We start from the raw sequence: 47,766 nt of genomic DNA, 5'->3' as shown, positions 1-47,766 counted from the left end.
GGTTACTTCAACATGTATAGGGAGCCGAGGGGCACGGTCCTGGCAGGACTGGACACACAGGTCTCACCGTCGATGGAGACACGGTAGGTGTCAGCATCCACAGTTATCTCCGGGAGCGAGTCATTGTGGACCATGTCGTATTTGGTCAGACCGCGCGTGGAGCGGGTTGCGACACAACGCGACTCCAGTCCAAGCCGCTGCGGCAGGCCGGCCTCCAAGGCCAGTGGACTGAGAAACCGTATCGAAAGGCTTCGCGCGGCCCGGCCGAACGCACCCCATTGCGGCCGATAGAGGAGCGGTTCGCAGACCAGCAGCGAGGCGTTCGCCTCTCCCGTCACCGCCCATGCAGGAAAGCCGGATTTGAGCACCAGCTCCGGCTTGACGCCGAACAGTGCGGGCTTCCAGAAGACAAGATCGGCCAGCTTGCCCCGCTCGATTGACCCGACCTCGTGATCGATGCCAAAAATCTTGGCCGGATTGATGGTGTATTTGGCGATGTAGCGCTTGATCCGCCCGTTGTCGTTGCCGCTGCCTGCGTCCACGGGCAAAGCTCCGCGCGTCTGCTGCATGATTGAGGCGAGCTGCCAGGTTCGGGCGATGGTCTCGCCGATGCGGCCCATGCCCTGCGAATCCGAGCCGAGCGCGCTGATGGCGCCGATATCGTGCAGGACATCCTCCGCGCCGATGGTCTCCTTGCGGATCCGCGATTCCGCGAATGCCACATCCTCCACCACCCTCGGATTGAGGTGGTGGCTCGTCATGGCCATGTCGAAGTGCTCTTCGAACGTATTGACCGTGAACGGATTGGTTGGATTGGTCGACGAGGGAAGAACATTCGGGTGCGAGCAGACCCGTATGATGTCCGGCGCGTGGCCGCCGCCCGCTCCCTCGACGTGATAGGCGTGGACGGTGCGCCCGCCGATGGCTTCGAGGCTCTGCTCCAGAAAGCCGAACTCGTTGAGCGTGTCCGTGTGGAGCTGGATCTGCACCGCGCCTTGGTCGGCCGCATCGAGCGCGCTGTCGATAGCCGCAGTCGTCGCGCCCCAATCCTCGTGGATCTTGAGACCTGCCGCACCTGCGGCAAGCTGTTCGACGAGCGGCGCAGCAACATCGGAGGCCGCCTTGCCGAAGAATCCGAAGTTCAGTGGAAAGGCTTCGGAGGCCTGAAGCATCAGGCCGAGATTGACTGTTCCGGTGGAGGCGATGGGGACCGTGGTAGGCCCCAGCCCTCCGCCCATCAGGGTCGTCACTCCGGCGGAGAGCGCCTCCTGACACTGGCCGGGATCGATGAAGTGGACGTGGCAGTCGATTCCGCCGGCCGTCACGATAAGCCCTTCGGCCGCCCGAACGTCGGTGTTCACACCGACGATCAGTTCAGCAGAGACGCCGTTCATGATCCGCGGATCACCTGCCTTGCCGATCCCGGCGATCCGGCCGTCCTTGATCCCGATATCTGCCTTGATGATCCCGACCACGGGATCGATGATCAGCGCATTGGTGATGACGAGGTCGAGCACACCTTCGGAGGCGCACAGCGCCCCGTCACATCCGCTGCCCGCCCGCATGGTCTTGCCGGCGCCGAAGACAAGTTCGTCGCCGTAATGGGTCAGGTCCGTCTCGACTTCCGCCCACAGCTCGGTGTCCCCGAGCCGGACGCGATCGCCGGTCGTCGGTCCGTAGAGCTCCAGGTAATGGCGTCGGGTCAACGACTGAGCCATCCTATATTCCCCGATAGCCGCGCGCCGCCGCGCGTTCGAAAGCGCGCTCGCGAATAGCCGGATCGTCGAGCGAGCCTTCGGTCAGCCTATTGAGTCCGTGGACCTCTCGACGGCCGCCAATGGTCACGAGGTCGACGGTCTTCTCGTCGCCTGGTTCGAAGCGGATGGTGGTTCCAGCGGGAATGTCCAGCCGGAAGCCGAAGGCACGGCGGCGATCGAATTCGAGCGCCTGATTGACCTCGAAGAAATGGAAATGCGATCCTACCTGGATCGGCCGGTCGGCGAGGCTCCTCACAAGGGTTGAAAAGCTCGCCCTGCCGAGGTTGATCTCGATGGCATCGGCGGCGAGGCGCCACCGATTGGTGAAGGCATCCACCTTGCCCATGCCGTCGGCCGTAATGGGATCATGTACGCAGACGAGCTTCTGTCCGTCGGGCAAGAAGGGTTCGACCATCAGAGTGTCGACGAGTTCCCTGACCCCCTCCATTACGTCCGATTCCGACAGGATCGACCTGCCAAGCGACATGAGTTCCGACACCGATCTCCCGTTTCGGGCGCCTTCGAACACTGCATCGGCTATGAGTGCCCGCGCTTCCGGCATGTTCAGGGGCAGGCCGCTGTCGCGCCGACGCTGCGCCAGCTGGGCGGCGAGGAAAACAAGCAGCCGCTCCTGTTCTCTTGCTGTCAGATACATGACGGGTCCTCACACGCTCAAATGCTTCAGCACCCGAGCCCGGGCGTCGGGCTCGGAGGCGGCGCCCATCTCGGCGATCTCGCCGCGATCCAGCACCGCCCAGCGATCGGCCACCGCTAGGGCGAAGGGCAGATGCTGCTCGACCAAGAGCATGGTGGTGCCGTGGCGGTCGCGGGCGCTGCGGATGACGCCGGCCAGGCGGTCGATCACCGAGGGCTGGAGCCCCTCGGTGATCTCGTCCACCAGCAGCAGCTTCGCTCCCGTGGCCAGCGAGCGGGCCATCAGCAGCATTTTCTGTTCGCCGCCCGAGAGCGTGCCGGCGCGCTGCTTGAGGCGTTGCAGCAGGAAGGGGAAGGAGGCCTCCACCTCGGCGAGCGCCGCCTCGAAGTCGGGCCGCCGCACGGCGAGGCGGAGGTTTTCCTCCACGCTCATGTCCTGGAACAGCGCCTTTTCCTGCGCCACATAGCCAACGCCGAGGCGGGCGACGCGGTGCGGGGAGAGGCGCGTCGCCTCGCTGCCGGATATGGCCACCGTGCCGGTCATCTTCGGCAGGAAACCCATTACTGCTTTCAGCAGGGTGGACTTGCCCATGCCGTTCTTGCCGAGCACGGCGAGGATTTCGCCCGGCGCGAGGGAGAGGCTGACCTCGCGCAGCACCACCGCGCCGGCATAGCCGCTGGAGAGGTTGTCGACCGAGAGGGCGTTCATGCCGGCATCTCCTGGCTCGGGGAGGGGGCCGTCTCGTGATCGATGCCGGCATGGCCGGAGCCGGCATAGACCTGCTTGACCAGCTCGGAGGCCACCACTTCCTCCACCGAGCCATCCAGCACGATGCGACCCTGGTGCAGCACGATGACGCGCGAGGAAATCTCGCGCACGAAGTCGAGATCATGCTCGACCAGCAGCACGCACAGGCCCTGCTTTTTCGCGAGGTCGATCAGAATGGCGCCGATCTGCATGCGCTCGGTCTTGGTGAGGCCGGCGGTCGGTTCGTCCAGCAGCAGCACGCGCGGCTCCAGCGCCAGCACCATGGAGAGTTCCAGCGCCTGTTTCATGCCGTGCGAGAGCAGATGCGCCGGGGTGGACAGCTGCTTGTCCAGCCCGGTGGTGGCCAGCACATGCATCGCCGCTTGCGGCAGCTGCAGGTCCTGCGCGCGGCGCCAGAGCGAGGGACGGTCATGGCGGACGCGGGCGATCTGCAGGCATTGCGCGACGGTGAGCGTCTCGAACACATTGGCCATCTGGAACTTGCGGCCGACGCCGAGCGCGACGCAGGCCTCCGGCGGCTTGCGGCCGATGTCATAGCCATTGACGTGAATGCTGCCGGACGTGCGCTCAGCGCCATCGGCGATGCAGCGCATCAGCGTGGTCTTGCCGGCACCATTGGGGCCGACAAGGCTGACGAGTTCGCCGGCTCTCGCCTCGAAATCGATGCCCTCCAGCACGGTGAGGCTGCCGAAGCGCTTGACCACGCCGGCCACCATGAGCGCCGCCCCCTCGCCCGGCTCGACGCCCTGGGTGTCGGCGGGGTCGAGGGTTGAGAGCGTCACCGATGTCGCCGGCGTCGTGGGGCGCGGGCGGAGGAGGCTGAGCAGCTTGCGCGGCACATCGAACACCACAGGCAGCAGGCCGCGCGGGAAGGCGACGATGACAAGCACGAACAGCGTGCCGATGATGAGCTGCCAGACAAAGGGATAATCGCCGGCGAGCTGGGCGCTCTCATAATCGACGATCAGCGCCCCGAACACCGGGCCGAGCAGCGTGCCGCGCCCGCCGAGCGCGGTCCAGATCACCAGCTCGGTGCCGAAGACGAAGCCGGCGAGTTCCGGCGCCACCACCATGGCATAGCCGGCATAGATATAGCCGGCGATCGCGGCGATGGCGGCGCAGGCGAGATAGACCAGGATCTTCAGCCGCGAGGTGTCGAGGCCGAGATATTTGCAGCGCTGCTCGTTCTCGCGCACGGCGACCAGCAGGCGGCCGGCATCGCTCTTGACGAAGATATAGGCGAGCGTCGTTACCCCCACGAGGAAGCTGCCGGAGAGCCAGAACCAGGCTTCCATCGACAGGTCGAAGCTCATGAAGCCGGAGAGGCCGCTCGACGAGCCGGTGAAGGTGCCCCCCGAGTAGAGCAGTTGCGTCGCCACGATCGGCAAGACCAGCGTGATGACCGAGGCATAGAGCGCCGAGGCGCCGTGCCAGAAGGCGAGCCAGCCGACGATGGCGGCGACCAGCAGCGCGCCGCCGACGCCCAGCCCCAGCGCCAGGAAGGCGTTGGAGGTGGAGAAGTCCATATGGGTGAAGACGAGGCCGGCCGCATAGGCGCCGCAGGCGAAGAACACCGACTGGCCGAAGGTGAGGATGCCCAGAAAGCCCCAGAGCAGATCCACGGTGAGCGCCACGGCCGCATAGAGCAGCGAGCGGGTGAGCACGTTCACCGAATAGGTGTCGAGCACATAAGGGCCGGCGAAGATCGCCGCCAGCGCCAGCACGGAAACGGCGAGGATGAGGGAAAGGCGGCGCGCTTCAGTCACGGGCGAACCCCTGAGGCCGGATGCGCAGGATGATGGCGGCGAGCACGGCGATGGTGAGGCCTCCGAGAACCGAGCTGAAATGGGTGGCGACCAGCACCTGCGCCCCGCCCAGCACCAGGCAGGCGAACAGCAGGCTGACCAGCGAGGCGCCTGACACCAGCACCAGCATGAAGGCGTTGACCAGCCAGGGCACGCCCATGCCCGGATCGACGCTCGACAGCGGGGTGATGAGCGCGCCCGCCACGCCGGCCAGCGCCGAGCCGAGGGTGAAGGTGAGGAAGCGCACCAGCCCGCTATTGATGCCGAGCCCGCGCGCCAGATCCTCGTTCATGATCACCGCGCGCGTCTCCAGCCCCAGCCGCGTGCCCTGAAGCAGCGCGGTGAGGCCAACGCCGAGCACGGCGGCGATGCCGACCAGAGCGAGGCGGTAGGCGGAATAGCTCTCGCCCCACAGGTCCAGCGTGCCGTTCAGCGGCGATTGCGCGAACTGCACGCCGCGCCCGAAGGCGATGGTGATGAGCTGGCCGATGATGATCGACAGGCCCCAGGTGGCGAGGATGGCGTCGAGCGGGCGGTTATACAGCGGGCGGACGACGAAGCGTTCGATCGCCATGCCGACCACGCCGCCGAACAGCGCGGCGGCGGGAATGGCCAGCCAGGGGTTCAGCCCGGCCTGCGTCGTGAGCAGCGCGGCATAGCCGCCCAGCGTCATCAGCCCCCCATGGGCGAAATTGATGATCTTCATGACGCCGAACACGAGCAGCAGCCCGGTCGCGACCGCATAGAGGATGGCGGCGGTGGTCACGATGTCCAGCATCTGGCCGATCATGCGAGGGTCCTTGAGGTTGGAGGCACGTTGGGTCGGAAAGGGCCGGGTCGAAAAAGCCACGTCATCCTGAGGCGCCCGGCACCGCCGTGCCTCGAGGGACATCGGGGGAGCGTGGCATCCTGCGTGAGCATCCTTCGAGGCTCGCTTCGCTCGCACTTCAGAATGACGTCGTGACGAGCGGCAAGGTTCGGGGCCATAGGCGGCGTAAACGGGATGAGGGGCGGCGGCGGGCGGGCACGCAAGCCGCCGCCTCTCACCCGGAGGGGCGCGTCACTCTCCACCGGGGCAGGAGTGACGCGTCGCTTCGGGATCCTTCAGGCGAAGGGGCGCACCCTCACTTCAGCTTCGGGCACTGTTCGCCGGGATCGACATTCTCGAAGGTCGACATGATGGAGACCGAACCGTCGCCCTTCACCTGGCCGAGATACATGGTGAGGGGCGCGTGGCGCTGCTTGTTCATGACGATGGTGCCGCGCGGGCCTTCCACCGCGACCTCGGCCAGCGCCGGGATCACCTTGGCGGCCTCGGTTGTGCCGGCCTTTTCTACCGCCGCCTTGTAGGCGTAGACCGCTTCATACTGCGGCACCGAGAGTTCATTCGGCGTCCTCAGCTCCGCCCCGAACTTCTTCTCCATCGCGGCGAGGAAGGCCTTGTTGGCCGGGGTGTCGATATTGGTGAAGTAGGAGCCGGCGATGTAGATGCCCTCGGCATCGGGGCCCATGGACTTGGCGGTGCCCTCATCCACGGCGAGGTTGCCATAGAGCGCCTTGATGCCCGCCGCGCGCAGCTGCTTGGTCAGCGTCACATTCGGCGCGCCGCCGGCGGTGGAGGTGATGATGGCGTCGGGATTGGCGGCCTTCACCTTGGCGAGGATGGCGGTCCAGTCGGTGGCGTCCATTGGGGCGTACTCGTCGCCAACCACCTTTCCGCCGGCCTTCTCGATATATTCCTTGGTGAAGGCCAGCATGCCGCGCCCGAAAGCGTAGTCCGAGCCGATCAGGAAATAGGTGTTGGCACCTTCCTTGTTGAAGAAATCTACAATCGGGGCAACCTGCTGCTCAGGCACCCACGCATTGATATACATGTAGGGATTGCAGGAGCGCCCTTCGTAAAACGATGTGTAAATATAGGGGATTTTGCCGCGGTTGACGATTGGCAGGCCGGCATTGCGGGCGGCCGAGGTCTCCATTGCAACGATCGCATCTACCTTTTTCTGAAAGATCAGTGAGTCATAAGCCTTCTGCGCGCCGGCCGCACCGGAGGCGTCATCGGCGACTTCGAGCACCACCTTCTTGCCCAGGATGCCACCCTTGGCGTTGATCTCCTCGACCGCCAACTCCGAAGCCTGTACGACGGAGGGCGCGACCACCGAATTGGCGCCGGACAGGCCGACGGGGATGCCGATGGTGATGGTGTCGTCGGCGGCGAGCGCCGGCCCGGTGAGCAGGCCGGCGGCAAACACGCCGGCCATCAGCAGGGAACTACGGGACATAGGCTTTCTCCGGAAGGTTATGGATTGTTGTTCAGCGGTGGAGGGCGGGGCTCAGTACCAGCCCCGGGAAATGTCGGAACCGAGCATCTCGGCATAAATATCGGTGCGCCGGTCGCGCAGCACCTGGTTGAAGTCGTTCCAGTTGCGGGCGCGGCGGGCGGCGCCGAGGTCGATCTCGGCGGAGACGATCTCCTCGCCGTCGCGGCTCGCCGGGCCGGCGGCGGGCCAGCCGGTGTAGCTGATGATGAGGCTCTGCCCCTCGAAGGGCTGGCCGCGCTCGGTGCCGATGCGGTCGGCGCAGGCGATGTAGAGCGAGTTGGAATGGGCGGCGCCCATGGCGAGGATGTTGGCCATTGCCTCGCGCCCCTCGGCCTGGCCGGGGATCGGCACCCAGTTGGTCGGCACGCAGACAATGTCCGCGCCCTGCAGCGCCTGCAGGCGATAGGTCTCGGGGAACCAGCCATCATAGCAGATGGCGACGCCGATGCGCCCCAGCGGGGTCTGGAACACCGGGAAGCCGTTATTGCCGGGCTCGAAGAACAGGTTCTCGTTGCCCCACAGATGCATCTTGCGATAGGTGCCGATATGGCCTTCAGGCCCGATCACCACCGCGCTGTTGTAGAGCGCGGTGCCCTCGCGCTCGGTGATGCCGGCGACGATATGCAGGCCGCGCTCCTTGGCGATCTTAGCCCAGGCGAGGCAGGTCGGTCCGTCCGGGATGGTCTCGGCCAGGGCGAAGGCTTCCTCGCGGGTGTCGAACACGTAGCCGGTATTGGCCAGCTCCGGCAGCACGACCAGCGTGGCGCCGTCATCGGCCGCCCGAGCGATGAGATCAAGCGAATGAGCGACATTGGCGTTGGTGTCGCCGAAGCGCGGCTCCATCTGGATGCAGGCGACGCGGACAAGGCTGGAAACCGGCATGGAGGCACACCTCTGCGATCGTGGCGCAAGCAACGCCTCGGTGGAAAAGCCCTACACACAGGTTCACACCTGCGCTGAGCGGCCAAATTTTTCAGGATTTTCTCAGCAATACTGCTGATGGCGCATCATTGTTTAGGACGAGCGTGTCGTCAATTTCACTGCTGATCGAATTATAAGCATATTAATGCAAAAAGTTTATGCGGCTGTAGTGTTTTTGGTCACGTCGCATGCAGTAGAAGACGATCGCGTGATCGAAGCTCTAAGCCGGAGGGTCGCCCACGCTTCTGCGGATGTAGTCGCGATAAGCTGTGAATAAGCTGAGACAGGCCCCGCCGGGGAGCTGCCATGGCGTTCGGCCCACTGCCGAAGAGCGTGATGGACGAAATCGAGACTATTCTCCAGCGTCTGCCCGAGGGTTCTCCACGCGCTCAATGATGGCTCGTCCTACATCTCGGCCGATCTCGCCATGTGGCTCGATGTCGGATTGAGAAGAGGAATATAGGGCGGCAGAAACAGATCCTATGGCCTGCTGCCGGTTTCGTGGACACCGAGATAAGGTGTTCAACGGGACTGGAGAGCGGGAATGCAACGACGGAGGTTCAGCCGCGAGTTCAAGCTTGAGGCTGTGAGATTGGTGAAGGATCGGGGCGTTGCCGTTGCGCAGGCTGCCCGCGACCTGGATGTGCACGAGAACGTGCTGCGTAAATGGGTTCGCGAGGCTAAGCCGAAGCCGCTGACGGCGCATTAGGTCAAAAACTTCAACGAAAACAATGCGTAAGGCCCGGTAACAGCCGGGCCTTTTTGTTGGTCGCCAAGGATCGGGGCGGGCAAGCTAAGTGCTTGAAAAGACGAGCAGCGGCCGGGACGGGCGGCGCGGCGACGCGACCACAGCGCGACCACGGCGCGACCACAGGAGCGACCATAAATGAAGACTGATGAAGACCTTATCGACGGCCTTTCAGGCATAGCCCTATATCTCGGCTGGTCGAAAAACCGCGTGAAGCACGCCTGCCGCGATCACGGGTTGCCCGTTTTTCGTATCGGCCGCCGGGTGTTCGCGCGCAAGTCGACCATTACGCGGTGGCTTTCCGATCTGGAGGCAACCATATCGCCCTCCAACGTCGCGCCCAACCAGCCCGAGGGCGGCAAGCAACTCGATATGTTCGACGGCAGCGACGCCGATGGGTAGCGCGAGCATGCTTCCCGTCGTGAGCGTGTCGGACGGCATCGTGATTGCCTCCAGCCTCGACGTGGCCGCCTACTTCGACGTGGATCACCGCGCGGTGCTGCTGGCGGTGGACGGCCTCTTGCTGGAGGCTCACGAGGTGGCGGTGGCGCACTTCCGGGAGCATCACGGCGAGCGCCGGCACTACGACATGACGCGCGGCGGGCTGGCGCTGCTGGCACGCTCGCTGAACGGCCCGCAGGTGGCGCGGTGGCGCGAGCGCTATCTTGACGCCTTCGACCGGCAGCAACGCGCGATGGGGCAGGGCGGCGCGCTCCCGGCTCGCCAACATCAGCCGGCGCGCGGGCCGTCTCCCGCCATGGTGCCGGCGATGCCGGCCGGCGCCGCGCCGCTCACCATGTCGAGCCGGGAGATTGCGGAACTGCTGGGCAACCGGCACGACAACGTCAAGCGCACCATCGACACCCTTGCCGAGCGAGGCATCATCGGCCGCCCTCAATTTGAGGACCGCCCCTTCACCGACGCGCAGGGCAAGTCGCGGTCGGAAAAGGTCTACCTGGTCGGCAAGCGAGACAGCTACGTGATCGTGGCGCAACTCTCGCCGGAGTTCACGGCTGCGCTGGTCGATCGGTGGCAGAAGCTGGAGGAGCAGCACGCGCACCCGGCGGCGCTGTTCAACCCTTCTGATCCGCGCGTGGTCGCTGCCTTCCTCGCCCATTGGCATCAGGAGGCGTCAACGGCGCAGGCGGCCCTTGCCGACGCCACGGGCGCGCTGGCGCAGATAGAGGCGGCGCAGGGCTCGCTCAGCATCACGGACGCGGCCAAGGCCCTATCGCACCCGGTGAAGCCGTTCTTCGCCAAGCTGTACCGCAACCGATGGACCTATCGGCGCGGTGGTAAGGGCGACTGGCTGGCGCACGCCGATAGGTGCCGCGCTGGTCTGATGGATCATCGGCCCGTGACCTATGAGCGCGACGGCCAGCGGGTGCTCGGGACGCAGGCCATGGTGACACCGAAGGGTCTGCGGGTGCTCGCCGACAGGCTCGCGACGGATCCTTCCTGGCAGGACTGACAGGCGCGGCGCGATGCACCCGCCGGGGGGGGAGGATCGAGCCGAAAACGATGTCGGTTGAAGACCGGCGCCGTTCAAAAACTTCCGCAAAACCATAAATACATCGCGAGAATCACGCCATGGCGAAGGGTCGACCGCCCAAGAACCCGCATCTACGCTTGATTCAGGGCACGCATAGACCCTCTCGGCATGGTGCTGAATGGTCGACAAAACAGGCCGAAAACGGCACAAAAAGCGGCTTCGGGCCGCTCAAAAGACCCCCCGGATTGCGCGGCCGGGTGCTTGCCGCCTGGAACCAGTACATTGCCCCGGCGACGTGGCTGGACGGATCACGCGAGCCGGCCGCCATCGCCTTCTGTGAGCTATGGGGCGAGTTCAAATCGAAGCCGTCGGCGTTCGCTTCCGCCCGTCACACGCAGCTGCGCGGCCTGATGCGCGATCTTGGTCTCAATGATCCGCGCAACAGGCCCCCGAGACCGGCAGCGCCCCGCGACGAGTTCTTTGACGACTAGCCATGACGAAGCAGAACGGGGCCGCCGAGCGGCAACGGCGGTATCGCGCGCGCGCCAAACGCCACACTGCGGTGCTTCAAGTGGCGGTTGATCTAGGGCCGCTCGCGGATGCACTGGTGTCGGAAGGTCTTCTAGGCGAGTGGGATGCAGAAGACCGTGCGCGAATAGCCGAGGCGCTGGAGAAGCTGGTGGCCCTATGGGCGAAGCGTTACGCATAACGCGGTGGCGAAACGCGCTGTGCTAGTTCTGGTGCAAATCATTACTGGGAGCGGTTCCGAATGAACCACATGGAAATCAGCCGGGCCTATGAATCGAACCTGCGGGCGAAAGACTTCATCCGCTGGGTGATGGCCGAGGGAAGCGCCGAAACGCCCGGCGAGGCGCGCGAGATATTCGCCGCCCGCTATCCGCACTCCAAGAACCTGGACCTCATCACCCGCGACGCGGTGCCGGCCGCATCGAGCGGCGGCAGCACGTGGGGACAGCAGCTTGTCGGCATCAACGTGTTGGTGAGCGAATATGTGGGCGTGATCCGGCCGCGCACCGTGCTGGGCCGCATTCAGGGCTACCGCAAGGTGCCTTTCGAGGTGCGCTATCCCATCGCGACGGCCGGCGTGCCGGCGGCATGGGTGGAGGAGGGCGGCGCCATCCCGGTGCGCGCCATGGCCTTTTCCGAAGGCACCATGCAGCGGTCCAAGATCGGCGGCATCGTCGTGCTCACCGACGAAATCGTGCGGTCTTCCGCGCCGGACGCAGAGGCGCTTGTCGAACAGGACATCACCGCCGGCATCGTCGAGTTTTCGGACGGCCAGTTACTCGACCCGACGCATGCCGGCAGCGGCAACGTCTCGCCGGCCTCGATCACCTATGACGCGCCGAGCATCACGGCCAGCGGCTCGGATGCCGACGCGGTGGCGAGCGACCTCAAGGCCCTTCTCGACCTGATCACCACGGGCATGGCGGCGCCGTACTTCATCATGTCCCGGCGCACGGCGACGCACATCGCCAGCCTGGACAATCCCCGGTGGGGCAACATCACCATGGGGCCGAACGGCGGCATGATCTGGGGAATTCCGGTGCTGACCACGACCGAGATGCCGAAGGACGGCGAGAGCCCCGAGGGCAACATCATCGTGGCCCTGGACGCGGCCGAGCTTCAGGTGGCGGACGATGGCGCCGAGGCCAACGTCTCCCGCGAGGCGTCGCTGCAGATGCTCGACAATCCGACCGGCAACTCTGTCGACCCGGCCGCCACGTCCGTGGTGAGCCTTTTCCAAACCAACTGCATCGGCGTGATGGTCATCCGCTTCCTGCGGTGGCAGATGCGCCGCGCCGGCGCCGTCGCCTACATCGCCGGGGTGCCCTACTGATGGACCGGGCGGCGCGCATCGTGCGGATGGAATCCCGCCTGATCGTGCGGGACGTGCGCGAGGACATGCGGGAGATCGAGGGGCTCGCCACGGCCGGCGTACTCGACCGCGTCGGCGACATCATCGAGCCGCGCGGCGTCCGGGTGAAAAACCCCATCCCCCTGTTGTGGCAGCACGACCACGCGAAGCCGGTGGGCACCGCGTCGCTGATGGCGCCGACCAAGGACGGGGTGCGGTTCAAGGCCAAGCTGCCGCACGTGAAGAATCCCGGCGCGTTGCAGGACCGCGTGAACGAGGCGTGGGACAGCATCAAGGCCGGCATTATCACGGCCGTGTCCATCGGCTTCCGCCCGGTGCCGGGGAAGGTCGAGGCCATAGCCAACGGCGGCATGCGGTTCATGGAGGTGGAGATTTTCGAGCTCTCTCTCGTGACGGTGCCGGCGATGCCGCTCGCCGAGATCGACATGGTGCGCGGGGTGCGTGTGGTGGCGCTCGACGCGCCGGGCCGTGGCCGCGTGGTCAAGCTCGACAAGCCTCTCAGACACAAGAACGCATGACGGTGGCCGCGTTCGGCACATCATCGTCAGCGAGGCGGCCCGGCTTATCGGGTTCCCAGCCGGGCCGCCGCCGGTCTTCCAGCCGCCCGGGGGGGGTGGTGGCGTCAAAAACCTGCCATGCCTCAGTACCGGCGTCCCCATAGAAGAAACGCGCGTGCAGAATTGAGGACATTTTTCCGATGGCACTGATCGCGAAAATGAAGGTCGAAGGGCTGGCGGACCTCGAAAAGGCGCTGGGCCAGTTCAGCAAGGCGACGCAGCGCGGCGTGCTCACGCGGGTGCTCAAGAAGGCCGCCAAGCCCATCGAGAACATGGCGAGGAACCTGGCCCCCGTCGACAGCGGAGAATTGCGGGACAGCATTGAGACCGTCGTGGTGCGGGGCAACAACGCCGGAAAAGCGGCGTTCGCGAGCACCATGCGGGATGGGGGAACCCGCGCAGATGCCGCCGCCGCCGCGCATGCCGCGAACGCGAAGGTGGCGGGCCGGGGCACCTCTGCCACCGTTCGCGTGAGGGCGACGGCGCCGCACGCGCACCTTGCCGAGTACGGCCATATGGCCACGAAAGACGGCCATGAGTTCCGGGTGGACGGACAGCCTTACATGGGGCCGGCGCTGCGGGCAGAGGACGACCGCGCGGTGCGCGTCATGGCGGCGGACCTCAAAACAGAGATCGAGAAGACCGCGCGGCGCGTCGCCAAGCGGGCAGCGAAGAAGGCGGCAGGCAATGGCTGATCTGACAATCAAGCTCGATGTGCATCGCGTCGTCGCGGTGGAGCGATATGCGGGCAAGACGTTGAACGAGATCCTGCGTGACGTGGAATCGGAAGCCGGCATGTCGCTTACCGTGCTTCGCGGCATGTTGGCGGCAGGAACTCAGCCCGGATATCTGGCAGCCATGGAGGTGGGCGTTTGTGAACCGGACAGAGACCGCGCCGATGCACTCTTGGCGAGGCACGGCATAGCGGCGTGCGCCGCGGCGGCGGGCGCTGCGCTTGCCCACTTCTTGCGCAGCCTCGAAAAGCCGGGCACGTGACATGGCTGTTTCGGCGGGAGGAATCTATGTCGACCTGGGCTTGAACAGCGCCCGGTTCAATGACGGCATCAAGAAGGCCGGCAAGGAGCTCAACACGTTCGGCGGCCGGGCGCAGAAGGTCGGCGGCGTGGCCCGCGCGGCGCTCGCCGGCATCGGCGACGGAATGAAGCTCGCGCTCGCCGGGTTCACGGTGGCGGGCATCGGCGCGGGGTTCAAGGCGATCACGTCGGACCTCGCCCAACTCAACGCCGAGGCGAAGCGGGCAGGCGTAGGCGCCGAGGCGTTCCAAGAGCTCGCCTATGCGGCGCGCCAGTCCCTTGTGAGCGTCGACGCCCTTACGGACGGTCTGAAAGAGCTATCCCTGCGGGGAGACGAGTTTGTCACCACGGGCGGCGGCAGCGCGGCGGAAGCGTTCCAGCGCCTGGGCTATGGCGCCGACGAGTTGAAGGAGAAGCTCCGCAACCCGGCGGACCTGTTTCAAGAGATCATCGACAAGCTGGCGCAGATTGACCGCGCATCGGCTATCCGCATCGCCGACGAGCTTTTCGGCGGCACCGGCGGCGAGCAGTTCGTGCAGATGTTGGACCGAGGTGTCGGGAGCGTCGGCAAGCTGCGAGCCGAGGCGCGGACAACCGGCAACGTCATTTCCGCCGAACTGATCGAGAAAGCCGCCGAGGTGGACCGGCAGTTTGCCAGCATCGCGGCGACGGTGGGCAACAACGTCAAGGCGGCGATCGTCGCGGCGGCGAATGCCCTGGCGCCCTTCCTCGACATGCTCAACAAGGTCGAAAACCAGTCGACCAACACGTTGCAGCGTCGCGCCGATCTGCTTCGCGAGGCTCTGAAGCGGTATGAGAACTACGGGTTCAGCGATTCATTTGTCGCCGACCGTAAGGCCGAGCTGAAGCAGCTTGATGACCTGATCGCGACGCGCCCGCCATCCGTCACCATCACGCCGACCGTGCCGACGCAGGCCGTTCCGAACAAGGGCGGCGCCAAGGGCACGGGCGGCAACGATCGCGACCAGGCGACCGTCTATCGAGATCTTATCCAGGCCGCCAATGAGCGCATTGCGCAGTTGCAGGTCGAACAGCAGGCGCTTGGCTTGACGGCGGGCGCGGCGGAGGCCTTGAGGCTCAAGGAGGATCTGCTGGCGCAGGCCGCTCGGGAGGGGATCGACCTTTCGCCGGACCAGATTTCAAGTCTGGAAGCAAAGACGCGGCTCTACGGGCAGATGACCGAAGAACTAAACCGCGCGGCAGAAGCGCAGATGCGCCTGCAGGAGGGCATGGCCGAAGTTAAGGGGATCGCTGCGGACGCTCTGAGCGGCTTCGTGTCGGACCTTCGACAGGGTGCCAGCACGGCGGATGCGCTCGAAAACGCTTTGAATCGTGTGCTCGATCGCGTTCTAGAGTTGGCGCTGCAATCGGTCCTCAATGGGCTTTTCTCAAGTTTGGGCGGCGCGGCTGGTGGCGCTGCTGGGGGCGCCGGCGGGGGGTTGCTCGGCGCGTTGCTGGGGTTCAAGAACGGCGGGATAGTCCACGCGGCCACCGGCGGGCGCATCAGCGGGCCTGGCACCGGCAAGTCCGATAGCATTCCGGCGCGGCTTTCCAATGGCGAGTATGTCGTGAACGCCGAGGCGACGCGAAAGAACTTGCCTCTATTGGATGCCATCAACCGCAATATCCTGCCGCACCTCGCTGACGGCGGCATGGTGCCGAGTTTCCCGGATTTCCGCCCGGCCATGCAGCACGGTGCCCGCGCGGGCGGTGGCGCGCTTGTTGTCAACGTGTCGGTGCAGACCTTGCCGGGCACCACGGCAAGCGTGAGCCAGAGCCGGGGCGCGGACGGGTCCGTGAATATCGCGGCTACAGTGCGAAAGCTGGTCGAAGAGGAAATGGTGAGCCAGTTCCAAGGCAACGGGCGCGGGGCGCAGGCCGCCCAGCGATCCTTTGGCCTTCGGAGGGCGACGGCATGAGCGACGCGGCGGACCTTCGCGAAATGTTCGCCGACCGGCTGATGGCCCGCGCGGCGAGCACCTTGGAGACGATGGGCGTTGGACACGAGGCCATCGCGAGGGCGTGCCTTCTGGTGGCCGTCGCCGCCATGGCGAAGGGCGACAGCATCGAGGCCGGCCGGGTGCTGCTGGAGAACGTCCTGGCCGGCTACAACGCCAGCATGGGAACGGACGAGGCGCGGCACTAGCCGAAGGGCCGCGCGGAACGTCAGCCCCGCGCGGCCTTCTCCAGAGCTTCCGCCATCCGGGTGCGCCTTGCCGCTTGCTTCTTGGCGAGAGGCTGAATAGCCGCCGCCCCCCCCCAATTGTAGGACATCAGATGACCGAGCAACGGACGGGCGCGCACGCCCGCAGCCGGCCGATCGTGCTCACCCCGGCGCTGGCCGAACGGTTCTGGCAGAAGGTGGACGTCTCAGGCGGGCCTCATGCCTGCTGGTTGTGGAAGGGGGCACGCTGCAGCAACGGCTATGGACATATCAGCGCGCCGCGCCCTCTTCGGACAACGTGGAAGGCGCATCGGGTCTCCTACCTGCTGAACAAGGGCGATCCCATCGGCTGGTGCGTCTGCCATCGTTGCGACGTGCCGATGTGCGTCAATCCCGCTCATTTGTTTCTAGGGACCGTAAAGGACAACACCGCCGATATGCTGGCGAAGGGCCGTCCGACATGCCTGGGATCGCGACGGTATCCCCGGCTGGCCCAGTCAGTTCTGCGAGGAGAGCAAATCGCAAGCGCTAAGCTGACGGCGTCACAGGTTTCGGAGATCCGGGCGCGGGCCGCCGGTGGCGCCAACAGCACCGAGCTGGGGGTGTTGTATGGGGTGGATTCCAGCACCGTTCGACAGATCGTTCGCCGGGAGATTTGGCGCCACGTCGAATAGGCGCGCGGAAACCCCCATCGGCTTGCCGGCCGTGGGGTTCGCGTCTAGTCTGTGATTTGGTGGCTTAGCAGCACCCGAAGCGGACCCTTGCCGGGGTTTGCGCTTCATCCGCGATAGGAGCGCTCGGCTTGCCGGCCTTGCACTCCGAATAACGACGGGCTCACGACCTGTGAGCGCCGACCGGCTCACTATGCCGGGCGGCCACGGGCCATGCAATAGCCCTTTTGGGCAAAAGCTCGTGGGTGCGTTCTCGCGGACGTGCTGCTAACCGCCCGGCGCCAGTGACGTTCGCTGGCAATCGGAGCTTACGTTTTAGCAGGCGTGCAAGCTCCCCGGTTCTTAGCAGGCCGGTTCTAGACCGCGAGCAAACCCATGTTCCTCGATACAGCCTATGGCGGCCCTGCGCCGTCACCACGCCGCGATCACCACGCGATGCGCGCCGACCTCACCGACATCATCGAGCGCGCCATAGCGGCGCTGGACGCCCTGGAAGGCGATCCCGACCTTGAAGCCGCTGGGGACTATCTGGACGCCAGTTATCCCGAATGGAGCGGTGCCCCGCCCGTGCTCAACGACGGGCGAGGGATGCCGTTCGAGGATGCCGAAGAAAGCGGCGATCTGGAGCCGAGCCTCGGTGCGCCCGAGGCCGGCCTTGGGGGCGCCAGATACTGCAGCGGGATAGGCCCGGTGGTCGCCTCGGGCGAGCCTCAGCGTTCGCAGTTGCATTGGGCGGACGGCGGCCAAGATGAGCGCGAAGACGAGCACGACGGCGCCGAGCCCGACAGCGACGGCGAGATGGACGACTTTCGGGAGGATGACGACCCGGAGGAAGACAGCGACCCGCACGGCGGCGCCGACGACGATGACAACGGCGTCGCGGACGACGGGGGGTGTTGATGACGAACATGGCACTCATCATCAAGTCGGCAGAGCGTGATTTGGCCATTGCCGGCCACTTGGTCCGGGGACTGATGCTTCTGACCGAGGAGCTTGTTCCAGACGACAACGTCTGCGACGCACTCGCCGCGATGAACCTCAAGGCCAAGAAGCACATCGAAGGTGCTATGGCCTCGCTGACCGTGCTGACTTCGCTGACCGAGATCGAGCCGGCGAAAGGCTCACAGCCCCGCGTGGCCGACTGAAGCGCGCGCCCGGCGCCGCCTCGCGCTGGCGCCGGGCGCTCGGCACGACATGAGCTTTCCCGCAACATATTGAGCATACGCAGCTTTTCCGGCTTTCCGAAAGCTGCATGCGACAAGAGAGGCCCACACCATGGCGAGCGTAGCTAAGCGCAAGAGGCAGCATAACGGCGTAGAGTCGGAAACGTGGGTTGTTCGATATACGGACCAATCCGGCAAGCGCCGGTTGAAGACCTTTGACAAGAAAAAGGACGCTGATGCCTTTAGGTCTCAGGTAGATATTGACGTCAGAGACGGAACACATGTTGCTCCGTCACAGTCGGTTACACTTGGACGCGCGATGGATGCTTATCTGGAAGATTGCAAGGCGCGTTGGAAACGTGGCGAGTTGGCGGGCAATACGCTCTATGGATACGAGACAAAAGCGAAGGGTATCTCGGAGAATCTTCGGCGGCGACGCCTGACCGAACTAACCGGCCTGATGGTCGAAGACTTCGCGAACGAGATGCGGGTGCGCTATTCAAAGCGAACCGTGCAGATGTTTGTTTCTGTGGTTTCCCTCTCTATCGGATATGCGATCCGTCGCCGTTGGCTCAAGGTTAACCCGCTCATTCACGATAGGGTGCGCATGGTCGTGGGCGAACGGGAAGCCGTAAGCATTCCCAGCAAGGCGCAGATTGGACAGTTGATCAATTCAATCGCCACGCAGGAGAAGCGCCCGTATCTCACCGGGCCGCGCGGCGAGAGCCCGATAATTCGAGCGGCGATCGTTGCGCTTGGCATTTTCGGCGGACTGCGGCGCGGAGAGATGGCCGGCCTTCAGTGGGAGGACGTCGACTTTATCGAGGGCGTGCTGCGGCTACGCCATAGTTATTCACGCATCGACAAGTTGAAGGCGCCGAAGACAAAGGCGGGCAAGAGATCTGTTCCTATGTCATCGCCGATCCGCGCGGTTCTACAGCAGATTTGGGAGGGCCACGGTCGACCGACCGCAGGGTATGTGTTGACCGGGCGTCGAGGGCTCCCCTTTTGCCCGAACAAACTTACCAGTTTCCACTGGCCGGCCACCATGAAACATGCCGGCCTGCTCGACGAGAAGGGTACGCCTCTCTTTAGCATGCATGAAATGAGACATGCGTATGTAAGCTTGCTTGCCGAGCAAAACCTCCCTCCGCTGGTCATATCCAGGTTGGTCGGGCATTCAAAAATCGCGGTGACTATGGACGTGTACGCCCATCTCTTCCCGGAAGATAATTCGGGCGCCCAGGCTGTCGAACGCGCCGTCGCTCAACTTGGCGGCGCGACCATGCTGCCGCCAATCGCCGCTATGGACGCGACCACGGCGCGACCGTAGGCGATAAGTGCCTGTACTGTCGGGGATTTAATAGTAAAGGCAAGGCGGATCCTCAGCATGCCTTTCCCGGGCAGGGTCAGATGAAGCCCGAGCAGCTCGAGATTGACCGGCTGCGCAGGGAAGTGGCCAAGCTGAAGGCGGAGCGCGACATCTTAAAAAAGGCCGCAGCCTTCTTCGCGAGGGAAGCGATATGAAGTTCGCCTTCATCGCGAAGCACCGGAGCATCTGGCCGGTGGCATGGCTATGCGACGCTCTGGATGTCTCGCGGTCGGGCTTTCATGCCTGGCTCAATCGCAGCCCCAGTGCGCATGCCCGGCATGATGACGTGCTCGCGACGGCGGTCGACCGGAGCTTCAAGAGCAGCGATCGGACCTATGGTGCACGACGGGTCTGGCACGATGTGCTGGCGGAAGGGCTCTCCTGCGGGCTGCATCGGGTTGAACGGATCATGCGGGAGCGTGGGTTGCGAGCCCGGCCGCGCCGTCGTGGGTTGCCGAAGGATGTCGGCGTGCGGGCAGCCGCGTCTGACAATCTGCTCGACCGCGCCTTCGAGGCCTCGGCCCCGAACCAGAAATGGGTGGCGGACTTCACCTATATCTGGACCGCGGAGGGCTGGCTCTACGTTGCCGCCGTCGTCGACCTGTTCTCACGACGTGTCGTCGGCTGGGCGATGAAGGCAGAGATGACGGCGCAGCTCGTCACCGATGCCCTCATTATGGCGATCTGGCGCCGCGGCAAGCCGGACAGCCTGCTGCATCACTCCGACCAGGGCAGCCAATATACGAGCGAGCAGTTCCAGCGACTGATGGCTGACCACGGCATCACCTGCTCGATGAGCCGATCGGGCAACGTCTGGGACAATGCTGCGATGGAGAGCTTCTTCTCGTCGCTGAAAACCGAGCGGACAGCCCGCAAGGTCTACAGGACGAGGGATGATGCCAGGGCCGACGTGTTCGACTACATCGAGCGCTTCTACAATCGCCGGCGCAGGCACTCGACATTGGGCTATCTCAGCCCCGTCGAGTTCGAGGAGCGAGCCAAATTAGCTTAACCTCGTGTCCACAGAACCGGCAGCAGGCCAGTCCAGCTGTTTTTAGGGCTGCTGCGCAGCAAGCGAAAGCGCGGCTATCACGCAATTTCCAGAGATGCGGCGAACCGTGCATCAGCGCCGGTGTTTCGCGTGCCGGACGAAGCGGCCGGGAAATTGGCGTCCAACAACGGCATCGAGATGGCCTCGCCCAATAGCCGCGCTACCGCGTGAGAACCGGCCCTATCTCACGGCCGAGCGTCTGCTGGCGGGCATGCTGTTGGTGCATGTCGCGCAGCATGGCCGCATGACGGTAGGTATCGGGCACGCGCCCGGGCTCGCGTAGATCGTCCGCGCTGAGGCGCCGGCGGCCCGCCTCGACGATCTTCACCAGCTCGTCAGCGAGCGTCCGATCCTTCTGCAGGACTTCGACCGCCTTGCCGACTGGCTGGGTGAGCACAACCGCCAGCTCGCGCGAGGGCGCTGGAATCGGTGTCGAAAGCCGGGCTTGTTCGGCGCGGTGCGCGCGCTGGATTTCGGAACGCTCATAGGCGAGGGCGTCGCCGTACTTTTCGACGGCCATAGCGAGGTCGACCACGGCGCCTTTGGCCTCGCGCCGCTCCTCGTCCTCTTTCCGCCAGAAGGTGCCGGCGCGGCCGGGAAGGGCGCCGATAGCTTCGGGATCGGCCTCGATAGACCTGGCGCGGTCGCGAGCCGTGGCGGCCGGGTTGTCAGCCGCCGCGATGGTGTCGAGCGTCGCCTGTATTGCCGCCCTGTCCCGATAGGCGAGTTCGCTGAGACCTTCAGCAGCGACGCGCGCGCCCTGTGCCCTGGGCGCTTCTCGTGCGCGTTGCTGGATCACGGCGTCGGAAAGGTCCGGCAGCGTCGTAGCCGCCATCAGCGTCGGGGCGATCGTGTAGGACTGCGCGATCATCAAGGGCGTTTCCCTTTAGGGTGTGTCACATGCTGGGCGTGATGCCGCGTGTTTGACCACGCTGCAGCCGCTCCTGCTCATGCTGCAGATTATGGCCGGCGGTGATCGTCGCGTTCGTGGCAGACATCGCCGCCCTGCTCGCTGCGAGGCGCCCCTGTTGCTCGGTGGGGACGCGGTGCGCCAGCTCGTGATCCTTGGCGCCGGTGTAGTTGCCGAAGCGGGCACGTAGCGCCTTGTCCACCTGTGCGATCTCGGCCCGAACCTCAAGGCTCATGCCGGCGACGACCTGCTGGCGTGCCTTGGAGTCTGTCGCGCCCCGGACCTGCTCGATGGCGCTCTGTGCGGCCGGCGTGAAGCCCGGCACCTCGATCGCCATGCGGGAACGGTTCTCGGTCTCGGCCTTGACCTCCTGGGCGCGATAGTTCGCGAGATTGCTCTGCAGAGCAAACGCGACGGCGCCGACATGGGCGACGGCATCGAGCGCGGCTTTGCGCTCGGCGCCGGCGGCGCTGAAGCGGTCCAGCATGCGCCCCGAGCCACGAAGCTCGCCGAAGGCTTCCGGGGTCTGGGAAATTTCTTGGCGAAGCTGCGCGCCCGTCCCGGCCTCGATACGCGCGCGGATCGTCGCGACGGCGCGGGTCGGATCGGTCCAGACCTTACGGGCCTCGGCCGCGAGTTCGGCAAGATCCTTTTCGACATGCGGCCGCGCCAAGGCGCGCCGCGTGGCGACCTGCTCGACGCTCTCGCTGAAGCTGGTGACAGCGGCGAACATGGGCGCGGGCTTCTCGGTCGGCGCCGGAATGGCCGGGGTGGCAATGACCGCCGGCGCCGCCGGCACCTGGTCGACCTTCGCCACCCGAGCCTGCTCGCGCCTCTCGGCCAGTTGCAGCGCGGTCGATACCGCGCGCACCTCGGACAGGCGCGGCGCTTCCTCGGCAAGCGCCTTTCGTCCCTCGGCCGGCGTGCGTTCCTCGATCGTGCGCGCGGCCAGCTCGTCAGCCTTGTCTGTGAACGCGGCAAACCCGTAACGGGCATTAAGCGCGTTGTTCACGGCGCGGATTTCCGACATGAGGCCGGCATCCTGGCGCAGCATGTCCACGCCCTTGCGCCACGCATCCTCGCCGCCCTGCTGGCGCAGCGAGCGCAGCGTGTCGAGCTGCTGCACCGCCCTCTGTGTAAGCGCCGGAATGGCGACACCCATCGCCTCACGCCGGCGCTCTTCGGCCGCGACATGCCGGGCCTCGGTGTTGCGCCAGGCAATGGCCTGCATGCGCGCGAGCGTCGCCACCTCGGGGACCGCAAGCATGGCTTCCTCACGCTGCGAACGGGCAGTGCGGCCGTCAATGAGGCGGCTCGATCCGCGCAAACCGCCGAAGCTCTGCGGGCGCTGAACAACCTGTTCGGACAGCCGCGCCGTGTCACCCTGCAGGCGCAGCGCCGCACCCGTGATCGCCTGCCGCGCGCCCTCGGGATTGCGGTAGATCCGCGCCAGCCGGGCCGTCAGTTCGGCGTCATTGTCGCGCGCCTCGGCACTCTGCAGGAAGCGCGCCCGGGCCGCCTCAATCAGCGGCCCGGCGTGCTCCCTCGCACCCGCAATGAGGGCGGGGCGCTCCGGCCCGATCCGATCCTCGGCGACAACCGCGGCCGTCTTGTGAATGTCGGTCGCGACTACCGGGACCGTTTCGGCCGCACGGCCGATACCGATCCGCTGGAATGCGTGCTCGGCACGGCTCCACAAATCCGCGAGCGCTTCGCGATGCTGGGCAAGCCGCGCCGCCTGCTTCTCGACAACGGCCGCGAGCGCCGGCCCGATGTCGCGCAACACCTCGAAGCCGCGACGCTCCAGGAAGGCGTTCGCATGATCGCGGTACAGCGGCTCATTCTCAAAATCGAGCGTCGTCGTCTTGGCGCCGGAACGCGAGAGCTGCTTTTCGATCTGCTCGAAGGTCACGCTGGCCGCATCGCGTACCTGCCACTCATTGCGATGTGTGAGCGTGCCATCGGGCAGGGTGACGGGCTGGGAGCCCAGATGCTGAAGCTCGATCTTCGTACCGGGCTCGGCACCGCTCGCCTGCAAGGCGCGCTCAAGGTCGACACCCCACACCGTGTTGCGCACGCCCTTGTCGTTCTCCAGCGTCACGAAGTAGCTCATCTTGTTCGACGGTTCGTGCTCATAGGGCGCCGGCCCGTGCGCGACCAGACGGCCGGCGCGCGGGTTGGAGAACTCGTCCTGTGCCGCATACATCGTGACGCTATGGCGATGACGGCTCATCGCCACATAGGTCAGATGCTGGTCCATCATCGACGACGCCAGCACGAAGGCATGATCGACGGTCGCGCCCTGCGATTTGTGAATCGTGGTCGCATAGCCATGGTCGATGTTGCGATAGGTGTCGGTTGTGAACGTCACCTCGCGGCCGGCATCGAGGCTCACGGTCAGGCGCGGATTGCCCGCCTCGTCCGCGGTCGCAACGACCGTTCCGAGCATACCGTTCTTGACGCTCTGGCGCTCCAGCTGCGGCGCGGTCGGCTCTGTGAAGCTCGCATTCTCCAGGAACAGCATGCGGTCGCCGGCGGCGAACTCGCGGGTGCCCGTCTGCGTGGTGAAGCTGCGCGCCTCGGACAGTTCGCCGGCCTGCTGAAGCACGCCGCGCAGGCTTTCATTGAGTGCGCGAACATTGGCATTGGTGTGCGCCAGCACGATCAGCTCGTCGCCGCGTAGCGTCTCGCCCTTGGCTTCCTTCTGCGTCTTCACCTCGGCCCGCCGCTGCGTCCAGTCCGCCACCAGCGCGGCCCGCGCCGTGTCCTGAGTGTCCGCCTGCCGTACGGCGCCGTGCTCGTTATAGGCGGCAAGCGCCTGGCCGAACTTCTCGGCATTGCCGCTGGCGAAGTTGCGCGACGCCTCCTGCATCCAGTCCTCGCGCTGACGGCGCACGCCGACAAGGTGCTTGGCCCCAATACGGTCAATGATGGCGCGGAACGCCGCGCCGGCCTGGATCGGTTGGAGCTGCTGGGCATCGCCCACAAGCACCAGTTTCGCGCCGGCCTCTTCCACGGCGGTGACGAACCGCGCGAGCTGGCGCGACGACACCATGCCGGCCTCGTCGATGACGAAAACGTCGCCCTTCTGCAGCGGCGCGTTGCCGTTCTTCCACGCAAGTTCCCACGACGCGAGAGTGCGCGAGGCGATGCCGGAGCTTTCCTCAAGACCTTCCGCCGCCTTGCCGGACAGGGCCGCGCCGAACACCCGGCGCCCCTCATCCGTCCACGCCACACGGGCCGCTTCCAGCAAGGTAGATTTACCCGCGCCGGCATAGCCGACGACGGCGGCAATCGCGCTGTTTCCGGTGACGTGGCGGACGGCCTCAACCTGTTCCTCGTCGAAACGGAACGGACGCGAAGCGTCTTTCGTCTCGACGGCGCGAACGGCCTTCATCACCACCTTCTCGCTGACGCCGAAGCGGCGAACAGCGGCGAGCCGGTCGGCGGCTTCCGCCATGCCGTGCTCCACCTTCATCATCTCGCGCGTGGTGTAAATGGCGGGCTCGGCCTTGCGGCCAATCGACTTGTCCGCCGGCACGGCCGGACGCAACAGGCACAGCTCGGGGCTTTGCAGAACGGCGGCCTTGATGTTCTGGAACACCGCGATGTCGTCGACATGGCGATGCAGCGCGCGAGCGATATCCTGCTCTGTGAACGTCGACTGCTGGTCGCTTATCAGCGTGATCAGCTGGGACGGATCGGCCGCAAGACGGTCGGCCGTCTGCTGACGTTCAGCCTCGCGCGCCGGCGCGAAGTGCGTCGCTTTGCCCTCGCGCACCATGGCCGCCAAGGTCGTTCCAAGATGGCGCTGCGGCTTGATGTCGAGCCCGCGTTCCACATAGGAGCGCATGTCGATCTGGATGTCGTGACCGGCAAGCGCCAGATGGCGGTTCGCCGTCTCGGCCCATCCGAGTTTCCACGTCCGGTCGACCGAACGCTCCCCCACGAACGGCTGATAGACGATCTGCCCCTCGGGTCGAGCCGTCGTCGCCACGCGCAACGGCTTGCCGTCCTCGCCAAGAACAGGACTGACCTTCGGGCCGAACCCCTCAGGCGTCAGAGGCCGGATCGTGTGCATCAGATGCACATGCGGGTTGTCCTTCGTGCCGTGGATCACCCAATCCGCGACAATGCCCTTGGACGTCAGATGCGTCTCGACGAACTCGCGCACTAGGGCGATGTTCTGGTCGAGTGACAGCTCCACCGGGAGCGCCAGCAAAAGCTCTCGGGCGAGCTGAGCATCGGCGCGTACTTCCGCGCCCTGGGCCGCGTTCCATAACTCTTCGCTCGCCTTCGCGATCGAGCGACCCTCGACAAGCGCCCTCATCCATTCCGGCGCATCGGGCGGCAGGCTGATCTCTTCATGATCGAGGTCGCGGGCCTTATGCGTGAAGGACACCGGCTTATTCAGGCGCCTGTCCGTCATGGCGGCACGATGACGATACGCGGCGGCCGCAACGGCGCTTCCGCCGCTTCGACTACCTACGAATGTGAACCGTGCGTACCCGATCGCCATGGGTCATCCTAGCACCAGGGCCGCAACGTCGCAACGCGACACATATTGCGCTTGTAGTCTTCGTGGGCAAGCCCACTCCGCTCCAAGAGCCGGCACATGTGCCGGCGATGGCGCCCGAAAGGCGCCCCTGAAAAAATAGTTGGCCTGCAACCTGTATAGGTCCGCCAAAGCTTTGGAGAGCTGCGTTTGGTCATTTACGGTCTTCCCATTGCCTTCGATAAGTGAAAGGGAAGTCACGCTTATGAGCCGCATTCGATCCGCCAATAGAATGACCAGCATTGTCGATATCGATGCTCAGATTCAGGAGCTGCACCGCAAGCGCAGGGAACTCCAGGCCAAGCAGGCGGAACGCCTCGGCCGGCTCGCGCTGGCGGCGGGGCTGGGCGAGTTTGAACAGACCGACGAGGAGCTGAAGGCCGCCTTCGCTGAGGTAGCCGCGCGATTTCGCCCTCGGCTGGCGCCTGCGAATTCAGGGATTGAAGCACCGTCGCCGGCAAAGGCCGCTGACCACGCTGGCACTCAATGACCGCGCAATCCTTGAACTGAGGTGGAAGAGGAGAAGCCTCATGCTCGATGAACGCCGCAAGGATGTGCGCGAGAAAATCGCGCTCGGCGGCCTGGTCGTGAAGGCCGGGCTGCGCGGCGCGGATCGCGCTTTCATTCTCGGCGCCCTGGTGAGCGCGGCACGCTTGACGCCGGACGATCCGCGCTGGCGCGAAATGCGAGCACTTGGCGGCGCGGCCTTCGGGGACGCGGCGCCGGCCACTGATACGGACGAACCGTCCGTGACGCCATCACCGCGCCTGAGCTGATCGAGGCCGGCCGGCGCTGCGCAATGGATGACGCAGCGCCGGCCTCGCCGGGCGCGTTTTCGAGGAACGACATGCACAACATCAACTGGAAAGACCCCACGCTCGCGTGGGCGCTCCTACCTGCGTCGGTGCTCGCCTTCTGCATCTTCGTGACGGACACCATGTGGCCCGATCTGGCCGCCGATCTCTCCGGCCAGCCGCACTATTGGTTCATGCGCGCCACGCCGCTGGTGAACTTCATACTGCCGCCGCTGTTCGGCCTCGCGGTCGTGGCGCTGCTGCCCCGCCACAAGCGCATGCCGCTCGCGCTCATCAACCTGCTGCTCGTCGTCGGCGTCGGGCTCGCCTATGCCTGGCGCGAATATGCGCGCCTCGCGCCCTATGCCGAACAGGGCATGAGCTTCAACGAGCTGAGCGGCTACATCAGCGCCTTTGTGATCGGCGGCGGTGTCGTCGCCTTCGGGCTCGCCGGATTCGGCGCGCGGCTCTCCACGCATGTGCCCGATAGGGTCAGGCGCGTGAAGGGCGGCATGATCGGTGATGCCGACTGGATGGATCTCGGTAAGGCGCAAAAGCTCTTTCCGGCCGATGGCGAGATTGTCCTTGGAGAGGCATATCGCGTCGACAAGGATGTGGTCGCGGAGATTGATTTCGAGGCGGGCGACCGGGTCAGTTGGGGCCGGGGCGGCACCGCGCCTCTGCTCTGCTACCGCTATGGCAACGACTCGGGCCACCTGCTGTTTCTCGCCGGATCGGGCGGCTTCAAGACAACGGCAAACGTCATCCCGACCGGCCTGACCTATCGCGAACCGATCGTCTGCTTCGACCCGTCGACCGAGATTGCGCCCATGCTCGTGAAGGCGCGTCGCGACATGAACCCAGGTCGCCGCGTGTTCGTCCTGGACCCGACCGATCCGACCATCGGGTTCAATGTTCTCGACTGGATCGCGACGTCGTCGCGCAAGGAAGAGGACATTGCGGCGGTCGCGCACATGCTGCTCGCGGAGAGTGGAAAGATCGAAAGCTCGACCGGCAGCTATTTCCAGAACCAGGCACACAATCTGCTCACGGGCATCCTCGCCTATATCCTGCTCTCGCCGAATTTCGAGGGCGAGAAAACGCTGCGGAGCCTGCGCCAGCTCGTCAGTCGGCCGGAGCCGTCATTCATCGCTCTCCTGCGTGAAATCGTCGAGGATGAAGCCGAGCCGGATTTCGTTCGGGAGTCGCTGGGCGTTTTCACAAACATGACCGAACAGACCTTCTCGGGCGTCTATTCGACGGCCTCGAAGGACACGCAATGGCTCTCTCTCGGCAATTACGCTTCCCTCGTATGTGGCGATACCTTCACGACCGCCGACCTGTCGCGTGGCAAGATTGACCTGTTTCTCAATCTGCGTATGGACACGCTGAAGAGCTATCCGGGGATTGGCCGGGTCATCATCGGCGCGCTGCTCAATGCGATGATCCAGGCGGACGGCAGCACGGGGCGCCGCGTGCTGTTCCTGGTCGATGAAGCCTCACTGCTCGGCTACATGAAGCTGCTGGAGGAGGCACGTGATCGAGGCCGTAAATACGGCATCAGCCTCATGCTGTTCTATCAGTCGGTCGGACAGATAGAGGGGCATTTCGGCCGCGCCGGCGCGCAAGCCTGGTTCGAGAGCGCGGCGCTCACCTCCTATGCCGCTGTCGGAACGCACGAGACGGCAAAGCGCCTTTCCGACCTGTGCGGCGAGATGACGATCGAGGTTGGATCGAGTTCGCGGCAGGCGGGGCTGCTCGCCAGTTCCACCCGCGCGACTGAGAGCATCAACCATCAGCGCCGCGCGCTGATCCTGCCGCATGAAATCCTGCAGGACATGCGCCGCGACGATCAGATCATCATCAAGGCCGGGCAGCGGCCGCTGCGCTGCGGGCGCGCCATCTATTTCCGGCGCCCGGACATGGTGGCGCGCACCGAGGCCAATCGCTTTGCTCCGAAGGGAGGAAAGTGACGATGAGCGCACGGATCACGCCGACGCAACGCAAGATTCTCGTCAACGCCTCGGAAGGCCGGCCGCTTGATCATGGCCGGCCAGCCTCGCGCGCCACGGTTGGCTATTGGAATTGTGCTGTCCGCAGCTGTCATCGGAGGGGATGGTTGGACGAGAGCACGGACCAGCTGACGGAGAAGGGAAGACGTGTTCTCGACATGACGCCGCCGGCCGCACCCGTGCACCTCACGACGTCGCAATACCGCGTCCTTCTGTACATGGTGCAGAACAACGCGAAGCTCATCCGGGGCGAGGGGGCATCGGCCCGAACCGACGACAGCTTTCAGTGGCCGGTGCCCGCATCGACCGTTGACCACTTGATCAAAACACGCCTTATCGAGAGGGATGCTCGCGTGACTGAGCACGAGCTTTTGGTCGTCAGTGTTTTGGGATTTGGCACGGTCAAGGAGAAGCTGAGGCGCGCTCTTGCCGCGCAGGAGCGCGCGGCGCGTCTTGCAGGGGACGCGCCGACACCACTCGAACAGCTCATCAGGCGAACGTTGGCGGATGGATGACACGACGGCCCGGTCTGCTCGGGTGAAACCGCTGGTCTGGCGCATTCAGAACCCGCACACCACGGACCTGGTTTCCGGTGAGACGGTGGTTCTGCTGGCGATGGTTCCGTGGGGTGCCGTCGCCATTACAAAGGCACTCAAGGAGACGGGTTATCGCGTCTGCGAGGGTGCCTCGCGCGCCGGCGGCTTCGCGTCAATTGAGGAAGCGCGGGAGTGGGCTGAGACGGGATATCAGCGAATGATGGCGGCGGCGATCGAGCTTGACGCGCCGGCGCCGGCGCCCCCGGCGGCGCTCTCTGTGCCGGCGGCGGTCATGGCCCTTTGGGAAGAGACCGCCGGCCGGCCCTGGCCGCAGGCGGCTCCGCTTGGACCCGAGATTGAGGCGATGATGGCCGATGGCTGGATACGGCTGGCCGGCAAAAGTGGCGGCTCGCCTTCCGCATCTACCGCCATGCTGCAATGGACCCGCGCCGCGCAAATTGCGATGTCCCGCACTGACGCGATTTAGTGTAGCCGATCGGGCTCCGTGTGCGCTGCACGCGCCGACCGCGACCCGCTTGCTCCGCTAGGTCGCACTGCCCGCCGCGCGCTCAAGCGCTTGCTGAGCCGCCTCCAGCCGCTCCCGCGACGCACGGCTCGCCCTGACGACGGCAAGCCGTTCCTGAAGCGGTAGCGCCGCCCTGCGAGCCGTATGGAGGGCGAATGAATGATCCTCAAGCGCCGCCTCAAGATCGGAAAGAAGGTCGCGCAGGGTGTCGCTATTGGTCATGGGTCGCCCTCCTATGCTGATGGAACCGGGCAAGGCAGCGCTAAGGCAATCCTACCGCACGGCCTTGATAATCCTCTCCAGGTCGCCAACCCCGGCCCATAGCCACACGCCGCCATCCGCCGGCAGGATATCGGCAGCAAAGCTGATCGGAACGGCGTCGACCTTCTTCCTGATCTCAGTCACGCTGCCCGGGACAAAGGCGAAATGGCCGGTCCAGGTCCGCGCATCGGAAGGGGGCGGCTCGGGCGCTATTCGCCATTCGCCTTCAACCTTCATGATCTTCTTGCGCACAATCTCATAGGGCTTCATCGGCGATACTATCGGCGATTCGACTGCGCCGCTGCAACCCGGCCGCTCTCTCGGTGTTAAGTCGGATGATCCCGATCAAGCCCGTTCATATCTGGGAAAGTGAGGCCACGAGGCGCACCCTCGCCGACGTGGAAGGCGCGGCCAATTTCCTGTTGATCAAATGGCCGGGCGGAATGATGGACACGCCTGCGCACCGCGCCGCGCAGGTGGCTGCGCTCGATGTGTTGGGCGGCAACGCTGCCCCCGAAGCGTTCCGCCGGGCCTTGATTGCCGCCGCCGATGAGGCGGGCATCCTCGCTGCCGACACCCTGCGGAGTGACGTCCCGGCTCGGTTAGGGAAAGGCGCTCGGCGCCCGCGTCGTGTCAGTGAAGATTGACAATCACCGCCTCAACGTTCCTCATATGTTCCTATGGATGAACCGAGCCCCCTTGTCGGCTTTCAATGCCAGTGCGGTCATCGCACGGTGTTCGTACGCGCGGCGGCAGTAGCGCTGCTGGGACGCGCTGGCGAAACCATCCACGACATACGGCTCAGAATGACCTGCCAGCGTTGCGGAGAGCGGGCACCGAACGGGCCGTATCCGTTCGCGACATCGGAGCAAAGCGGCCTTTGGTGCTGCACCGACAAGTCGATTGGCATCAAGTTCAAGCGTGAAGAGCCGTAGCGATTCACGCGCTCGGGGCCGCGCTTATGGCGGTCCCGAGGGCGGGCGGCGAAAGCAGCCCGCCGCGCGAAATCAATGATAGGGGGCGATCAGAACGTCGTCTTCGGGCAGCAGGCGATAAAGAGCCCAGTTCCAGGCATCCATGAACAGCCACGAAACAGCGCCGGCCGCCAGCATGAGGGAGGCGTGAAGGGCCGGCACCCCGGAAGCGAAACCCGCCACGGCGAGGACGATCCAGACCAGGGACAGCTTGCGCATGAGAACGACGAAGGGCAGGCCGGTCACGAGGACAAAGAGGGCCATGCTCCGCGCCATCGAGCCCAGGAGGCGCAACGGCCAGATGAGGATGCGCAACCAGATCGGCGGGCGGGCCGGCGGTTGACGGGCATCCGTGCCCCGCTTGGCGGGCGCTGGGAATGTATGGGCTCGATAGGGTTCCATGGGTCTCTCCATCCCGTTGCGGGCAAGGAAAACCGGGTGGGAGCGATCTCACCACCCGGACTTTACCTGTTCAGCTTTCGGCGATCCACGCATCGAGCAGAATGATGTCGCCATTGCCGAAGGGGCGCAGAACGATTTCCGTCACCTTGTGGGTCTGGCCGTCCTTGTCATATTCGCGGGTTTCCATGGCGCCGGTGACATGAACCTTGGTCCCCTTCTGCAGGCGCTTGTCGATCCGCTTGATGAGGTGGTCATCGAAGACGACGACGGTGTGCCACTGCGCAACATCCTTCCAATTGCCCTCCCGGTCCTTGTAGGAGTTGTTTGTCGCCACGCGGAAGGTGGCAACCCGGCCACCATTCTGGAAGGTGCGGATTTCGGGATCAGCGCCAAGGTTTCCGATGATTTCAGCGCGGTTGAGAGAGAACATATCAAAGCTCCATTCGGATCAGGGTTACGGGAAAAGTCGAACTTTATCAGTGGATCGTCGTCAAGGTTTCGCCCTAACCTATACAGTTCTTAGGCGAAGCAGGCCGTCCTGCTTCCCGAGTTCGCGCGGAGCAGCGGGGGAGTTGGGGGGCAAGGGGGATGATGACGGGGGGAACCACCCACCCGAAGGGGCGGCGCGTTTACGCGCCGGCATGGCAGGCCGCTCGCGGCCGAATGCTGGGGGGTGGCGTCATCGCCCTTGCTGGGGCAGAGGGGGCAGAGCCTCCTGGCCCCGCGTTCTTCAACCAGGAACTGGCGCGCCCTGGCGCGCTCTATGTGAATGTGGATGTCGTCGCCGGCATCGAGGGGGGAGAGGCGAGAGGGGTGGCGGAGCCCCACTCTCGCCGCGCGCACTGGCGGTCGATCCGCCGGGGCGCGCGACTGGCGCCAGCCGCTAGTGGGCGTCGTTGTTGGCGGTCGTGTTGAGCTGCCTAGTCGTCACCAAGTATTGCGGTCATAGGCGCCGCCACGAACTTTTTCGATGCCGTCCATAGCGTCGGCGCGGCCATCCTGCCTGGCATGCGAACGCTCGCGCATCTCGTCATGCCAAGAGCTTTGCGCGGCGTCCGTAGCCTTGCAAAGCTCTACGATCACCGCCGCATCCTCGGGGCTTGTGTGGCCGACGACGTTGTTCTGATCGTCGAAAATGAACCGGCGGTCTGCCCAGCGGCCTTCGATCTTTACCGACCATGTGCTTTGGTTGGTGGTGTTGTATTCAATGCGCCCGTCGTCGCTGACGCCGACAAACGAGAACCCATTGTAATTGATCGTGGCCATTTCGCTCTCCCGAGCCGCACCGCAGCGCCGCTGTCCATGTGATGAATGTCGCTTAAGGGGGCCGCTTTGCTTCACAGGGCGCGTTAGAATAGCGCCGCCTGCCCGTCACCCTCAAGCTCCCACCTCTTCGCCGTCGCCCGGCTCTGTGCGGCCTCTTTCCTGCGGATCACGGCGGCGGCGGCCTCAAGGTCGGTCGATGCGTGGCGGGCGTGGATCTCCTGCAGCAGTTCCATGTCGAAATATTTGGGCATGGCGTCCGCGAGCGCGGCGTCTTTTTCAGCCGCGCGCATAAGGGCGGCGGCGACCATCTCGCCGTCGAACATTTTGAAGCAGGCATCAAAAGCGTCTGCCGACGCGCCGGAAAGGACCGATTGCCGCGCCAGAGCGACGCGGCCGGCGAAGGTGCTGAAGCCGGGACGGCAGGTCATGCGCTGGGCTCCCCTTGGAGAGCGGACACCACGCGCGAGGCGGAATAGCGCCCGGCATTGTTGAGGTGGCGCTGCCAAGCCCCCTCGGACGGCGCCCAACGGAAGCCCTCGCGCTTCATCAGGTCCCGCGTCGCGGCCTCGGGCTTGCCGTCGAAAAACATCTGAATGCGGGCCGCGTCGCCATTCTCGACCACGCGCAGGCGCCCGGCTGTGGTGTTGTGCTCGTGCTCGACCGTCCCGCGCTCGCGGTTCGCCTCGATCGTCGCCAGCCGGGTCGCAAGCCGCTTTATCTCGGCCAGCTCGCCCGCAAGCTGATAGGCGGGAAAGCCGGCGCCCATCCATTCTTGAGGCGGCACAACGCAGCGCCGCGCCTTCGCCTCGCGCCAGCCCGTGGCGTCGACCACGGCTTGCACCTTGGCGTCTACGTCTTTGCCCTTCGCCGAGCGAATAGCAGCGTTGGCGGCTTTCATCATGGCGTGCGCGGCCTGGCGCTTCTCGATCTCGGCGCGGATCAGTGCCGGCGCATCCGGGTTGCTGGCGCGGATCGGCTCGCCTGGGGCGCCATGAGGGAAGGCGGTACGCTCGACGGCGGCGCGGGCGGCCTTGGCGTGCTCGCTCACGACGCGAAAGGCGTTGTCTGCCGATGCCTGCCGCTTGCGGTTCCGATCCACCGGGAACCGGGCCGGCCCGACGACGAACCACGACATGCACCGCGACTCCATCGCCCAAGCGCGCCGCGTCAGCTGCACATGGCGGACTGTGAAACGCTCGATTTCGGCGCCAGCGTCGAGAATACCGCCCCGCGCCACTATCGCGGCGACATGGGCGGCGAAGGCGTTGACGCGCTCACCGAGGGCGCCAAGCTCCATGCGGGCGCGGCGATCCGGGAAATGGGAAAGGGCGTCCCAATTGCGTTCAATCTCCTTGAGGGTGAGCGAGAGGGAGAAGCCGCCGGCGCTGATTGTGAGGGTGTCAGCGTCGAACATGGCGACGGGCTGAACTGTGTCGTTCAAATCGGGGTTGGTGTGCTGTGCCATGGCGGTTTCCCTTCCTTTTCGCTGCGAAGCAGGCTGCGTCCTGCTTCCTGAGGGTCGCGGAGACCGGGGGAGTTGGGGGGCAAGGGGGATGATGACGGGGGGAACCACCCACCCGGAGGGCGGCGCACAGCGCCGGCATGGCAGGCCGCGTGCGGCCGAATGCTGGGGGGTGGCGTCATCGCCCTTGCTGGGGATGAGGGGGCAGCGCCCCCTGACCCCGCGCCCTTCACGAAAGGGACTGGCGCGCCCTGGCGCGCGCTGTGACCTGGTGATGTCGTCGCCGGCATCGAGGGGGGAGAGGCGAGAGGGGTGGCGGAGCCCCACTCTCGCCGCCCGCCCTGGCGGTCGATCCGCCTGGGCGGGCGGAAGGCGGCCGCCGCTACGCGGGATCGTCGGCGTCGTAGTAGGCCGGCCGGCGCTCAAGCTCGGCGGCGACGAATATCTGCGCAAAAAGGGGGAATTTGGCCTCTAACCGGCGTTGCAGGTTCCGCCGGCGGGCGCGCGCCTTGGCCTCTCGGCTCCATCGGCGAATGGGCTTCTGTGAAACCAGCCCCCAGCATATGGCATAGCCCTGCCCCGGCTTCCACATCTGCTCTATCTCGGCCGGACAGCGCGCGCCGCGCGGCACGGTCATTTCGGCCAGAATCGTCGGACCCGGACAGGGGATATCCCGCCGGCGCCATTCGAGGGAGTAGCGAGCAAGCTCGGTCATGGCTCGCCTCAGAACAGGGCGAGCTGTTGGGCGGGACGCGCCGGAATGTGAAAGCTGGGCGCGGCAGGCTCGGCCGCCGTGCTCATGCACTCCCGTGCGTCCTCGAAGTCGATGGTGACGATTTCACAGAGGGGGGAAACGTCCTTCCAGCAGTCGCGGTAAAAGGTGGTGTCGACGCCGATTCCGCATTCCATGTGCAGGCCGGTCAACCGCTCGAAATCGAGGCCGCGCCCTTCCTTCCTGCGGTCGTAGAACTGCGCGCCGGAATAGACGAAGCTGGAAGACATCTGCGGGATGATGAACGTGCCGCGATCGGCGAGCTGGCTCGCAATGTCGATGACGTGAAACTCAAATTCCGGCCCCTGATAGCGCGGGCCGTTACCGTTCCGGCGCACCTTGCCGAAAGGCGGGTTCGATATGGCGCTATCGAACATCTCGGCTTCAAGGTCGGTCTTCCACCAGTTGCGCCAGTCCATCACGTCGGCAACGATCCAGCGGGCCTCCGGCACCAGCTTGCGGCCAATCTCGGCGTAACGCGGATTGATCTCCACGCACACCATTTCCCGGACAGCAGACCGGGAGGAACCCAGCGCGACCACGTTGGAAGCGAGAGCGCCGATACCGGCGCACAGGTCGATGACACGGCCGGCGACGGCATCAATTGCGCAATCCCCAGCGAGCCCGTCGGGGGTGAAGAATGCGCCCGCCGTGCCGTTGTTGTGGGTCGCCCCCTCGTGCCAGTTGTCGAAGACAAAGGCGCGCTCATCATCAGACAGACGGTCCTTGGTCAGGATTGCCTCGGCTTCCTTGTGGGCCTTGGTCTGGGCCTTGGTCAGCTTTGCCATCTGTCTTCCCCTTTTTCGCTGCGAAGCAGGCTGCGTCCTGCTTCCTGAGGGTCGCGGAGACCGGGGGAGTTGGGGGGCAAGGGGGATGATGACGGGGGGAACCACCCACCCGGAGGGCGGCGCGCAGCGCCGGCATGGCAGGCCCTTTAGGGCCGAATGCTGGGGGGTGGCGTCATCGCCCTTGCTGGGGATGAGGGGGCAGCGCCCCCTGGCCCCACGTCCTGCAGAAGGAACTGGCGCGCCCTGGCGCGCGCTGCGGTCTGGTGATGTCGTCGCCGGCATCGAGGGGGGAGAGGCGAGAGGGGTGGCGGAGCCCCACTCTCGCGGCGGATCTCCGCGCGGTCGATCCGCGCGGCGGCCGCGCACGGCGCTTCAACCTGGAACGGGCGTGTGCTATATATCTGGAGGTGGGGGAGCGGACTTTCGCCCGCCCCCCCTTGTTGCGCCTAGATGAAGAAGTTGACCCGGAGCGCGGCCTGCCAGCCGCTCCGGGTTTTCTTCAAACTAAACGACACACTCAGCGGTATAAACCACATCGCGTGTCCTCCATTTGAGGGCAAGGCCCGTTGCCTCGGCCGGGAGGCCAATCTCCCCGGTGGCGCGGGCTGGCTTCGCGCCGGCTGCTTCTGCCCTCAAATTCGATTCCGTTTCTTATCGTCCTCGATGTTAAGAATGTCTCCGCTGGCCGCGCCTATGGGCTAGCGCCGTCTGACGGGAAGCCCCCATAGCTGCCCAAGGTGCTCGGCAATCGCCACGGCGCGGGCCATATCGCCCGGCGGGCCATCGGTGATGCACTCGCACCCGGCATGCGTCTCGGTCGGCCGATACCGTCCATAGACGGACCACAGTTCTGCATCGGCATCGTCGCACGCCTCGAAAATCGTCCCGTCATCGAAGGGCATAGACACATCGCGCACGCCGCCAACCTCCAGCCAGTCGAACAGGGCGATTTCTTCGGTCGTCGGGGGCTTGCCGCCGGTCCAGCAGTTGAACAGCTCGGCCTCTGTGAAAATGTCGTCGGTCATGCCATCCGCCTTTCCAGAGCCATCAGGAGCCGCCGATAGAAGGCGATAGCCGCATCGCTGGCCTCGTCGGTGGTGTCGGCCTCGGGGAAGCCCGGCACGATCAGGGTGTGCCCGTCATAGGCGTGGCGCGCATGGATGGTCACGATATCCCGCACCGTCTCGTCATCGCCGTGCAGCAGGGAAAAGGCGCCCTCGGGGACATGCCGGCCGAAGCCGATGATTCCGGTCGGGTAGCAGTATGAGAACGTTATGGGCAGCGGCACCGGCGCGCCCTCGGGCTGAATTGTTGCGGGCTCGGCCATGGTCTTCCTTCTCCTTTCGCTGCGAAGCAGGCTGCGTCCTGCTTCCTGAGGGTCGCGGAGACCGGGGGAGTTGGGGGGCAAGGGGGATGATGACGGGGGGGACCGCCCACCCGGAGGGCGGCGGCGTTTACGCCGCCGGCATGGCAGGCCGCTTGCGGCCGAATGCTGGGGGGTGGCGTCATCGCCCTTGCTGGGGATGAGGGGGCAGCGCACCCTGGCCCCGCGCCATTCACCAAAGGACTGGCGCGCCCCGGCGCGCGCTGCGACCTGGTGATGTCGTCGCCGGCATCGAGGGGGGAGAGGCGAGAGGGGTGGCGTCGCCCCACTCTCGCGGCGGACCTCCGCGCGGTCGATCCGCGCGGCGGCCGCGCTCGGCGCTTCAACCTGGAACGGGATTGTGCTATACAGAGCGTCGGAGTGAGGAGCGGGTTTTCACCCTCTCCCCTGTTCCTTAGAAGAGAATTGAGACCCGGAGGGACAGTGACCAGCTGCTCCGGGTCTTTCTCATTCTAAGGGACACACTCAGCGGTATGAACCACATCGCGTATCCTCCGATTTGAGGGCAAGGCCGTTGCCTCGGCCGGGAAGGCCCATCCTCCCGGTGGCGCGGGCTGGCTCCGCGCCGGCTGCTTCTGCCCTCAAATTCGATCCCGTTTCCTATCGTCCTCGATGTTAAAAATTCGCAGCGGGACTGCGCGCGGATCGTGGCATCAGAACAGCTTGAGTTGTTCGACTGTCGCCTTCGAGCGAGCAGCGCGAGCGGTCGCCTCTTGCTGTTTGGCGAGTTCGCGCAGTTCGCGCTCTTCATTCTTGTTCTGTGCCTCGATGTTGTAGCCCCGGCATGCGTCGTTGGCGGCTTTCTTCGCCTTGTACGCGACCATCAATTCCCCTTCCGGGCTCTCGACGGCAAAGCCCGCATTGAATTTCACAACCCGGAACATCTTGGCCTCGGTCATCTGCCGGTTTCCTTTTCGCTGCGAAGCAGGCTGCGTCCTGCTTCCTGAGGGTCGCGGAGACCGGGGGAGTTGGGGGGCAAGGGGGATGATGACGGGGGGGACCGCCCACCCGGAGGGCGGCGGCGTTTACGCTGCCGGCATGGCAGGCCGCTTGCGGCCGAATGCTGGGGGGTGGCGTCATCGCCCTTGCTGGGGATGAGGGGGCAGCGCCCCCTGGCCCCGCGCGCTGACGATAGATCTCGCGCGCCTGGCGCGCTCTGTGATCCTGTGATGTCGCCGCCGGCATCGAGGGGGGAGAGGCGAGAGGGGTGGCATCGCCCCCCTCTCGCCGCGGACCTCCGCGCGGTCGATCCGCGCGGCGGCCGCGCACGGCGGCTTAGCCGCTTGGCGTCGCCTTGATGATAAAAGGACCGACGTTCTGGCCCGGCTGCGCCTTGGTCTTGATCTGCTCAATCATCCGGTTCTGCTGCTCAGTTGGCACGCCCTGTTGTGTCCAGAGGCGGCGCAATTCCGTTTCCGGGTCGTCTGTCATGTTGCTTCCTCGCGATGATGGGGAACCGGGGCGCTATGCGCCCCGGTCTGTCGCTCACTCGGCGGCAAGCGCCATGTCGTCGCCCATATCGTCGTCGCCCATGTCCTCGGCGTCCTCGATGTCCTCGGCCGCGTCAGGGAAAGCCGGCGTCTCGATGCAGGCCGGCACGTAGTCGGCGCGCATCTCGGCAAGGGTGCGGATCACGGCCTCATACTTGGGTAGCTTCTGCATGCTGGCGATCCGGTCGGCCGGCACGTCCTGCGAGGCGAGGATATCGGCAAGCTGCTTCTTGGACAGGCGCTCAAGGAACGCTTGGTCTGCCTTGAAGTGCCGGGTGATGTCGAAATCGACGGCGCGGGCGATGTCATCGGCGCGGGCGAGGCGAACCGGGCGCTTCTTCTCGTGGCGCATCTGCACGGCGTTGAGGTTGATCGACGTCACCACGGCCAGCAGGTCCAGCAGGGTCGGCAGCGTCTGCTTGATGAGCCATTCCCAAAGCTCGGCCACGTTCTGCGGCAGTTGCTGGCGGGTCTGTTCAATGAGGTCATTCCAGCCGGTGAGAGCGGCGCTGGCGGCGGGGTTCTGAATCGACGGGGTAAGGTCCTTCTGCTCGCCGCGAAGCTCCACGGCGCTCTCATAGGACGCATAGCCCATGCTGTGCTTGTAGATGGCGCGGATCAGAAGCGGGTGAAGGCTGGCGGCTAGGGCGATGTCCGGCCGGCCGGCGAGCGTGATGCGCAGCGCGGCGGTGCGCTGGGCTGTCAGTTCCTCGACCAGCACGGAAGAAATCGCGGGTGTGTCGTCGTCGGCGTCCTCGGGACGCTCTACCAGTGCGGCGGCATCTTCCAGTGAAGCTCCGTTGATGATGGCTTCAACGACCTTCCAGTCTTCATTCCGGACAAGTCCACGGGAGACTTTCATCGAGCCATCGGTCGCGACGGACACGACACTGCCGGCCTTGCCCATAAGGGGGTGATCGTAGCGAGTTGCCGCTTCATCGAGCGCTTCCAGCCGGTCTGTCACCTCGTCATATCGTTGCGACGCGGCCTCAAGCTCGGCGTCCGTGCCGTCTTCGGTATCGAGCTTTTCGGAGAGGGTGTCGGCTTCGGCCTGCAACGCCTCGATCTCGGCTTTCTGCTCCGGCGTGGGCTCCCCGCGCGTGGGATAAATGCGATGGAAGCCGGCGGCATAATGCAGATTGCCCTCAAGGTCCGGTTCCACCCAGCCCCAGCCCTCGGCGGCCAGTACCTCGGCTTCTTCGGCCAGCTTCTCCATGACCATGCGCGTGAGCAACGGTCGATCAGTCAGATACACATCGCTCGCTTCGGAAAAGAGGTCGCGCGACACGGTGCCGCCGGCCTGCTCGTAGGCTTCCAGCCCGACGCACCGCGCGAAACGATGATCGCCCTTCACATGCTCGCGGCTGAGCGTTTCGCGGATCGTCCGGGGATCGCGGGCCCAAGACGTCCTAGCGTCGAACCAAGCGGAGTCTTGTTCGGCGTGATCGTCGGACAAGGCGAGGGCTTCGGCCTGCTCAAGAGTGATCAGCCCGTCGCCCATGGCGGCGAGGATGCGGGGCGACAGGTGGGCTAGCTTGAGGCGCCGGCGCACGGTCATGTGGGAAATACCGAACCGGGCGGCGATTTCCTCGGGGGGCAACCCGCCTTCGGAGAGGGTGCGGAAGGCGGCGATTTCGTCCACCTCGCTCATGCGCTCGCGCACGATGTTCTCGGCTAGCGAGAGTTCGGCATTGTTGGCCTCGGTGCGGAACTGGCACATGACGCCATGGTCTTTTGTGATTTTCCCCTCTTTCGCCAGCAAGGCGAAGGCGGCGAGGCGGCGCGCGCCGGCCACGACTTCAAACTTGCCCTTAGTGCCCTTGCTGACGACGAGATTTTGCAGCTGGCCGTGGGCGTGGAGGCTGGCGGCGAGTTCGGTGATGCCCCCTTCGGAGCGGAAACGACGAACGTTCGCGGGGCTGGGAACCAGCTTGTTGAGGGGGATGGTGTGAAGGTCGGTGGCGGTGTCGGTCATCTGTCTTCCCCTTTTTCGCTGCGAAGCAGGCTGCGTCCTGCTTCCTGAGGGTCGCGGAGACCGGGGGAGTTGGGGGGCAAGGGGGATGATGACGGGGGGGACCGCCCACCCGGAGGGCGGCGCGTTTACGCGGCGGCATGGCAGGCCGCTTGCGGCCGAATGCTGGGGGGTGGCGTCATCGCCCTTGCTGGGGATGAGGGGGCAGCGCCCCCTGGCCCCGCGCCCTTCACGAAGGGACTGGCGCGTCCTGGCGCGCTCTATGTGGTCTTGGGCAACGGGACTAACATGCCCTACGGTTGGCGGTTACACATTCTTCGACATCAGAGCCGGGCGTAGAGGCGGGGACATCAGTGGCAATTGAGGCGTTCATTGAGCGGTGGTCTGCGTCCGAAGGAGCGGAAAGAGCCAATTATGCTATATTCTTGAGTGAGCTATGCGACCTCCTGGAGGTCGAGCGTCCGCATCCTGCAAGGGCTGTCAGCGCCCTCAATGACTACGTCTTCGAGCGTTCTGTCCGTTTCAATGATCCGGTGACGGGGAGCACGACCGGGCGCATCGACCTCTATAAGAGAGGTTGCTTTGTCCTAGAGGCCAAGCAGAGCCGGGAACGTGGTCAGCCGAAAGCCGTCGAACAGGATGGTGAGTCAACGATTGACGGCGCGCCGCCGACTCGGAGGTCGTGGGACGTGCTGATGCTAAATGCGCGCCGTCAAGCAGAAGATTATGCGCGCGCTTTGCCTGACGATCACGATTGGCCGCCGTTTCTCATCACGTGCGATGTCGGCAACTGCTTCGAGATTTATGCAGATTTCAGCGGAAGAGGCCGGAATTACTCCCAGTTCCCCGACCGCACCCGTTTTCGCATCTATCTCGCTGATTTGAGGCAGGACGAGACGCGCGCCCTATTGCGGGCCATCTGGACTGATCCTCATTGCCTCGATCCCGCCAAGCATACTGAGAAGGTGACGCGCGAGGTCGCGAAAAGTCTAGCCGAGGTTTCCAAGAAGCTGGAGAAGGATGGGCACGATCCCGAGGGGGTGGCGATGTTCCTGATGCGCTGCCTCTTCACGATGTTCGCCGAGGACGCGGGCCTTCTACCGGAGCATTCGTTTGAAAACCTCCTCGGGCGTTGTGAGGCCGATCCGGGCCTTTTCCCGCGCCTTGTGGGTCAGCTTTGGCAGGCGATGGATGGGGGCCAGTTCGCTTTTGCGTTCGAGACGACTGTTCGCCGATTTAACGGCAAGCTGTTCAGAGACGCAGCAGTGTTCGACCTTGATGCCACGGGTATCCGTCACTTGAAGAGTGCGGCTTCTAAGCGATGGACCGACGTCGATCCGTCGATTTTTGGAGCGCTTTTGGAACGCGCGCTGAGCACGAAAGACCGTGCCAAGCTCGGCGCGCACTTCACTCCACGCGCATACGTCGAGCGCCTTGTCGTCATTACCGTGATCGAACCTCTCCGCCAGGAGTGGAACGCGGCTCAGGCCGCCATGGATGAAGCGCGGTCCAAGGGAGGTCTCGATGAAGCTCGTCAGATCGCTGCGGATTTCCACCACCGGCTTGCCACAGTGCGCGTGCTGGACCCGGCATGTGGAACAGGGAACTTTCTGTATGTCACAATGGAGTTGATGAAGAGGCTCGAAGGCGAAGTGCTCGACGCTCTTGCTGGCCTTGGCGAGTCCACTGCTAGGCTCGGCTTCCAGGGCGAGACTGTTGACCCTCACCAATTCCTTGGTCTGGAGCTCAATCCGCGGGCCGCGGCAATCTCCGAACTGGTTCTTTGGATCGGCTACCTTCAATGGAATCTCAGAACGCTCGGGGGAGCCGCGCCATCTGATCCAGTCCTGCAGGCCTACGGAAACATAGAGGTCGCCGATGCCCTGCTAAATTACGAACTACTTCCACCCGTTCGCCTGGCCAATGGTGAACCAGAGACTCGCTGGGACGGAGAAACCAAGACAATACACCCTGTGACGGGTAAGAAGGTGCCGGACGTCACGGCCCGAGTGCTCGTCCACCGTTACGGGAGCCCACGGCCGCGCAGCTGGCCCCCGGCGGATTTCATAGTCGGCAATCCACCGTTCATTGGCATCCGTGTCATGCGCGATCGGCTTGGAAGCGATTACCGAGATGCTCTTCTCGCCGCATACCCCGACGTTCCCGGCACTGCTGACCTTGCGATGTACTGGTGGATGAAGGCCGCGCAGGCAGTGCGATCAGGGCAAACGAAACGCTCAGGACTTGTTACAACCAACAGCATTACGCAGCAATACTCGCGCATCGCAGTAGAGAAGGCATTGAATGGCAGGCAGGCTCCTAAGCTGATATTTGCGATCGCCGATCATCCGTGGGTCGAAGACAAGGACGGCGCTAACGTCCGTATCTCAATGACGGTCTGCGCCGCCCCTGACTATTCTGGCCCTCTGCGCCTCGGAACCCTCACGAAAAAAAGTGACGCCAATACCCTGCGGCTTGCGGAGGTGGAGCGGATCTTCAGCGATTTGACAGCCTCAAATGCCCGCTCGCGCGTGAAAGCATTGGAGAGCAATAAGGCGATGTGCTTCCAGGGGTGTGTTCCAGGGAACGACGGCTTCAAGCTCGGAGCTGACGAACTTGGTGCCTATGGCAGCGCTCAGCGCGATGGGCGTATCCGGCCCTACATTATCGGTGACGACCTCACCGAACGGCTCACACATGAGCACATCATTGATGTTGAAGACCTCGACGAAGAAGATCTACGGCGGACCTACCCTGCCATCTATCAACGGTTATTGCTAACAGTGAAACCCACGCGCGACCTCAATCGCAACGCCTATCGTCGGAAAAATTGGTGGCGGTATGCAGCCCCAGCGAAGACGATGCGCAACGGCCTCAAAGGACTCAGCAGATACATTGCCACGCCTTACACGGCTAAGCACCGACCGTTCGTCTTCGTTGCCGCCGACGTCATTCCTGACGCGATGGTGTACGCGATTACGTCTGACTGCGCCGCACTGTTGGCGGTCCTGTCGTCCTCTGTTCATCACGCCTGGTGTCGCTTTTTCGGGGGGACGCTTGAGGATCGACCTCGGTTCAACAACACTGAGATATTCCCGCAGTTTCCGTTTCCCGAACTAACGGAGGCACAAGTCGGCCGATTGGCGGACCTTGGTGAAACGCTCGACCGTCTCCGTAAGGATCAGATCACGACGCACGAAGAACTCACTATCACGGGACTATACAATGTTGTCGAGCGGCTTCGAGCGATCCGAGCCGATCCTACACAACCATCCCTGTCCAATGCTGAGCGTGCTATCCACGATGCAGGGTTAGCTTCTCGCGTGCTGGAGCTTCACGATCAAATTGACGCTGCCGTGGTTGAATCATACGGCTGGCCTGCGGACGTTTCAAACGAGGACATTTTCAAGCTCCTTGTAGATCTAAACAGCGCCCGCGCGGCGGAGGAAGCAATTGGTCAGGTCAAGTGGCTGCGACCTGAGTACCAAACGGTGCGCATGGCTGCGCCTATTGAAGAGGAGTCGGACCTTCGACTGGAGGAGCGCGAGGCAGAAGAGCAGCGCAATCCCTTCCCATCGAACGGTATCGAGCGCGCTGGTGCCATCATGGCAGTTCTCGCGGGCTCCGAGGGTCCGCTTACAGTCGAGCAGATCGCGGCTCGCTTCACGCAGGGGCTCCGGGCTCGCACGCCGATCACCAGCATCCTCCTCTCGTTGACGCGAACCGGAGCCATAGTCGCGTCGGAGGGGCGCTACTTCTTGCGCAGGGCTGCATAAACGGAACTGTCGGACTGACAGCTCCTGGCGCTCAATAGCAAGATCGTCTGCCGCATCAGCGCTCCGGCGTCGGGATTCCGATAGGGCTGTATCGGGACGGGCGCTTGCGGTCGGCGGGGATCTTTCTGCTGAAGCCGGCGCATGATCCGCGTCGGGCGGCCTCGATGTCGTGCTGCAGCCATGCCTGGCCGACGAGAAGGGCGCGGATGGCCTCGCGTGGATCTCCGCCGCACGCGGCGATCGCGCTGTCGATCTCCTGATCGGTGATGTCGACGTGCGGCCCGGACTGCATGGAGGTCGGCATGGCCTGTCTCCCGATCAGCGACTTACATCGTGTTTGAGAAAGGACGCCGGGGCAAGGAATGCGGCCCCGGCGCCAGTTTGGGAGGAACGCGGCAGGGCTATACGCCCTGCCGCCGCATCTTCTGGACGAGGGCGACGTTCGCGGCCGCCTGGTCGGCGGACAGGTCCCGGGCATAGGTTTCAGCGGCGGCGTGTGTCTTGCCCTGCATGGCGAGGACAAGGGCGTAGGACTGACGCACCCGCGCATCGGCCTCGGGGTTCCCGGCGGCCTGCTGCGCGAGGGCTTCGGCCTCGGGCAGGCGTCCGGCGAGGGCGAGCGTCATGGCCTTGTTGGACATGACGCGCGGGTCCTGGCTCAGGTTGAGCGAGCGATCGAAGAAGGCGAGCGCCGTCGCGTAGTCGCCCTTCTGGGCGGCCGCCACGCCCTGGGCGCTGAGGACGGAGGGGTCCGGGCGATCAGGCGTGTGGGCCTGGGCGAGGACACGTTCAGCGTCTCCGACCTGGCCGGCGTTCAGGAGGCTCTTGCCATAGGCGGCGCGAAGCTCGCGATCATTGGGGTTCTTCACGGCCGCGACCCGAAGGACGGCCGTGGCCTGTTCGCGCTGGCCCTGGGCTTGAAGGGCCTGGGCTTCGGCGATGACGGAGGAAGAGGGGGAACCGGCGGCGAGAGCCGCCGGTTTTGTGAAAGACGAGCATCCGGCCAGAAGCAGCCCGGCGCCGATCGCTCCCACGCAAAGAAGCTTCTGCATATGGGTTTTGCTCACGCTTACCTGTTCATGTCGCTGGTGCATGTCAGTCACAGCGGATTTCATAGAACAGGTTGCGATTCACCGTGCTGCCGCCTCCGGTGCAAAGCGCCCCTTGATAGGACCAGCACTGGCGACCACGCGCCCATGATGGCCCCTTTTGGCCGGGTTTCGCCGAGAACATCTCGAATTGAGGCGTGGACTGTCCGGCCTCCACGGTGGCGGTTGCCTGCGCCAACAGCTCGGCCTGGGAGTAACAGGTTCCGCCGCCGGTCTCGCCTTCCTTGGGATTGCCCTCTCCCCACCCCAGGCAAGCATGGGCCGTGCCCACGCGCACCCATGTGCAGGTCGACGCCACGCAGCTATTCACGTCGCCCCGAACAGCGCCGGTCGCGACCCAGCCGCTCCAGCTGGGTTCCAGGGCGCCAGCCGCGCAGGACGAGGTGCGTTCTTCTTCGGCCTCCCACGTGTGGCTGCCGGTTTGGCCGGCGGCGCACGCTCCGGTCTTCGCGCTCCAGCGACGTTCGGACGCCAGCGGCGTGCAGACGGCCTCACGAGCGGTCGAGCCGGAAGCGACGAGCAGATTGCCGGCCGGCGAGACCAGACCGTAGAGCGGGCCGAAGAGGGGGCTATAGGGCAGCGTGCCGGAGAGGGTTACGCGACCGTTTTCACGGGTGATGGTGAAGACGGCTTCGTCGGCGGACGCATAGTTGCCGTCCTTGAGAAATTCGCCGATCTGGGCCTTGGCGAGAGCGATCACCTGCGCGTCGGTCTGGCCGCGCGCGGCCTCGCCGACAGAGGTGTCCATGGCATGCTGCAGCTTGCCCTGCAAGGTGGACGCGCGGGTGTAGTCTACCACCATGACGCCGGCGCCGAGGGCGGCGACGAGGAACAGCCCGACGAACACGGCGACACTTCCCTCGGAGGATGAGCACAGGCGGGCAATGTGTCTCTTGATGGGTCCAGTCATTGTCATTTCCATTGCAAGAAATCGATGGCTGCGGGCATGACCGCGAGGACCATCAAGGGGAGGAGGAAGAAAACGGCGACGGGAAGGGCCATGATCGCCGCGATGGCGGCCGCTTTTTTCTCGATGCGGGACATGCGGATTGTTCGACCGTCCGCCGCGAGGGCTCTGAAAGCTGGCCCGATTTCGGTTCCCTGTTCATCCGACTGGATGAAGGCCATGCAGGCGCTTTTGACTTCGACGACGTCGGAACGACGGCCGAAATTCTCAAAGGCGTTTCGCTTTTCCGGCAGCAGGGACATTTCGGTGATGAGGATCGTCAGATCCTCGGCAAGCGCGCGCGACCGGATGCTGATGTCGGAGGCGACGCGCCGCAGCGCGGCGTCGATCGACTGCCCGCCCTCGACGAGGATGATCATCAAATCCAGAGCGTCGGGCCATGCGTCCTGGATGGACGCCTGGCGCTTGCGCGTGGCGCGGTCGACGAGAATGTCCGGGACCTTCATGCCGATATAGGCGGCGAAGACCACGGCGCTCAGTTTCAGCGGCAGGGGCAGCGCCATCACGTCGAGAACGCCGAAATAGATGACGCCTATCGCCATGCCGGCGAAGGGAAAGAGGAACTTCGCCGCGAGATAGGCCGCCTCGGCGCGCGTGCCGCGCTTGCCGGCGCGGTGAAGGCGGTCCCGCATGTTCTCTATGGCGAACCACTTCTTGAGGGCGAGCGTCCGCACGAGATAGTCGGCGACAGCGTCGCGATAGGAGCCGGGCCGAGTGGCGACGGCGGGTGTGCCGGCCAGCGTGCGGGGGCGGCTCCGGTCGCGGGCGCGGCCCATGGACAGCGCATGCAGACCTGCGAAAACCGAGACGCCGATAAGAGCGGAGGCGAGTGCGAGCTGCGCTGACATGGTGCTCACCCGCCGCTCATGGCGTTGTCTTGCATCCGCTTCAGCACAAAGAAGCCGATCAGCACCCAGACGACGCAGACAGCGGTGACGATGCGCCCGCTCGTGGTGGTCCAAAGGACCTGGGTTCGCTCGGGGTCCATGAAGTAGGTCAGGCCCAACAGCAGGAACGGCATCGCCGCGAGGGCCTTCGCACTGGAGCGCGCGGATGAACCCATGGCCTCGATCTTCTCGTTGAGCTTGCGGCGCTCGCGCAGCGTGTTCGAGAGATTGCTGAGGGTGTCGGCGATGGCGCCGCCCTCGGTCTCCTGGATGCTGATGGCGATGGCGAGGAACCGGGTGTCTGATATGGGCACCCGGTGGGCCAGCATTTCGGTCGCGTCTGTCAGCGAGGCGCCGATGCTCTGGGCATGCACGACCAGCTCGAATTCCGTCCGTACGGGCTCGGCGGCTTCCCTGGCGACTGAGCGGATGCATTCGGAGACGGGAAGACCGGCGCGGGTTCCGCGCACCAGCACGTCGAGGGCGTTGGGAAGCTCGTGCGAGAACGCGGCGTAGCGCGCCG

General features: G+C 64.9%; 49 protein-coding genes and 2 pseudogenes (1 of these 51 only partly in view). 23 read left to right on the top strand and 28 right to left on the bottom strand.

Features of this window, described 5'->3' with window-relative positions; translation table 11 throughout:
• Window positions 1-2: 2 nt before the first annotated feature.
• From ureC to G3A50_RS22325, 7 genes are all read right to left on the bottom strand, one after another.
• On the bottom strand, window positions 3-1,718 hold the full coding sequence (ureC, locus tag G3A50_RS22355; protein ID WP_163078406.1) for an urease subunit alpha: 1,716 nt from the start codon (window positions 1,716-1,718) through the stop codon (window positions 3-5).
• A 1-nt stretch (window position 1,719) separates the two neighbouring features.
• Window positions 1,720-2,412, bottom strand: a complete 693-nt coding sequence (locus tag G3A50_RS22350) for an urease subunit beta (protein ID WP_163078403.1) — start codon at window positions 2,410-2,412, stop codon at window positions 1,720-1,722.
• Between the two features lie 9 nt (window positions 2,413-2,421).
• The gene (locus G3A50_RS22345; RefSeq protein WP_163078386.1) at window positions 2,422-3,120 is read right to left on the bottom strand and encodes an ABC transporter ATP-binding protein; all 699 of its coding nucleotides are present in this window, start codon (window positions 3,118-3,120) and stop codon (window positions 2,422-2,424) included.
• Window positions 3,117-4,946, bottom strand: a complete 1,830-nt coding sequence (locus G3A50_RS22340) for an ABC transporter permease subunit (protein ID WP_163078383.1) — start codon at window positions 4,944-4,946, stop codon at window positions 3,117-3,119. The genes G3A50_RS22345 and G3A50_RS22340 overlap by 4 nt, the downstream gene beginning before the upstream one ends.
• Entirely contained in the window at window positions 4,939-5,775 is an 837-nt protein-coding gene (locus G3A50_RS22335) for a branched-chain amino acid ABC transporter permease (protein WP_163078381.1), read from the bottom strand. The genes G3A50_RS22340 and G3A50_RS22335 overlap by 8 nt, the downstream gene beginning before the upstream one ends.
• Before the next feature lie 334 nt (window positions 5,776-6,109).
• Window positions 6,110-7,246, bottom strand: coding sequence for a substrate-binding protein (locus G3A50_RS22330; RefSeq protein ID WP_425483498.1), 1,137 nt, complete (start codon window positions 7,244-7,246; stop codon window positions 6,110-6,112).
• A gap of 72 nt (window positions 7,247-7,318) precedes the next feature.
• Window positions 7,319-8,188: a nitrilase family protein gene (locus G3A50_RS22325; RefSeq protein WP_126280794.1), complete on the bottom strand. Its 870-nt coding sequence runs from the start codon at window positions 8,186-8,188 to the stop codon at window positions 7,319-7,321.
• A gap of 583 nt (window positions 8,189-8,771) precedes the next feature.
• Here G3A50_RS22325 and G3A50_RS22320 point away from each other — a divergent pair.
• The 16 genes and pseudogenes from G3A50_RS22320 to G3A50_RS22245 form a co-directional block, all read left to right on the top strand.
• Window positions 8,772-8,921, top strand: a pseudogene (locus G3A50_RS22320) (transposase); the annotation flags it as partial.
• 192 nt (window positions 8,922-9,113) lie between these two features.
• Complete coding sequence (locus tag G3A50_RS22315) at window positions 9,114-9,377, top strand: MerR family transcriptional regulator (protein WP_163078374.1); 264 nt, start codon at window positions 9,114-9,116, stop codon at window positions 9,375-9,377.
• A 7-nt stretch (window positions 9,378-9,384) separates the two neighbouring features.
• Window positions 9,385-10,446, top strand: coding sequence for a Rha family transcriptional regulator (locus G3A50_RS22310; protein ID WP_163078371.1), 1,062 nt, complete (start codon window positions 9,385-9,387; stop codon window positions 10,444-10,446).
• Window positions 10,447-10,565: 119 nt separating this feature from the next.
• Entirely contained in the window at window positions 10,566-10,958 is a 393-nt protein-coding gene (locus tag G3A50_RS22305; RefSeq protein ID WP_163078368.1) for a hypothetical protein, read from the top strand.
• A 2-nt stretch (window positions 10,959-10,960) separates the two neighbouring features.
• Window positions 10,961-11,176, top strand: a complete 216-nt coding sequence (locus tag G3A50_RS22300; protein WP_163078364.1) for a hypothetical protein — start codon at window positions 10,961-10,963, stop codon at window positions 11,174-11,176.
• 60 nt (window positions 11,177-11,236) lie between these two features.
• A complete protein-coding gene (locus G3A50_RS22295) occupies window positions 11,237-12,328 on the top strand; it encodes a phage major capsid protein (protein WP_163078362.1) in 1,092 nt (363 codons plus the stop codon).
• Window positions 12,328-12,885, top strand: coding sequence for an HK97 family phage prohead protease (locus tag G3A50_RS22290; protein ID WP_246252627.1), 558 nt, complete (start codon window positions 12,328-12,330; stop codon window positions 12,883-12,885). Before G3A50_RS22295 ends, G3A50_RS22290 begins: the two co-directional genes overlap by 1 nt.
• Window positions 12,886-13,064: 179 nt before the next feature.
• Window positions 13,065-13,619, top strand: coding sequence for an HK97-gp10 family putative phage morphogenesis protein (locus G3A50_RS22285; RefSeq protein ID WP_163078359.1), 555 nt, complete (start codon window positions 13,065-13,067; stop codon window positions 13,617-13,619).
• Window positions 13,612-13,920, top strand: coding sequence for a hypothetical protein (locus G3A50_RS22280; protein WP_163078356.1), 309 nt, complete (start codon window positions 13,612-13,614; stop codon window positions 13,918-13,920). Before G3A50_RS22285 ends, G3A50_RS22280 begins: the two co-directional genes overlap by 8 nt.
• 1 nt (window position 13,921) lies before the next feature.
• The gene (locus G3A50_RS22275) at window positions 13,922-15,898 is read left to right on the top strand and encodes a hypothetical protein (RefSeq protein WP_163078354.1); all 1,977 of its coding nucleotides are present in this window, start codon (window positions 13,922-13,924) and stop codon (window positions 15,896-15,898) included.
• Window positions 15,895-16,125 carry a hypothetical protein gene (locus G3A50_RS22270; protein WP_163078351.1) on the top strand — a complete coding sequence of 77 codons (231 nt, stop codon included), beginning with the start codon at window positions 15,895-15,897 and terminating at the stop codon, window positions 16,123-16,125. The genes G3A50_RS22275 and G3A50_RS22270 overlap by 4 nt, the downstream gene beginning before the upstream one ends.
• Window positions 16,126-16,256: 131 nt before the next feature.
• On the top strand, window positions 16,257-16,817 hold the full coding sequence (locus G3A50_RS22265; RefSeq protein WP_163078349.1) for an HNH endonuclease: 561 nt from the start codon (window positions 16,257-16,259) through the stop codon (window positions 16,815-16,817).
• Between the two features lie 372 nt (window positions 16,818-17,189).
• Window positions 17,190-17,714 carry a hypothetical protein gene (locus G3A50_RS22260; RefSeq protein ID WP_163078346.1) on the top strand — a complete coding sequence of 175 codons (525 nt, stop codon included), beginning with the start codon at window positions 17,190-17,192 and terminating at the stop codon, window positions 17,712-17,714.
• Window positions 17,715-17,722: 8 nt separating this feature from the next.
• Window positions 17,723-17,959 carry a hypothetical protein gene (locus G3A50_RS22255; RefSeq protein ID WP_163078343.1) on the top strand — a complete coding sequence of 79 codons (237 nt, stop codon included), beginning with the start codon at window positions 17,723-17,725 and terminating at the stop codon, window positions 17,957-17,959.
• Between the two features lie 130 nt (window positions 17,960-18,089).
• A complete protein-coding gene (locus tag G3A50_RS22250; protein WP_163078340.1) occupies window positions 18,090-19,310 on the top strand; it encodes a tyrosine-type recombinase/integrase in 1,221 nt (406 codons plus the stop codon).
• 44 nt (window positions 19,311-19,354) lie between these two features.
• A pseudogene (locus tag G3A50_RS22245) lies at window positions 19,355-20,361 on the top strand (IS3 family transposase); the annotation flags it as partial.
• Between the two features lie 199 nt (window positions 20,362-20,560).
• Here G3A50_RS22245 and G3A50_RS22240 read toward each other — a convergent pair.
• Both G3A50_RS22240 and traA read right to left on the bottom strand, forming a co-directional pair.
• Window positions 20,561-21,271: a BID domain-containing protein gene (locus tag G3A50_RS22240; protein ID WP_126280792.1), complete on the bottom strand. Its 711-nt coding sequence runs from the start codon at window positions 21,269-21,271 to the stop codon at window positions 20,561-20,563.
• 25 nt (window positions 21,272-21,296) lie between these two features.
• Window positions 21,297-25,829: a Ti-type conjugative transfer relaxase TraA gene (gene traA / locus G3A50_RS22235; RefSeq protein WP_163078337.1), complete on the bottom strand. Its 4,533-nt coding sequence runs from the start codon at window positions 25,827-25,829 to the stop codon at window positions 21,297-21,299.
• A 268-nt stretch (window positions 25,830-26,097) separates the two neighbouring features.
• On the opposite strand from traA, the gene G3A50_RS22230 reads away from it, so the two are divergent.
• From G3A50_RS22230 to G3A50_RS22210, 5 genes are all read left to right on the top strand, one after another.
• Window positions 26,098-26,355 (top strand): TraC family protein, encoded by a 258-nt coding sequence (locus G3A50_RS22230; protein ID WP_163078334.1) that lies wholly within the window; start codon window positions 26,098-26,100, stop codon window positions 26,353-26,355.
• A gap of 40 nt (window positions 26,356-26,395) precedes the next feature.
• On the top strand, window positions 26,396-26,641 hold the full coding sequence (locus G3A50_RS22225; RefSeq protein WP_163078331.1) for a conjugal transfer protein TraD: 246 nt from the start codon (window positions 26,396-26,398) through the stop codon (window positions 26,639-26,641).
• A gap of 71 nt (window positions 26,642-26,712) precedes the next feature.
• Window positions 26,713-28,632 (top strand): Ti-type conjugative transfer system protein TraG, encoded by a 1,920-nt coding sequence (gene traG / locus G3A50_RS22220; RefSeq protein ID WP_170308676.1) that lies wholly within the window; start codon window positions 26,713-26,715, stop codon window positions 28,630-28,632.
• 2 nt (window positions 28,633-28,634) lie between these two features.
• Window positions 28,635-29,186 carry a hypothetical protein gene (locus G3A50_RS22215; protein ID WP_163078325.1) on the top strand — a complete coding sequence of 184 codons (552 nt, stop codon included), beginning with the start codon at window positions 28,635-28,637 and terminating at the stop codon, window positions 29,184-29,186.
• On the top strand, window positions 29,179-29,694 hold the full coding sequence (locus G3A50_RS22210) for a hypothetical protein (RefSeq protein ID WP_246252626.1): 516 nt from the start codon (window positions 29,179-29,181) through the stop codon (window positions 29,692-29,694). The genes G3A50_RS22215 and G3A50_RS22210 overlap by 8 nt, the downstream gene beginning before the upstream one ends.
• Before the next feature lie 57 nt (window positions 29,695-29,751).
• Here G3A50_RS22210 and G3A50_RS22205 read toward each other — a convergent pair whose 3' ends face one another.
• Together G3A50_RS22205 and G3A50_RS22200 are read right to left on the bottom strand one after the other, a co-directional pair.
• The gene (locus G3A50_RS22205; protein WP_163078322.1) at window positions 29,752-29,955 is read right to left on the bottom strand and encodes a hypothetical protein; all 204 of its coding nucleotides are present in this window, start codon (window positions 29,953-29,955) and stop codon (window positions 29,752-29,754) included.
• A gap of 51 nt (window positions 29,956-30,006) precedes the next feature.
• Window positions 30,007-30,246 (bottom strand): hypothetical protein, encoded by a 240-nt coding sequence (locus G3A50_RS22200; RefSeq protein WP_163078319.1) that lies wholly within the window; start codon window positions 30,244-30,246, stop codon window positions 30,007-30,009.
• Window positions 30,247-30,329: 83 nt separating this feature from the next.
• On the opposite strand from G3A50_RS22200, the gene G3A50_RS22195 reads away from it, so the two are divergent.
• Window positions 30,330-30,641, top strand: a complete 312-nt coding sequence (locus G3A50_RS22195; RefSeq protein WP_126280787.1) for a DUF982 domain-containing protein — start codon at window positions 30,330-30,332, stop codon at window positions 30,639-30,641.
• Between the two features lie 360 nt (window positions 30,642-31,001).
• On the opposite strand, the gene G3A50_RS22190 is transcribed toward G3A50_RS22195, so the two are convergent.
• From G3A50_RS22190 to G3A50_RS22130, 12 genes are all read right to left on the bottom strand, one after another.
• Complete coding sequence (locus tag G3A50_RS22190; RefSeq protein ID WP_163078317.1) at window positions 31,002-31,232, bottom strand: hypothetical protein; 231 nt, start codon at window positions 31,230-31,232, stop codon at window positions 31,002-31,004.
• 208 nt (window positions 31,233-31,440) lie between these two features.
• A complete protein-coding gene (locus G3A50_RS22185; RefSeq protein WP_163078314.1) occupies window positions 31,441-31,800 on the bottom strand; it encodes a single-stranded DNA-binding protein in 360 nt (119 codons plus the stop codon).
• Window positions 31,801-32,297: 497 nt separating this feature from the next.
• Window positions 32,298-32,636: a hypothetical protein gene (locus G3A50_RS22180; RefSeq protein ID WP_163078311.1), complete on the bottom strand. Its 339-nt coding sequence runs from the start codon at window positions 32,634-32,636 to the stop codon at window positions 32,298-32,300.
• Between the two features lie 83 nt (window positions 32,637-32,719).
• The gene (locus tag G3A50_RS22175; protein WP_163078308.1) at window positions 32,720-33,064 is read right to left on the bottom strand and encodes a hypothetical protein; all 345 of its coding nucleotides are present in this window, start codon (window positions 33,062-33,064) and stop codon (window positions 32,720-32,722) included.
• The gene (locus G3A50_RS22170) at window positions 33,061-34,101 is read right to left on the bottom strand and encodes a hypothetical protein (RefSeq protein WP_163078305.1); all 1,041 of its coding nucleotides are present in this window, start codon (window positions 34,099-34,101) and stop codon (window positions 33,061-33,063) included. Before G3A50_RS22170 ends, G3A50_RS22175 begins: the two co-directional genes overlap by 4 nt.
• A 379-nt stretch (window positions 34,102-34,480) precedes the next feature.
• Window positions 34,481-34,813, bottom strand: a complete 333-nt coding sequence (locus tag G3A50_RS22165; protein WP_163078303.1) for a theronine dehydrogenase — start codon at window positions 34,811-34,813, stop codon at window positions 34,481-34,483.
• Between the two features lie 8 nt (window positions 34,814-34,821).
• A complete protein-coding gene (locus G3A50_RS22160) occupies window positions 34,822-35,658 on the bottom strand; it encodes a class I SAM-dependent methyltransferase (RefSeq protein ID WP_163078300.1) in 837 nt (278 codons plus the stop codon).
• Between the two features lie 698 nt (window positions 35,659-36,356).
• On the bottom strand, window positions 36,357-36,683 hold the full coding sequence (locus tag G3A50_RS22155) for a hypothetical protein (RefSeq protein WP_163078297.1): 327 nt from the start codon (window positions 36,681-36,683) through the stop codon (window positions 36,357-36,359).
• Complete coding sequence (locus G3A50_RS22150) at window positions 36,680-36,985, bottom strand: hypothetical protein (protein ID WP_163078295.1); 306 nt, start codon at window positions 36,983-36,985, stop codon at window positions 36,680-36,682. Before G3A50_RS22150 ends, G3A50_RS22155 begins: the two co-directional genes overlap by 4 nt.
• Window positions 36,986-37,695: 710 nt before the next feature.
• Window positions 37,696-37,941, bottom strand: a complete 246-nt coding sequence (locus G3A50_RS22145; RefSeq protein ID WP_163078292.1) for a hypothetical protein — start codon at window positions 37,939-37,941, stop codon at window positions 37,696-37,698.
• A gap of 376 nt (window positions 37,942-38,317) precedes the next feature.
• Entirely contained in the window at window positions 38,318-38,473 is a 156-nt protein-coding gene (locus G3A50_RS22135) for a hypothetical protein (RefSeq protein WP_163078289.1), read from the bottom strand.
• A 54-nt stretch (window positions 38,474-38,527) separates the two neighbouring features.
• Window positions 38,528-40,507, bottom strand: a complete 1,980-nt coding sequence (locus G3A50_RS22130; protein ID WP_163078286.1) for a ParB/RepB/Spo0J family partition protein — start codon at window positions 40,505-40,507, stop codon at window positions 38,528-38,530.
• 350 nt (window positions 40,508-40,857) lie between these two features.
• Between G3A50_RS22130 and G3A50_RS22125 the strand changes: the two genes are divergently transcribed.
• Window positions 40,858-44,280, top strand: a complete 3,423-nt coding sequence (locus G3A50_RS22125) for a class I SAM-dependent DNA methyltransferase (protein ID WP_163078283.1) — start codon at window positions 40,858-40,860, stop codon at window positions 44,278-44,280.
• A 55-nt stretch (window positions 44,281-44,335) separates the two neighbouring features.
• On the opposite strand, the gene G3A50_RS22120 is transcribed toward G3A50_RS22125, so the two are convergent.
• The 5 genes from G3A50_RS22120 to G3A50_RS22100 form a co-directional block, all read right to left on the bottom strand.
• Window positions 44,336-44,584 (bottom strand): hypothetical protein, encoded by a 249-nt coding sequence (locus G3A50_RS22120; protein ID WP_163078280.1) that lies wholly within the window; start codon window positions 44,582-44,584, stop codon window positions 44,336-44,338.
• Window positions 44,585-44,681: 97 nt separating this feature from the next.
• A complete protein-coding gene (locus G3A50_RS22115) occupies window positions 44,682-45,332 on the bottom strand; it encodes a tetratricopeptide repeat protein (RefSeq protein ID WP_163078277.1) in 651 nt (216 codons plus the stop codon).
• Window positions 45,333-45,375: 43 nt separating this feature from the next.
• Window positions 45,376-46,236: a TadE/TadG family type IV pilus assembly protein gene (locus G3A50_RS22110; RefSeq protein WP_246252623.1), complete on the bottom strand. Its 861-nt coding sequence runs from the start codon at window positions 46,234-46,236 to the stop codon at window positions 45,376-45,378.
• 65 nt (window positions 46,237-46,301) lie between these two features.
• Window positions 46,302-47,204: a type II secretion system F family protein gene (locus G3A50_RS22105; RefSeq protein WP_246252621.1), complete on the bottom strand. Its 903-nt coding sequence runs from the start codon at window positions 47,202-47,204 to the stop codon at window positions 46,302-46,304.
• A gap of 5 nt (window positions 47,205-47,209) precedes the next feature.
• Window positions 47,210-47,766: the 3' portion of a type II secretion system F family protein gene (locus G3A50_RS22100; protein WP_163078268.1), read on the bottom strand. 436 nt of this gene lie beyond the right edge of the window; the window shows 557 of its 993 coding nt (coding positions 437-993); its start codon lies beyond the right edge, outside the window — the gene reads right to left on this strand; the stop codon is at window positions 47,210-47,212.

The sequence above is a fragment of the Ancylobacter pratisalsi genome, assembly GCF_010669125.1.
In the GTDB taxonomy this organism is placed as follows: domain Bacteria; phylum Pseudomonadota; class Alphaproteobacteria; order Rhizobiales; family Xanthobacteraceae; genus Ancylobacter; species Ancylobacter pratisalsi.
This window is presented reverse-complemented; position numbering and strand designations above follow the sequence as displayed.

Excerpts from the sequence above, each read along its gene's own strand:
- G3A50_RS22295 (WP_163078362.1), top strand. The coding sequence starts at position 11,237 with ATGAACCACATGGAAATCAGCCGGGCCTATGAATCGAACCTGCGGGCG.
- G3A50_RS22280 (WP_163078356.1), top strand. The coding sequence starts at position 13,612 with ATGGCTGATCTGACAATCAAGCTCGATGTGCATCGCGTCGTCGCGGTG.
- G3A50_RS22290 (WP_246252627.1), top strand. The coding sequence starts at position 12,328 with ATGGACCGGGCGGCGCGCATCGTGCGGATGGAATCCCGCCTGATCGTG.
- G3A50_RS22310 (WP_163078371.1), top strand. The coding sequence starts at position 9,385 with ATGCTTCCCGTCGTGAGCGTGTCGGACGGCATCGTGATTGCCTCCAGC.
- traA (WP_163078337.1), bottom strand. The coding sequence starts at position 25,829 with ATGGCGATCGGGTACGCACGGTTCACATTCGTAGGTAGTCGAAGCGGC.
- G3A50_RS22175 (WP_163078308.1), bottom strand. The coding sequence starts at position 33,064 with ATGACCTGCCGTCCCGGCTTCAGCACCTTCGCCGGCCGCGTCGCTCTG.
- G3A50_RS22105 (WP_246252621.1), bottom strand. The coding sequence starts at position 47,204 with ATGTCAGCGCAGCTCGCACTCGCCTCCGCTCTTATCGGCGTCTCGGTT.
- G3A50_RS22230 (WP_163078334.1), top strand. The coding sequence starts at position 26,098 with ATGACCAGCATTGTCGATATCGATGCTCAGATTCAGGAGCTGCACCGC.
- G3A50_RS22155 (WP_163078297.1), bottom strand. The coding sequence starts at position 36,683 with ATGACCGACGACATTTTCACAGAGGCCGAGCTGTTCAACTGCTGGACC.
- G3A50_RS22205 (WP_163078322.1), bottom strand. The coding sequence starts at position 29,955 with ATGACCAATAGCGACACCCTGCGCGACCTTCTTTCCGATCTTGAGGCG.
- G3A50_RS22350 (WP_163078403.1), bottom strand. The coding sequence starts at position 2,412 with ATGTATCTGACAGCAAGAGAACAGGAGCGGCTGCTTGTTTTCCTCGCC.
- G3A50_RS22145 (WP_163078292.1), bottom strand. The coding sequence starts at position 37,941 with ATGACCGAGGCCAAGATGTTCCGGGTTGTGAAATTCAATGCGGGCTTT.
- G3A50_RS22185 (WP_163078314.1), bottom strand. The coding sequence starts at position 31,800 with ATGTTCTCTCTCAACCGCGCTGAAATCATCGGAAACCTTGGCGCTGAT.
- G3A50_RS22325 (WP_126280794.1), bottom strand. The coding sequence starts at position 8,188 with ATGCCGGTTTCCAGCCTTGTCCGCGTCGCCTGCATCCAGATGGAGCCG.
- G3A50_RS22250 (WP_163078340.1), top strand. The coding sequence starts at position 18,090 with ATGGCGAGCGTAGCTAAGCGCAAGAGGCAGCATAACGGCGTAGAGTCG.
- G3A50_RS22305 (WP_163078368.1), top strand. The coding sequence starts at position 10,566 with ATGGCGAAGGGTCGACCGCCCAAGAACCCGCATCTACGCTTGATTCAG.
- G3A50_RS22225 (WP_163078331.1), top strand. The coding sequence starts at position 26,396 with ATGCTCGATGAACGCCGCAAGGATGTGCGCGAGAAAATCGCGCTCGGC.
- G3A50_RS22285 (WP_163078359.1), top strand. The coding sequence starts at position 13,065 with ATGGCACTGATCGCGAAAATGAAGGTCGAAGGGCTGGCGGACCTCGAA.
- G3A50_RS22130 (WP_163078286.1), bottom strand. The coding sequence starts at position 40,507 with ATGACCGACACCGCCACCGACCTTCACACCATCCCCCTCAACAAGCTG.
- G3A50_RS22210 (WP_246252626.1), top strand. The coding sequence starts at position 29,179 with ATGGATGACACGACGGCCCGGTCTGCTCGGGTGAAACCGCTGGTCTGG.
- G3A50_RS22190 (WP_163078317.1), bottom strand. The coding sequence starts at position 31,232 with ATGGCCCTCTTTGTCCTCGTGACCGGCCTGCCCTTCGTCGTTCTCATG.
- G3A50_RS22275 (WP_163078354.1), top strand. The coding sequence starts at position 13,922 with ATGGCTGTTTCGGCGGGAGGAATCTATGTCGACCTGGGCTTGAACAGC.
- G3A50_RS22270 (WP_163078351.1), top strand. The coding sequence starts at position 15,895 with ATGAGCGACGCGGCGGACCTTCGCGAAATGTTCGCCGACCGGCTGATG.
- G3A50_RS22240 (WP_126280792.1), bottom strand. The coding sequence starts at position 21,271 with ATGATCGCGCAGTCCTACACGATCGCCCCGACGCTGATGGCGGCTACG.
- G3A50_RS22170 (WP_163078305.1), bottom strand. The coding sequence starts at position 34,101 with ATGGCACAGCACACCAACCCCGATTTGAACGACACAGTTCAGCCCGTC.
- G3A50_RS22265 (WP_163078349.1), top strand. The coding sequence starts at position 16,257 with ATGACCGAGCAACGGACGGGCGCGCACGCCCGCAGCCGGCCGATCGTG.
- G3A50_RS22330 (WP_425483498.1), bottom strand. The coding sequence starts at position 7,246 with ATGGCCGGCGTGTTTGCCGCCGGCCTGCTCACCGGGCCGGCGCTCGCC.
- G3A50_RS22315 (WP_163078374.1), top strand. The coding sequence starts at position 9,114 with ATGAAGACTGATGAAGACCTTATCGACGGCCTTTCAGGCATAGCCCTA.
- G3A50_RS22150 (WP_163078295.1), bottom strand. The coding sequence starts at position 36,985 with ATGGCCGAGCCCGCAACAATTCAGCCCGAGGGCGCGCCGGTGCCGCTG.
- G3A50_RS22180 (WP_163078311.1), bottom strand. The coding sequence starts at position 32,636 with ATGGCCACGATCAATTACAATGGGTTCTCGTTTGTCGGCGTCAGCGAC.
- G3A50_RS22335 (WP_163078381.1), bottom strand. The coding sequence starts at position 5,775 with ATGATCGGCCAGATGCTGGACATCGTGACCACCGCCGCCATCCTCTAT.
- G3A50_RS22165 (WP_163078303.1), bottom strand. The coding sequence starts at position 34,813 with ATGACCGAGCTTGCTCGCTACTCCCTCGAATGGCGCCGGCGGGATATC.
- ureC (WP_163078406.1), bottom strand. The coding sequence starts at position 1,718 with ATGGCTCAGTCGTTGACCCGACGCCATTACCTGGAGCTCTACGGACCG.
- traG (WP_170308676.1), top strand. The coding sequence starts at position 26,713 with ATGCACAACATCAACTGGAAAGACCCCACGCTCGCGTGGGCGCTCCTA.
- G3A50_RS22115 (WP_163078277.1), bottom strand. The coding sequence starts at position 45,332 with ATGCAGAAGCTTCTTTGCGTGGGAGCGATCGGCGCCGGGCTGCTTCTG.
- G3A50_RS22255 (WP_163078343.1), top strand. The coding sequence starts at position 17,723 with ATGGCACTCATCATCAAGTCGGCAGAGCGTGATTTGGCCATTGCCGGC.
- G3A50_RS22215 (WP_163078325.1), top strand. The coding sequence starts at position 28,635 with ATGAGCGCACGGATCACGCCGACGCAACGCAAGATTCTCGTCAACGCC.
- G3A50_RS22135 (WP_163078289.1), bottom strand. The coding sequence starts at position 38,473 with ATGACAGACGACCCGGAAACGGAATTGCGCCGCCTCTGGACACAACAG.
- G3A50_RS22345 (WP_163078386.1), bottom strand. The coding sequence starts at position 3,120 with ATGAACGCCCTCTCGGTCGACAACCTCTCCAGCGGCTATGCCGGCGCG.
- G3A50_RS22260 (WP_163078346.1), top strand. The coding sequence starts at position 17,190 with ATGTTCCTCGATACAGCCTATGGCGGCCCTGCGCCGTCACCACGCCGC.
- G3A50_RS22120 (WP_163078280.1), bottom strand. The coding sequence starts at position 44,584 with ATGCCGACCTCCATGCAGTCCGGGCCGCACGTCGACATCACCGATCAG.
- G3A50_RS22300 (WP_163078364.1), top strand. The coding sequence starts at position 10,961 with ATGACGAAGCAGAACGGGGCCGCCGAGCGGCAACGGCGGTATCGCGCG.
- G3A50_RS22195 (WP_126280787.1), top strand. The coding sequence starts at position 30,330 with ATGATCCCGATCAAGCCCGTTCATATCTGGGAAAGTGAGGCCACGAGG.
- G3A50_RS22160 (WP_163078300.1), bottom strand. The coding sequence starts at position 35,658 with ATGGCAAAGCTGACCAAGGCCCAGACCAAGGCCCACAAGGAAGCCGAG.